47 protein-coding genes, 9 tRNA genes and 1 other RNA gene (1 of these 57 running past the window's edge) are annotated in these 57,125 nt (G+C 71.3%); 25 read left to right on the plus strand and 32 right to left on the minus strand.

All coding sequences use genetic code 11. The features are described 5' to 3' along the window. Nucleotides 1-106 precede the first annotated feature (106 nt). Nucleotides 107-1,234: a dihydrofolate reductase family protein gene (locus tag ACWIF2_RS14520; RefSeq protein ID WP_454360586.1), complete on the minus strand. Its 1,128-nt coding sequence runs from the start codon at nt 1,232-1,234 to the stop codon at nt 107-109. 102 nt (nt 1,235-1,336) lie between these two features. Between ACWIF2_RS14520 and ACWIF2_RS14525 the strand changes: the two genes are divergently transcribed. From ACWIF2_RS14525 to ACWIF2_RS14535, 3 genes are all read left to right on the plus strand, one after another. Continuing rightward, complete coding sequence (locus ACWIF2_RS14525; protein WP_454360587.1) at nt 1,337-1,852, plus strand: MarR family winged helix-turn-helix transcriptional regulator; 516 nt, start codon at nt 1,337-1,339, stop codon at nt 1,850-1,852. Nucleotides 1,853-2,018: 166 nt separating this feature from the next. Beyond that, nucleotides 2,019-2,660, plus strand: coding sequence for a GTP cyclohydrolase II (locus tag ACWIF2_RS14530; RefSeq protein WP_454360588.1), 642 nt, complete (start codon nt 2,019-2,021; stop codon nt 2,658-2,660). 117 nt (nt 2,661-2,777) lie between these two features. Continuing rightward, a complete protein-coding gene (locus ACWIF2_RS14535; protein WP_454360589.1) occupies nt 2,778-3,278 on the plus strand; it encodes a MarR family winged helix-turn-helix transcriptional regulator in 501 nt (166 codons plus the stop codon). A 1-nt stretch (nt 3,279) separates the two neighbouring features. Here the strand turns inward: ACWIF2_RS14535 and ACWIF2_RS14540 are convergent, their stop codons facing one another. From ACWIF2_RS14540 to ACWIF2_RS14560, 5 genes are all read right to left on the minus strand, one after another. Further along, nucleotides 3,280-4,332, minus strand: a complete 1,053-nt coding sequence (locus ACWIF2_RS14540; protein WP_454360653.1) for a SpoIIE family protein phosphatase — start codon at nt 4,330-4,332, stop codon at nt 3,280-3,282. A gap of 8 nt (nt 4,333-4,340) precedes the next feature. Further along, on the minus strand, nt 4,341-4,784 hold the full coding sequence (locus ACWIF2_RS14545) for an anti-sigma regulatory factor (RefSeq protein ID WP_454360590.1): 444 nt from the start codon (nt 4,782-4,784) through the stop codon (nt 4,341-4,343). Beyond that, a complete protein-coding gene (locus ACWIF2_RS14550) occupies nt 4,784-5,182 on the minus strand; it encodes an STAS domain-containing protein (protein ID WP_454360591.1) in 399 nt (132 codons plus the stop codon). Before ACWIF2_RS14550 ends, ACWIF2_RS14545 begins: the two co-directional genes overlap by 1 nt. A 17-nt stretch (nt 5,183-5,199) precedes the next feature. Beyond that, nucleotides 5,200-6,117, minus strand: coding sequence for an STAS domain-containing protein (locus tag ACWIF2_RS14555; RefSeq protein ID WP_454360592.1), 918 nt, complete (start codon nt 6,115-6,117; stop codon nt 5,200-5,202). A gap of 139 nt (nt 6,118-6,256) precedes the next feature. After that, nucleotides 6,257-7,417, minus strand: a complete 1,161-nt coding sequence (locus ACWIF2_RS14560) for a PP2C family protein-serine/threonine phosphatase (protein WP_454360654.1) — start codon at nt 7,415-7,417, stop codon at nt 6,257-6,259. Nucleotides 7,418-7,601: 184 nt separating this feature from the next. Here ACWIF2_RS14560 and ACWIF2_RS14565 point away from each other — a divergent pair, with 184 nt between their 5' ends. Both ACWIF2_RS14565 and ACWIF2_RS14570 read left to right on the plus strand, forming a co-directional pair. Continuing rightward, nucleotides 7,602-8,045 (plus strand): MarR family transcriptional regulator, encoded by a 444-nt coding sequence (locus ACWIF2_RS14565; protein WP_454360593.1) that lies wholly within the window; start codon nt 7,602-7,604, stop codon nt 8,043-8,045. 200 nt (nt 8,046-8,245) lie between these two features. Then, a complete protein-coding gene (locus tag ACWIF2_RS14570) occupies nt 8,246-9,106 on the plus strand; it encodes an RNA polymerase sigma factor SigF (RefSeq protein ID WP_454360594.1) in 861 nt (286 codons plus the stop codon). Nucleotides 9,107-9,193: 87 nt separating this feature from the next. Here the strand turns inward: ACWIF2_RS14570 and ACWIF2_RS14575 are convergent. From ACWIF2_RS14575 to ACWIF2_RS14590, 4 genes are all read right to left on the minus strand, one after another. After that, a tRNA-Lys gene (locus ACWIF2_RS14575) sits at nt 9,194-9,266 on the minus strand. A 152-nt stretch (nt 9,267-9,418) separates the two neighbouring features. After that, nucleotides 9,419-11,536: a DEAD/DEAH box helicase gene (locus ACWIF2_RS14580; RefSeq protein ID WP_454360595.1), complete on the minus strand. Its 2,118-nt coding sequence runs from the start codon at nt 11,534-11,536 to the stop codon at nt 9,419-9,421. Between the two features lie 333 nt (nt 11,537-11,869). Next, nucleotides 11,870-12,403: a hypothetical protein gene (locus ACWIF2_RS14585; RefSeq protein WP_454360596.1), complete on the minus strand. Its 534-nt coding sequence runs from the start codon at nt 12,401-12,403 to the stop codon at nt 11,870-11,872. An 87-nt stretch (nt 12,404-12,490) separates the two neighbouring features. Beyond that, the gene (locus tag ACWIF2_RS14590) at nt 12,491-12,841 is read right to left on the minus strand and encodes a metallopeptidase family protein (protein WP_382492617.1); all 351 of its coding nucleotides are present in this window, start codon (nt 12,839-12,841) and stop codon (nt 12,491-12,493) included. An 83-nt stretch (nt 12,842-12,924) separates the two neighbouring features. Here ACWIF2_RS14590 and ACWIF2_RS14595 point away from each other — a divergent pair, with 83 nt between their 5' ends. The 5 genes from ACWIF2_RS14595 to ACWIF2_RS14615 all read left to right on the plus strand — a co-directional run bounded on the left by ACWIF2_RS14595 (nt 12,925) and on the right by ACWIF2_RS14615 (nt 15,465). Next, nucleotides 12,925-14,499, plus strand: coding sequence for a metallophosphoesterase family protein (locus tag ACWIF2_RS14595; protein ID WP_454360597.1), 1,575 nt, complete (start codon nt 12,925-12,927; stop codon nt 14,497-14,499). Nucleotides 14,500-14,579: 80 nt separating this feature from the next. Next, a tRNA-Glu gene (locus ACWIF2_RS14600) sits at nt 14,580-14,652 on the plus strand. A 37-nt stretch (nt 14,653-14,689) separates the two neighbouring features. Beyond that, nucleotides 14,690-14,764 (plus strand) — tRNA-Asp (locus tag ACWIF2_RS14605). A gap of 24 nt (nt 14,765-14,788) precedes the next feature. Further along, a tRNA-Phe gene (locus ACWIF2_RS14610) sits at nt 14,789-14,862 on the plus strand. A 192-nt stretch (nt 14,863-15,054) separates the two neighbouring features. Further along, nucleotides 15,055-15,465, plus strand: a complete 411-nt coding sequence (locus ACWIF2_RS14615) for a hypothetical protein (RefSeq protein WP_454360598.1) — start codon at nt 15,055-15,057, stop codon at nt 15,463-15,465. Nucleotides 15,466-15,537: 72 nt separating this feature from the next. Here ACWIF2_RS14615 and ACWIF2_RS14620 read toward each other — a convergent pair whose 3' ends face one another. Further along, nucleotides 15,538-17,025: an FAD-dependent monooxygenase gene (locus ACWIF2_RS14620; RefSeq protein ID WP_454360599.1), complete on the minus strand. Its 1,488-nt coding sequence runs from the start codon at nt 17,023-17,025 to the stop codon at nt 15,538-15,540. A 170-nt stretch (nt 17,026-17,195) separates the two neighbouring features. On the opposite strand from ACWIF2_RS14620, the gene hrpA reads away from it, so the two are divergent. From hrpA to ACWIF2_RS14635, 3 genes are all read left to right on the plus strand, one after another. Then, nucleotides 17,196-21,164, plus strand: coding sequence for an ATP-dependent RNA helicase HrpA (gene hrpA, locus ACWIF2_RS14625; protein WP_454360600.1), 3,969 nt, complete (start codon nt 17,196-17,198; stop codon nt 21,162-21,164). A gap of 120 nt (nt 21,165-21,284) precedes the next feature. Then, nucleotides 21,285-21,359: transfer RNA gene (locus ACWIF2_RS14630), tRNA-Asp, on the plus strand. A 312-nt stretch (nt 21,360-21,671) separates the two neighbouring features. Then, nucleotides 21,672-21,881: a DUF6274 family protein gene (locus ACWIF2_RS14635; RefSeq protein WP_454360601.1), complete on the plus strand. Its 210-nt coding sequence runs from the start codon at nt 21,672-21,674 to the stop codon at nt 21,879-21,881. Between the two features lie 382 nt (nt 21,882-22,263). Here the strand turns inward: ACWIF2_RS14635 and bldC are convergent, their stop codons facing one another. Then, nucleotides 22,264-22,470, minus strand: coding sequence for a developmental transcriptional regulator BldC (bldC, locus tag ACWIF2_RS14640; RefSeq protein ID WP_003949541.1), 207 nt, complete (start codon nt 22,468-22,470; stop codon nt 22,264-22,266). 598 nt (nt 22,471-23,068) lie between these two features. After that, nucleotides 23,069-23,914 (minus strand): hypothetical protein, encoded by an 846-nt coding sequence (locus ACWIF2_RS14645; protein ID WP_454360602.1) that lies wholly within the window; start codon nt 23,912-23,914, stop codon nt 23,069-23,071. A gap of 223 nt (nt 23,915-24,137) precedes the next feature. On the opposite strand from ACWIF2_RS14645, the gene ACWIF2_RS14650 reads away from it, so the two are divergent. Both ACWIF2_RS14650 and ACWIF2_RS14655 read left to right on the plus strand, forming a co-directional pair. Further along, nucleotides 24,138-25,241 (plus strand): Leu/Phe/Val dehydrogenase, encoded by a 1,104-nt coding sequence (locus ACWIF2_RS14650; RefSeq protein ID WP_454360603.1) that lies wholly within the window; start codon nt 24,138-24,140, stop codon nt 25,239-25,241. A 322-nt stretch (nt 25,242-25,563) separates the two neighbouring features. Beyond that, the gene (locus ACWIF2_RS14655; RefSeq protein ID WP_193483495.1) at nt 25,564-25,818 is read left to right on the plus strand and encodes a DUF3073 domain-containing protein; all 255 of its coding nucleotides are present in this window, start codon (nt 25,564-25,566) and stop codon (nt 25,816-25,818) included. Nucleotides 25,819-25,898: 80 nt separating this feature from the next. On the opposite strand, the gene purM is transcribed toward ACWIF2_RS14655, so the two are convergent. The 9 genes from purM to purS all read right to left on the minus strand — a co-directional run bounded on the left by purM (nt 25,899) and on the right by purS (nt 34,908). After that, nucleotides 25,899-26,978: a phosphoribosylformylglycinamidine cyclo-ligase gene (gene purM, locus ACWIF2_RS14660; protein ID WP_454360604.1), complete on the minus strand. Its 1,080-nt coding sequence runs from the start codon at nt 26,976-26,978 to the stop codon at nt 25,899-25,901. Nucleotides 26,979-27,022: 44 nt separating this feature from the next. Beyond that, nucleotides 27,023-28,552, minus strand: coding sequence for an amidophosphoribosyltransferase (purF, locus tag ACWIF2_RS14665; RefSeq protein ID WP_454360605.1), 1,530 nt, complete (start codon nt 28,550-28,552; stop codon nt 27,023-27,025). A gap of 63 nt (nt 28,553-28,615) precedes the next feature. Further along, the gene (locus ACWIF2_RS14670; RefSeq protein ID WP_454360606.1) at nt 28,616-29,392 is read right to left on the minus strand and encodes an META domain-containing protein; all 777 of its coding nucleotides are present in this window, start codon (nt 29,390-29,392) and stop codon (nt 28,616-28,618) included. A 37-nt stretch (nt 29,393-29,429) separates the two neighbouring features. Beyond that, complete coding sequence (locus ACWIF2_RS14675) at nt 29,430-30,227, minus strand: sterol carrier family protein (protein ID WP_454360607.1); 798 nt, start codon at nt 30,225-30,227, stop codon at nt 29,430-29,432. Nucleotides 30,228-30,237: 10 nt separating this feature from the next. Beyond that, nucleotides 30,238-31,071, minus strand: a complete 834-nt coding sequence (locus tag ACWIF2_RS14680; protein WP_454360608.1) for a M23 family metallopeptidase — start codon at nt 31,069-31,071, stop codon at nt 30,238-30,240. A 28-nt stretch (nt 31,072-31,099) separates the two neighbouring features. Beyond that, nucleotides 31,100-31,600 (minus strand): ArsR/SmtB family transcription factor, encoded by a 501-nt coding sequence (locus ACWIF2_RS14685; RefSeq protein WP_454360609.1) that lies wholly within the window; start codon nt 31,598-31,600, stop codon nt 31,100-31,102. 112 nt (nt 31,601-31,712) lie between these two features. After that, the gene (gene purL, locus ACWIF2_RS14690) at nt 31,713-33,971 is read right to left on the minus strand and encodes a phosphoribosylformylglycinamidine synthase subunit PurL (protein ID WP_454360610.1); all 2,259 of its coding nucleotides are present in this window, start codon (nt 33,969-33,971) and stop codon (nt 31,713-31,715) included. Then, nucleotides 33,968-34,648: a phosphoribosylformylglycinamidine synthase subunit PurQ gene (purQ, locus tag ACWIF2_RS14695; RefSeq protein WP_215120454.1), complete on the minus strand. Its 681-nt coding sequence runs from the start codon at nt 34,646-34,648 to the stop codon at nt 33,968-33,970. The genes purL and purQ overlap by 4 nt, the downstream gene beginning before the upstream one ends. Continuing rightward, the gene (gene purS, locus ACWIF2_RS14700) at nt 34,645-34,908 is read right to left on the minus strand and encodes a phosphoribosylformylglycinamidine synthase subunit PurS (RefSeq protein WP_010045045.1); all 264 of its coding nucleotides are present in this window, start codon (nt 34,906-34,908) and stop codon (nt 34,645-34,647) included. Before purS ends, purQ begins: the two co-directional genes overlap by 4 nt. Before the next feature lie 267 nt (nt 34,909-35,175). Between purS and ACWIF2_RS14705 the strand changes: the two genes are divergently transcribed. From ACWIF2_RS14705 to ACWIF2_RS14740, 8 genes are all read left to right on the plus strand, one after another. After that, nucleotides 35,176-35,493, plus strand: a complete 318-nt coding sequence (locus ACWIF2_RS14705; protein ID WP_193483505.1) for a histone-like nucleoid-structuring protein Lsr2 — start codon at nt 35,176-35,178, stop codon at nt 35,491-35,493. A gap of 134 nt (nt 35,494-35,627) precedes the next feature. After that, nucleotides 35,628-35,699: transfer RNA gene (locus tag ACWIF2_RS14710), tRNA-Gly, on the plus strand. 81 nt (nt 35,700-35,780) lie between these two features. Further along, nucleotides 35,781-35,853, plus strand: a tRNA-Gly gene (locus ACWIF2_RS14715). 130 nt (nt 35,854-35,983) lie between these two features. Then, nucleotides 35,984-36,955, plus strand: a complete 972-nt coding sequence (locus ACWIF2_RS14720) for an ABC transporter ATP-binding protein (protein WP_454360611.1) — start codon at nt 35,984-35,986, stop codon at nt 36,953-36,955. Beyond that, nucleotides 36,952-37,779: an ABC transporter permease gene (locus tag ACWIF2_RS14725; protein ID WP_454360612.1), complete on the plus strand. Its 828-nt coding sequence runs from the start codon at nt 36,952-36,954 to the stop codon at nt 37,777-37,779. Before ACWIF2_RS14720 ends, ACWIF2_RS14725 begins: the two co-directional genes overlap by 4 nt. Before the next feature lie 22 nt (nt 37,780-37,801). Continuing rightward, complete coding sequence (locus ACWIF2_RS14730) at nt 37,802-39,133, plus strand: sensor histidine kinase (protein WP_454360613.1); 1,332 nt, start codon at nt 37,802-37,804, stop codon at nt 39,131-39,133. After that, a complete protein-coding gene (locus ACWIF2_RS14735) occupies nt 39,130-39,750 on the plus strand; it encodes a response regulator (protein WP_454360614.1) in 621 nt (206 codons plus the stop codon). Before ACWIF2_RS14730 ends, ACWIF2_RS14735 begins: the two co-directional genes overlap by 4 nt. 22 nt (nt 39,751-39,772) lie before the next feature. Beyond that, nucleotides 39,773-39,848: transfer RNA gene (locus tag ACWIF2_RS14740), tRNA-Gly, on the plus strand. Between the two features lie 247 nt (nt 39,849-40,095). Here the strand turns inward: ACWIF2_RS14740 and ACWIF2_RS14745 are convergent. The 6 genes from ACWIF2_RS14745 to ffs form a co-directional block, all read right to left on the minus strand. Continuing rightward, complete coding sequence (locus tag ACWIF2_RS14745; RefSeq protein ID WP_454360615.1) at nt 40,096-40,995, minus strand: phosphoribosylaminoimidazolesuccinocarboxamide synthase; 900 nt, start codon at nt 40,993-40,995, stop codon at nt 40,096-40,098. A 68-nt stretch (nt 40,996-41,063) separates the two neighbouring features. Beyond that, a complete protein-coding gene (locus tag ACWIF2_RS14750; RefSeq protein ID WP_454360617.1) occupies nt 41,064-42,539 on the minus strand; it encodes a N,N-dimethylformamidase beta subunit family domain-containing protein in 1,476 nt (491 codons plus the stop codon). A gap of 280 nt (nt 42,540-42,819) precedes the next feature. After that, the gene (locus ACWIF2_RS14755; protein WP_454360655.1) at nt 42,820-44,649 is read right to left on the minus strand and encodes a hypothetical protein; all 1,830 of its coding nucleotides are present in this window, start codon (nt 44,647-44,649) and stop codon (nt 42,820-42,822) included. 320 nt (nt 44,650-44,969) lie between these two features. Beyond that, a complete protein-coding gene (purD, locus tag ACWIF2_RS14760; protein WP_454360619.1) occupies nt 44,970-46,220 on the minus strand; it encodes a phosphoribosylamine--glycine ligase in 1,251 nt (416 codons plus the stop codon). A gap of 252 nt (nt 46,221-46,472) precedes the next feature. Beyond that, nucleotides 46,473-48,956 carry a DNA polymerase III subunit gamma and tau gene (locus ACWIF2_RS14765; RefSeq protein ID WP_454360621.1) on the minus strand — a complete coding sequence of 828 codons (2,484 nt, stop codon included), beginning with the start codon at nt 48,954-48,956 and terminating at the stop codon, nt 46,473-46,475. Nucleotides 48,957-49,002: 46 nt separating this feature from the next. Further along, nucleotides 49,003-49,101: signal recognition particle sRNA small type (gene ffs, locus ACWIF2_RS14770), an RNA gene on the minus strand. 72 nt (nt 49,102-49,173) lie between these two features. Between ffs and ACWIF2_RS14775 the strand changes: the two genes are divergently transcribed. Beyond that, nucleotides 49,174-49,261 (plus strand) — tRNA-Ser (locus ACWIF2_RS14775). A 71-nt stretch (nt 49,262-49,332) separates the two neighbouring features. Here the strand turns inward: ACWIF2_RS14775 and ACWIF2_RS14780 are convergent. The 4 genes from ACWIF2_RS14780 to ACWIF2_RS14795 all read right to left on the minus strand — a co-directional run bounded on the left by ACWIF2_RS14780 (nt 49,333) and on the right by ACWIF2_RS14795 (nt 56,459). Next, on the minus strand, nt 49,333-50,955 hold the full coding sequence (locus ACWIF2_RS14780) for an amino acid ABC transporter substrate-binding protein (protein ID WP_454360623.1): 1,623 nt from the start codon (nt 50,953-50,955) through the stop codon (nt 49,333-49,335). Nucleotides 50,956-50,959: 4 nt separating this feature from the next. After that, nucleotides 50,960-53,236 (minus strand): hypothetical protein, encoded by a 2,277-nt coding sequence (locus ACWIF2_RS14785; RefSeq protein ID WP_454360624.1) that lies wholly within the window; start codon nt 53,234-53,236, stop codon nt 50,960-50,962. Nucleotides 53,237-53,419: 183 nt separating this feature from the next. Beyond that, nucleotides 53,420-53,884: an MSMEG_6728 family protein gene (locus tag ACWIF2_RS14790; protein WP_454360626.1), complete on the minus strand. Its 465-nt coding sequence runs from the start codon at nt 53,882-53,884 to the stop codon at nt 53,420-53,422. A 7-nt stretch (nt 53,885-53,891) separates the two neighbouring features. Continuing rightward, nucleotides 53,892-56,459, minus strand: a complete 2,568-nt coding sequence (locus ACWIF2_RS14795) for a SpoIIE family protein phosphatase (protein ID WP_454360628.1) — start codon at nt 56,457-56,459, stop codon at nt 53,892-53,894. A 161-nt stretch (nt 56,460-56,620) separates the two neighbouring features. Between ACWIF2_RS14795 and ACWIF2_RS14800 the strand changes: the two genes are divergently transcribed. Next, nucleotides 56,621-57,125 carry the 5' portion of a DUF72 domain-containing protein gene (locus ACWIF2_RS14800; protein WP_454360630.1) on the plus strand. 473 nt of this gene lie beyond the right edge of the window, so the window shows 505 of its 978 coding nt (coding positions 1-505); it begins with the start codon at nt 56,621-56,623; its stop codon lies beyond the right edge, outside the window.

Genomic DNA, 57,125 nt, shown 5'->3' on the forward strand with positions numbered 1-57,125 from the left:
TGCGACCTCTGGGTTATGAGCCCAGCGAGCTACCGAGCTGCTCCACCCCGCGTCGTTGTGATTCCAGTGTACGCCATCCGCGGGACCACTCGTGACCACCCGCCCGCTACAGCAGATGGCGGTTCGGGGCCTTGGCCCTTTGCTCGTGTTCCAGGAGGACGACGACCTCCGCCCCGCCGGCCGCCAGGACTCCGCTGCCGTCGGCGCCCTGGACGAAGGTGTCCGGCTCGCGCCAGGCCGTGACCACACGGCGTACGCCCGCGTCGAGGAGCAGCCGGGCGCAGGGTGCGGGGCGGGAGGCGCGGCGGGCGCAGGGCTCCAGGCTGCTGTAGACCGTGGCGGTGGCGAGTCGCGGGTCGGACGGGTCGAGCTTCGCCAGGGCCGCCTCCTCGGCGTGCGCGACGGGATCGCCGCCCTCGCGGGAGTGGCCGCGGGCCAGTTCCGTGCCGTCGGCCGCGACCACCACCGCGCCCACGCTGAACGCCGTGTCCGACGGCGGGCAGAGGTCCGCCAACTCGCAGGCGAGGGCCAGCCAGTGGTGGTCGGCCGCGGCGGCGAGGGCGCCGGTGCCCGGGGCGGTGGGTTCGTAGCGCATGAGGACCACGTCCTCGATGCGCCGCGTCTCCAGCAGCCGGAGCCGGCCGCCCTGGTAGCCGCCGGGCCCGAAGAGGCGGGGTGCCTTCGGATCGCCCACGAAGAGCGGGGCGAGCACCAGCTGGAGTTCGTCGGCCAGGCCCTGGGTGAGGAGCTGGGTGTGGATCAGGCCGCCGCCCTCGACCATGAGCCGCCGTACGCCCCGTACGTCGTGCAGGTGGGTGAGGAGCCGGCGCCAGTCGAGGTCGGTGCCGAGGGGGACCACGTCGGTGGCGAGGCCGAGGGCCCGGGCCCGCTCGGCGCCCTGGTCGGTCGTGTAGAGGACCTTCTCGCCGCCGGTGTGCCAGAACCGCGCCTCCGGGTCGAGGTCGCCGGAGCCGCTGACGGTGACCTTGAGGGGGTATTCGGGCCGGCCGGCGGCGGTGCGGGCGGCCCGCCGCTCGTCCGAGTTGACCAGCAGGCGCGGATTGTCGGCACGGATGGTGCCGGCGCCGACCAGGATCGCGTCGACGGACGCCCGGACCTCGTCGACCCGGTCGAAATCGGCCGGGCCGGACAGCAGCAGGCGTTCGGGCCCGGTGTCGTCCAGGTAGCCGTCGAGCGAGACGGCGGCGGACAGCAGGACGTACGGGTGAGGCATCGACGCTCCCCGGTCGGGTGGGACGGCGGACCGGCGGGTCGTAGGGCCTGCCCTAGCCTGCCGGGTCTTGGTTCAAGTTTGAAACAAACCTACACTGGCGGCATGACGACTCGCTGGCTCACCCCCGAGGAGCAACGCGCCTGGCGCGCGTACATCGCCTCCTCGCTGCTCCTGGAGGACGCGATCGACCGGCAGCTCCAGCAGGACGCCGGCATGCCGCACCTTTACTACTCCATCCTGTCCGTCCTCTCGGAGTCCCCCGAACACCGCCTGCGCATGACCGATCTCGCCGAGCGGCTGAAGATCACGCGCAGCCGGCTGACGTACGCGGTGACGCGGCTGGAGAAGGACGGCATGCTGCGGCGCGAGGCCTGCCGGTACGACAAGCGGGGCAGCATCGCCGCGCTGACCGATGCGGGGTTCGCCGTACTGGAGCGCGCGGCGCCCGGGCATGTCGAGACCGTGCGGAGCTTCGTCTTCGACCGGCTCAGCGAGGAGCAGGTGGCGCAGCTGGAGGAGATCTCCGCGGCGATCGCGCAGGGGCTCCAGGAGGACGGGAGCCGGCCGACGTCGGACGACGTGCCGTGGCGGCGGAGGTCCTCCACGGGCTGTTCGTGAGGCGGTCCACCGCGATCCCCCGGGCACTTCAGTGAGGCACGTCACAAGAGACTGAACCTCGTTGCTTCAAATTTAAAGCAAGGGTAGTGTTCCGAACCGTGGATCTGCTTCAAATCTGAAGCAGACGGCTGTGCAGCCGAACAGGAACGGAACCCGGAGGCCCCGCATGCCCGACACCCCCGACGTCATCGCCACCCAGCGCTCCCGCGTCCGGGTACCGCTGCGCTTCCACGACGGCTACGAGGTCGACGCCGAACTCGTCACCTTTCACGGACTGGCCGACGGCCAGGAGCACGTGGCCGTCGTCCTGGGCCGGCCCGGCCCGGTCCCGCTGGTGCGGCTGCACTCCGAGTGCCTGACCGGGGACGTGTTCGGCTCGGCCCGCTGCGACTGCGGTCCACAGCTGCGCGAGGCGGTCGAGCGGATAGCCGACCGCGGCGGCGTGCTCCTCTACCTCCGCCAGGAGGGCCGGGGCATCGGCCTCTACAACAAGCTCGACGCGTACGCCCTCCAGGACGAGGGCCTCGACACGTACGAGGCGAACGCCGCCCTGGGGCTGCCGGAGGACGCCCGCGACTACACGGCGGCGGCCCAGATGCTGAAGGCGCTGGGCATCAAGGAGCTGGACCTGCTCTCCAACAACCCCGACAAGGCGGGCCAGTTGCGCACCCTGGGCGTCGATGTGCGCGACCGCGTCCCCACGGGCGTCTTCACCACCGCGCACAACGTCCGCTATCTGCGCGCCAAGGTCCTGCAGACCCAGCACACGCTGCCGCTGGCCGCGTTGACGGAGCTCAGCGCGGGCTGAACGGGGCCCGGACCGGCCGGGTGCCGAACGGGGCGGCTTGTCCCTCGGCTCATCGGGTACAGCCTTTGAAAGAGAGCGATCTCCGCAGTACCCGGAGCTTATGGAAAGTGACGTTTCGTGACCGATCTCGGCGCCCCCGGCGACTCCCGGGCGAGGGGACCGGGCGACGGACCGGAAACCGTCGCGTCGCAGATCGCCGATGCCGTGGACAGTCTGGCGGCCCTGTGGTCGGTCGCCGCCCAGGAGGCGTCCCTGCGCCTGTCCCCACACCAACTGCGGGCGCTGCGCACGGTGGAGGCGGGGCCGGGCCTGAACGTCACGGCCCTGGCGGACGAGCTGGACATCGGGCTCCCCACGGCCAGCCGGCTCTGCGACCGGCTCGCGGCCGCCGGCCTGCTGGAACGGGCCCCGCACCCGGGCACCCGTCGCGAGGTGCAGCTGTGGCTCACCCCGCACGGCCGGCATGTCCTGAGCGACGTCGCAGACCGCCGGACCGAGGCCCTGGCCACGGCGCTAGCGGCGATGGAACCGGCGGAACGGGTGGCTCTGAGCCAGGGGTTGCGGGGATTTCTGGCAGCACGGGACGCGGCCGTGCCGCACCCTGACGGAACCGGGTGAGTCAGGCCCCCGAGCCGTGCGGGCCCCCGCCACCGGCGCCCAGTACGGCCACACACGTATCGTCCCGCACCGGCAGGGCCGCGCTCCCGGCGTCCCGCAGCACCGCGACGGCCACCACCGCAGGGTCGCAGGAGAGGAGCACGCCGTCGTCGGGCGGCGTCCAGCGGCTGGGCAGCCCGTCGCTGTGCAGGACGAGCAGGCTGTCCTCCTGCCACGGAACGCGCTGCACGGGCACGGACGCCGGGGCCTGCGCGCCCACGATGCCGGGGTGGGACAGCAGCGGCTTCCAGGTGCCGTCGGTGCGCAGCCGGCCGCCGATGTTGCCGATCCCGGCGAAGCTCAACTGCCCAGACGGCAGGTCGAGTTGGGCCACGGCGACGGCCGCGCCCCGGGTGGGCCGCAGCGTCCTGCCCAGCTGCCGCAGGATCTCGGCGGGCGGCAGGTCGGCCACCCCGCGCAGTCCGGCCACGGCGGCTCCGGACGCCTCGGCGGCCTTGGGCCCGTGACCGAGCCCGTCGGCGAGCAGGAGGGTCACACGGTCGCCGCCGTACACCCGGCTCCACGCGTCACCGGAGTACTCGGCCCGGCCGAGGGGGACGTTGACGCCGCCCACGCGCGGGCCCGGCGCGGGCCGCGCCCCCCTGACCGCCCGCTCGTGGCCGATGCGGGCCACGGCCACGGTGCCCCGCCCGGGTGCGCTGTGCAGGTCGAAGTCGTTCGCTATGCGCCGGCACGTGCCGAGGCCGGCGCCCAGGGAGGACGCGGTGGTGTAGCCGTCGCGCATCGCCGCCGCGATGTCCGGGATGCCCGGGCCGTGGTCGAGCGAGACGATCTGCACGGACGTCTCCGGGGTGCCGTCGCGGCCGCGCTCGACGAGGTTGATGAGGACGCGCCCGCCGTCCGCGTGCCGCAGCAGATTGGTCGCCAGCTCCGTCGCCACGAGCGCGGCGGTCGCGGTGCGGGGCGCGGGCAGCCCGGCGCGGGCGCTGGCCTCCTCGGCCGCCACACGGACGTCCCGCACCCGGGTCGAATCGTCCACCGGCACGTCCCACACCCTGCTCATCAGGCCCCCGGCCGGGACGGCGGTACGGCGGTGGCCCAGGCGGTGACGGTGACGGTGGTCCCCTCGCCGGGCCTGCTCTCCACCTCGAACTCGTGCACCAGCCGCTTGGCCCCGCTCATGCCGAGACCGAGCCCGCCGCCGCTGGTGTAGCCGTCGGTCATCGCCTGGTCCAGGTCGCGGATGCCGGGCCCGTTGTCGACGAAGGCCAGCCGCAGTCCGCTCGACGACCCGAGGCCCAGCGGGGTGAGCTCCACATGACCGCCCCCGCCGTGGACGAGGGTGTTGCGGGCCAGTTCGCTGGCCGCCGTGACGAGCTTGGTCTGCTGCACCAGCCCGAAGCCGAGCTCGGCGGCGGCCTGCCTGACCTGCTGGCGTACCCAGGCCAGATCGGCGTCCGAGCCGATCGGCAGGCTCGTCGGCACGGCATGGCGGGAGGCCTGCATCAGGGACTCCCCTCACTGTGACGCTCACCGGCGGCGAGCAGCTCCATCGCGCGTTCGACGTCCAGGGCCGTACGCAGGCCCGGCAGGGTGAGCCCCAGTTCGACCAGGGTGATCGCCACCGCCGGACGCATCCCGGCCAGCACCGTACGGGCGGCCAGCAGTCCGGCTCCGGCGGCGATCTCGGCGAGGACCCGCCCCAGGAAAGAGTCGACCATGTCGACGCCGGAGATGTCGATGACCACTCCGGTCACCCGCGTGTGCGCGATCCGGCCCGTGATGTCCTGCTGGAGCTGCTCGGCCATCCCGTCGTGCAGCTCTCCCTGGAGGGTGACCAGCAGGGTGTCGCCCAGCTGGAGGACCGGCACCGTGAAGGCGTGTCCCCCCGCGGGTCCGGGCACCCCAGGCCCGAGCCCGGTCACCGCACGCCCGCGTCGACCGCCGGGCCGGCCGACCGGAGCGGCGCGATCTCGACCCCCTGCCGGCTGAGCGCGTAGGCCAGCGCGTCCTCCAGGCTCGCGCGTGTGAGCACCGTGCCGAGGTCGATGCCCAGGTGGACGATGGTCTGCGCGATCGCGGGCCGGATCCCGGAGACGATGCACTCGGCGCCCATCAGCCGGGCCGCCGCCACCGTCTTCATCAGGTGCTGGGCGACCAGCGAGTCGACCGTGGGCACACCGGTGATGTCGAGGATGGCGAACCGGGCGCGCTCGGCGACGATCGCGTCCAGCAGGCTCTCCATGACCACCTGGCTGCGCGCGCTGTCCAGCGTGCCGATCAGCGGCACGGCGACGGTGCTCTCCCAGAGTTTGATCACCGGGGTGGCCGCTTCGAGCAGCTGCTCGCGCTGCCGTGCGATGAGTTCCTCGCCCGCGCTGACCAAGGTCTCCATCACGACCATGCGCAGCGTGCCCATGAGCACGGTCAGGGCCAGCACGCTCTCCTGGGCCTCGGGGGCGTACGGGTCCGGGAACTCGGCGCGCAGCAGTTCGGTCACCGGTGCGCGCAGGGCGGCCACCTCGTCGGCGACCCCGTCCGGGTCGATCCCCGTACGGGTACGGGAGGCCGCCATCCGCCCCAACTGGTCGCGCACCGGCTCGAATCCGGGCGCCCGGATGTCCTCCGTCCGGCCGGAAGCCGCCACCGCCGCCAGCGCGGCCGCCACGGACCTGCCCGCCTCCACGGCCTCGTCCCGTGAGACGGTGAAGACCGTCCGGAACAGCGCGGCGTCCGCCCACCGTTGGGCGATCTGCTCCCGGCGCTGTTCGAGGAAGGCGCTCACCTGGTAATGGGCCGGCTCCTGTTCCGCGTTCCGTTCCGATTCCGACACCTGCATCGCTCCCTTGCACGGACCGGACCGAGACCGCGCTACGGCGCCTCAGCCATTACTTGCCGTATGACAAACATTAGCTCCGGCGCGGGGCAACACCAAACAACTGCCCCTCGCCGCCCCTGGCCTGCGTCTTCCCTGTCCCTCATCGCCCACGCCAGTCCAGACACACCACCAGGGCGTCGTCGTCCGCAACCGGCCCACCGCGATGGCCGCTCAGTTCGCGCAGGACGGCCCGGGGCACATCGGCGGCCGGGAGCAGCCGGGTCGACTGGATCGCCCGGGCCAGGGCGGTGTCGCCGTACGCCTCTCCGCCCGGGGAGGCGACGCCGTACACCCCGTCACTGACGAAGACGAGCCGGTCGCCGGGCTCGGCCCGGAACTCCTGGGCCACGTAGTCGGTCTCCTCGAACATGCCGAGCGGCAGCTGGGCGTCGAAGTCCACCCGCTCCACCGTGCCCCCGCGCATCCGCAGCAGCCGCGGGGACCCGGCGTCCACCGCCCGGACCCGCCCGGTGGCCAGATCGAAGTCGAGCATGAGCACGGACAGATAGCAGCGGCCCCGGTAGTGCGCGTACACCGCCTGGTCGGCCAGGGCGGCCTGGTCGGCGAGGGGGAGACCGGCCCGGCGGGCGTTGCGCAGGGCGTTGATCGCCAGGTTCGTCAGCAGGGAGGCCTCGATGCCCTCGCCCATGCCGTTGGTGACGTAGAGGCTGAGCCGGTCGGCCGTGGCGGACCAGTCGAAGTTGTCGCCGAAGATCGCGTACGCCGGTTCCAGCTGGGCGCCCAGCTCGTACTCGGGGCGGGCGCAGGAGCGGCCCGGCAGCAGCTGCCACTGCATCTCGGCGGCCAGGGTGAGCCGGTCCCTGCGGCGTGCCTGGAGGTACACGTCGGTGTCCCGTTCGGCGACGACGACCTCGTGTGCCAGCACCTGGGCGATCTCGGCGAGTTCGCCGAGGCAGCCGTCGGCGTGCTCGCCGCCCGGCAGGACCACGGTCAGTACGCCGAGCCGGTCGCCGCGCACGGTGACAGGCAGATGCGCTCGGACGCGCTCACCCGGAAGGGCCTCCACCCAGGGCTCCTGAGCCCCGAAGGCCCGGCCCGCCGGGCTGTTGTGCACCGACACCGGCTGGAGGGTGTGCGGCAGCACGGACACCGGCTGGAGCACCGTCATTCCGTAGTCGGCCAGGAAAAGCTCGACGGAGTCCGCCGCGTACTGATCGGTCAGTACACGACGGACCGCGTCCAGCAGTTGATGGGGTGCCGCCGTGCGCAGGGCGCGCTCGGCGGCCACGAATCTGTTCACGATCGTCGTCACGATGGTCGACACACCAATCCTTGGTCCGAATGCGCGGTGGGCGGCTGTGACCCTTGCCCGGGCCACCCCCGGCTCCCCGCGCGCCTAGTACGCTGACGGCCACCCCGGTGCCTGCGAGAGTGTGACTGTGACTTCCCTCCGACCCCGCCCTGAGCCAGCAGAGGTCGCACGTGTGACCTCCACGGCCGCGGAGTTGCTGGAAGTCCTCTGGGGCCGGGCCTCGACGGCACCCGCCTCCGCCTCCCAGCTGCGCGTGCTGCTCATCCTCGAGCACCACGAGGGCATCAACCTGCGCACGCTCGCCGACTCCCTGGCCTCCACACCGCCCTCGACGAGCCGGCTCTGCGACCGGCTGCAGGCGACCGGGTTCGTCGAGCGCGTGGTGAGTCCGGTGGACCGGCGCGAGGTGCGTCTGCGCCTCAGCGGCCGGGGCCGTACGTTCCTCGCCGATCTGCGCGTACGACGGGAACAGGCGCTGCGCGAGGTGCTCGACCAGATGCCCGCGGCCAAGCGGGTCGCGCTGCTGCAGGGTCTCGAGGCGTTCTGCGACGTGGCCGCGGCCCGGATACACGACGCCTCCGACGACTCCGGCTCGCCGGGCACCCGGACTGCCTGAACTCCTCCCCGCCACGCCGCCCCACCCTCCTGTCCCGTCGCAGACTCTTGCGGGTACCCCGACACCGCCCCGACCTGCACCGACTGTGGTCAACGTCTCGATGGGGCATATGCGGGGCATGAGCCGGGCGACTGCGGGTAGCGGCGTTGAAGGTGGCCTGTCGGGGGATGGAAGCGGGCCGGGACTACGAGGGAGGGCCCGTGACGGCGACCACGCGCATCGGCACGACGACGGATTCCGGTACCGAGGCCGGTGAGGTGCTGCCCCAGATCGCCGAGCCGCAGAAGCTCGCCCCGCAGGACGCGCGCGAGCTGACCGGACAGTTCCTGGACCGGCTCGCCGTACTGGAGGAGGGCACTCCCGAGTACCAGTACGCGCGCAACACGCTCATCGAGATGAACATGTCGCTGGTGCGGTTCGCGGCCCGCCGGTTCCGCGGCAGCGGCCAGGCGATGGAGGACGTCGTCCAGGTCGGCATCATCGGGCTGATCAAGGCGATCGACCGCTTCGAGGTCTCCCGCGAGGTGCAGTTCACCAGCTTCGCGGTGCCCTACATCATCGGCGAGATCAAGCGGTTCTTCCGTGACACCTCCTGGGCCGTGCACGTGCCGCGCCGCCTCCAGGAGGCCCGTACGGAACTCGCCAAGGCCACCGAGGAACTGGCCTCCCGCCTCGGCCGCGCGCCCCGGGTCGCCGAACTGGCGGCCCTGATGAACCTCACCGAGGAGCAGGTCGTCGAGGCCCAGGTCGCGGCGAACGGCTACCTCTCCTCGTCCCTCGACGCGACGGTCGGCGGCGACGCGGACGAAAGCGACGCCACGCTCTCGGAGTTCATCGGCGAGGAGGACCCGGCCCTCGAACTGGTCGAGGACTTCCACGCGCTGGCTCCCCTGGTCGCCGAACTCGACGAACGCCAGCGCCTCATCCTCCACCTGCGTTTCGTGGAGGAACTCACCCAGGCCGAGATCGGCGCCCGCCTCGGCATCTCCCAGATGCACGTCTCCCGCCTGATCTCCCGGACGGTGGCACGGCTGCGGGCGGGGATGCTGACGACGGGCTGAGACACCCGGACGCCGGGGTTCCTCCCGTCGCCCCAAAACGAGACAGCGCCCGAGTCGGCCGAAGCCGGCTCGGGCGCTGCGCTGCGGTAGGCCCTGTGGGACTCGAACCCACAACCAATGGATTAAAAGTCCACTGCTCTGCCAATTGAGCTAAGGGCCCTGGCGATGTTGCCCCCACGAGCATAGCCACAGGACGGCGAGTCTCCGATCGGGTATCGGAACGTGACGGCCACACACCACCGTACGGGACGAACGCAGAGCGCCGTGGTCCGCCCGTCGGGGCGGGGCCACGGCGCTCCACACTGCTAAGCGTCAGCCGTTGCGCTTCCAGCGCGGCTTGTCCTCGCGGCGGCCGAAGGAGCCTCCGCCGCGGTGGTCGTCACGACGGCCGTTCGGGCGGTCGTGCCCGCCGGCGCGGTAGCCCGGACGGTCGTCCCGGCGGTCCCGGTTGAAGGGACGGTCGCTGCCACGGTGCCCACCGCGCTCGTCGCGGCGGAAGCCGCCACGGTCACGGTCCCGGTTGAAGCCGCCGCCGCGCTCGTCACGCCGCTCGAAGGAACGGCCGCCACGGTCGCCGCCGCGGTCACGGTCGAAGGAACGCCCGCCGCGGTCGTCACGCCGGAAGCCCCCGCGCTCGCCCCGGTCACCCCGGTCGTCGCGACGGAAACCACGGTCGCGGTCGAAGGAACGGCCACCACGGTCACCACCACGGTCACGGTCACGGTCACGGTTGAAACCGCCGCCGCGCTCGTCACGCCGCTCGAAGGAACGGCCGCCACGGTCACCACCGCGGTCACGGTCGAAGGAACGCCCGCCGCGGTCGCCACCACGGTCACGGTCGAAGGACCGCTCCCGGTCGGCGTACCGGTCACGCCCGTAGCCGCCGCCACGCTCCTCGCGCCGCTCCCGACGCTCGTACGACGGGGAGGACTCGGCGCGCTCCTCGCGGGCCACGTCCTGCGCGGTCGGCTGCTCCGGCACCGACACCTCGACACCGGCCGGAACGTCCGCTGCCGGGCCGGACTCACCGGCGGCCGCGGGCTCCTCGCCCCGCTCGCGCGCGACCCGCGCGAGCAGCCGGTCGGCCTCCTCACGCAGCTCTGTCGCGCGCCGCTGGGCCCGCTCCAGCTCCTTGGTGAGCTGGGCGACCTCACGCTCGGCCTGCTGCGCGGAGTTGCCCACGGACTCGGCCTGGACCTCGGTCATCGACCGGGCGCCGGTGATCTCGGCGACCTCCGGGTCGAAGGCCGCGCCGCCCTGGATGATGTGACGCCCGGCGTCGACGCCCGCGTCCTCCATCAGCCGGAAGATCTGGCGCCGCTGGTGCGGCAGCGAGAGGGAGACGACGGTGCCCGTGCGGCCGGCACGCGCCGTACGGCCCGCGCGGTGCAGATAGTCCTTGTGGTCCCCGGCCGGGTCCACGTTCAGCACCAGGTCGATGCCGTCGACGTGGATACCGCGCGCGGCGACATCGGTGGCGACCAGGACGTTGACGTAGCCGTCCTTGAAGTCGGCCAGCGTCCGCGTCCGGGCGCCCTGGGTCATGCCGCCGTGCAGCGCGTCGGCCTTCGCACCGGCGTCGCGCAGCTGCTCGGCGACACGGTCGGCGCCCAGCTGGGTGCGGACGAAGATGATCGTGCGGCCCTTGCGGGAGGCGATGGCCGCGGTGACCGGCGCCTTGTCCTTGGGCTTCACGATGAGGATGTGGTGCGACATGGTCGTGACGGCGCCCTGGGCGGCGTCGACCTCGTGGCTGACCGGGTTGTTCAGGTACCGGTCGACCAGGGTCTTGATCTCGTTCTCCATGGTCGCGGAGAACAGCATCCGCTGGCCGCCCGCCGGAACCTGGTCCAGCAGCTCGGTGACCTCGGGCATGAAGCCCAGGTCGGACATCTGGTCGGCCTCGTCGAGAACGGCGATCTGCACGTTCTCCAGCGAGCAGGCGCCGCGGTTGATGATGTCGCGCAGCCGGCCCGGGGTGGCGACCAGGATGTCGACGCCGCGCTCCAGGGCGTAGATCTGGTTGCCCATCGACGTACCGCCGCAGACGACCTTCATCTTCAGCCCCATGACGTCGCCGTAGGGCTGGAGCGCGTCGGCGACCTGCATGGCCAGCTCACGGGTCGGCGTGAGGATGACGGCGCGCGGCTTGTGCTTCTCGGTGCGGCCGCCGGCGAGCGTCGCCAGGGTCGGCAGACCGAAGGAGAGGGTCTTGCCGGAGCCGGTGCGGCCACGGCCGAGGATGTCCTTGCCGGCCAGGGCGTCCGGAATGGTCGCGGCCTGGATGGGGAAGGGGGTGGTCACGCCGTTCTGTGCGAGCTTGCGCACGACGCCCTCGGGCAGGCCGAGGTCGGCGAAGGTCACTTCGGGGGTGGCGTCGGCTGCCTCGTTCTCGGGCACGACGACGTGATCAGTACTGGCGATGGACATGCGAATGCGAAACCTTCCGGAGTCTCGATCGGCACGCGCCCGTCAACTCCGTGATTCGCGATTCGCAATACGACCGCCTCAATGCGGTCCACCACGGCAAGGGAGAGTACGCGCCACACGGCGCGCTCTGCAGTGGCGCCGGGCAAGAATGGGATCAAACGATCTGCCACCATACGCACTCCGGGCCCCGCAAGGCAAACCGGACTCCGTAGGAGACAGACCGGGACGCCCTCCGTCGGCCACCGGCCGGGAGAACCTCCCGTCGGTTTCCAACCCACCACCCCCACAGCCTGTTCCCGCCAAGTCCCCGCCGTGACGCAGCTCACCGCGGCGCTACGCCGGTTCCCCCGCCTCCGGAGCCGGCTCCCGCTGCGCCAGCTGCGGCCCCGGCGGCTCGTGCGCCGATGACGAAGGCTCGGGCGTCGGCTCCGGCGATGTCGTCGGCTCGGGCGGTGTCGGCGTGGGCTCCGGTTCGGCCGTCCGGGTGGGAGTGGGCGGCGCCGGCGGCTTGGGCGTCGGCTTCCCCGGCTTCCCCGGCTTGCCGCCCGCCGGCGCGGACGCGCTCGCCGCGGCGGACGGCGACGCCTCGGGAGACGCCGAATCCCCGGGCCTGCCGCGCTCGCCCTTCCCGCCCTTCTTCCCCTTGCCGCGCCCGTGCTTGCCGTCGGCCGCCGCCGCACCGGCCCCGGCACCGCCGCCCGACACCGCCGACCCGCCGTCGGGCGCCTCCCCGCCGCGCTGCCCCGCGGAGTGCGAGGGCTTGGCGCTCCCGCCCGCGCCGTCGGCGCCGACGCTCATGCAGCCGGCGGCAGCGGCCACGGCCACGACCGTGGCGGCCAGGCGGACGGGTACGTACAAGGGGCGCACGGGGCCACCTCCGGGAAGGGTGATGGAGTCAACACCTTCAACTCCCGCCGCCCACAAGAGGACACGCGCCCCGCGTTCACATCACGCTCAGCCGTAGCCCAGGGCGTGAAGGCGCTCGTCGTCGATGCCGAAGTGGTGCGCGATCTCGTGCACCACGGTGACCTCCGTCTCCGCGACGACGTCCTCCCGCGACTCGCACATCCGCAGGGTCGGGTTCCGGTAGATCGTGATCCGGTCCGGCAGCACACCGGCGTACCACTCACCCCGGTCGGTCAGCGGAGTCCCCTCGTACAGCCCGAGCAGCTCGGGATCGTCCGTCGGCGGTTCGTCCTCGACGAACACCGCGACGTTGTCCATCAGTCGGGTCAGCTCCGGCGGGATCCGGTCGAGCGCCTCGGCGACCAGTTCCTCGAACTCCTCGCGCGTCATCTCCAGCACAGGCCCATTGTCGGCCACGACCCGGCCGTACGAGAGCCATCCGGCGTCGCATATCCGGCCCGGGACTTGGGCATACGGGATCAATGGCCCGCGTCCCCGCCGCAGTCCTGAGTGTCCTGAACCCGATCCGCAAGCCCCCGCGCGCCCTGGCCCGCCGCTACCGCTCCCGCCAGGCGCCCACCACGATCGAGCTCGTACGGCAGCCGCACCCGTGGGCCCGGGCGGCCGGACTCGTGGCCGTCGTCCTCCTCGGCGCCTGGCTGGGACTGCTGGTCGTGGGCAACGTCCGGGTCCCGGTCGGCCCCATGAACACCACCATGACCCTGCGCCCCTCCTTCACCGGCGGCACCAAGATCAACATCTCGCCGCTGGGCGCCCTGGCACTCGACAGCCACAACGCCCCCGTCCGCCTGGACGTGAACGTCGACCAGCTCGACCCGGACCGCTCCCAGGCCCTGGTCGACCACCCCGAACGCCTCTCCGGCCTCCAGGACGAGGTCACCGAGGACGTCGGCCGCGGCACCCTCGACCTGGCCGTCCGCTCGAGCGTCGCCGTCGTCGCCGGCGCCACCGCTCTCGGCCTCGCGGTCTACCGCCGCCCCCGCCGCGCCCTGGCCGCGGGCGGCCTCGCCCTCACCCTCCTCGCCGCCTCGGGCGGCACGGCCTACGCCACCTGGCGCCCCGACTCCGTCCTGGAACCCAAGTTCTCCGGCCTGCTCACCTCGGCCCCCTCCCTGGTCGGCAACGCGCGCAGCATCGTCACCGAATTCGACGTCTACCAGAAGGAATTGGCCCGCCTGGTCACCAACGTGACCAAGCTCTACGACGCCACCTCGACGCTTCCCGCCTACGCGCCCGACCCCTCCACCATCCGGGTCCTGCACGTCTCCGACATCCACCTCAACCCGGCGAGCTGGAAGATCATCGCCTCGCTCGTGGAGCAGTACAAGGTGGACGTGATCGTCGACTCGGGCGACACGATGGACCACGGCACGGCAGCCGAGAACGGCTTCCTGGACCCCATCGAGGACCTCGGAGCGCCCTACGTCTGGGTCCGCGGCAACCACGACTCGATGCTCACCCAGCGCTATATGGAGGACCTGAAGAACGTCCACGTCCTGGACAACGGCCGCGCGACGACGATCAAGGGCCTGCGTTTCGCGGGCATCGGCGATCCGCAGTACACACCGGACCGCTCGAAGCAGATCGGCGCCGCCCAGTCCCAGGAGCTGGCGGGTGCCCGGCTGGCCACGGCCCTGCGCGACCAGCGCACGGCCGGAACCCCGGTGGACGTCGCCGTCGCCCACGAACCGGCGGCGGTCCGCGAGGTCGACGGCGAAGTCCCCCTGGCCCTGGCCGGCCACCTCCACCACGACGAGACGGAGGTCCTGAAGTACGGCACCCGGCTCCGTATCGAGGGCTCCACCGGTGGCAGCGGCCTGCGCGCCATCGAGGGCAAGCACCCGGACCCCATCGAGGCGTCGATCCTGTACTTCGACCGGGACTCCCGCCACCTCCAGGCCTGGGACGAGATCGAGCTGGGCGGCCTCGGCCTCACGACGGCCGAGGTCAGCCGCCACCTGCCGGAGGAGAACCAGCCCGGTGCGCAACCGTCGCCGAGTACCCCTACCGAGGGCACCCCGTCCGCCTCCCCCTAAACCGTTTTGGCGATAGGTCCCGCCATCCCATATGCTTCTCACGTCCCCGACGCGCTGAGAAGCGCGCAGGCGGGCCGATAGCCCTCATCGTCTAGCGGCCTAGGACGCCGCCCTTTCAAGGCGGTAGCACGGGTTCGAATCCCGTTGGGGGCACGCACCACCCTGTGCGACACTGTCGTACGACACGCTTGGTCCTGTGGAGCAGTTTGGAGTGCTCGCCACCCTGTCAAGGTGGAGGCCGCGGGTTCAAATCCCGTCAGGACCGCTGAGGTTTCACGTGAAACCTCGTGGCTGGGTAGCTCAGTTGGTACGAGCGTCCGCCTGAAAAGCGGAAGGTCGCCGGTTCGACCCCGGCCCCAGCCACCGCAGCCCTATCAGGGCATACGGCCCCACCGAAGATCATCGGTGGGGCCGTTTCCGTGTCGGCTACGCCAGCCCGTACCCCGGTCCGCGCGAGGAACCGCCGGATGATCTTGAAGGCTAGGATCGGGCACAACCCCTCATTCGACCCGAGGGGTTCACGCTGCGATGCGTGAAGAGGAAACGGGGCGCGGAATGAAGAAGACAGTCGGCAGAATCGCCATCGCTCTCGCGGTGGCCGTCGGCGGTGTGGTGGCCACCAGCGGTACGGCGAACGCCTACGCCACCTGGGATTGCAAGTACTCCAAGCAGAGGACGGCCTCGGGCAGCGGGGACACCGTCATCCTGCAGATCTGGCGGTGCCCGGACGGGCACGACTACGCCAGGGGGATCATCTCCGGCAGCGCCAACGCCTCCAAGGCGCGGGTGTGGCTGGACGACTCGATCAACGGCGGGAAGAACTGGACCGCGCGCCAGTACACGACCAGCCCGTCGAGGTCGACGCAGACGCCGCAGAACAACGTGCTGTACGACGGCTCGCCGCACAAGGTGCGGGCCTGTGGTGACACCAGCGGTCACAGGACCATCTGCACGGCCTGGTACTGACTGAGCCACCGCCCATTCAGGGCGCGAGCCCCTCTCCGGCAGCACGGGAGAGGGGCTCAGTCATGTGGTGGTTCATGTCGATGCCACGTCCTGACGAGGGCCGACCCAGGTGGTCAGGGCGGTCAGCAGTGCGTCGTGGTCGTGGTCGTCCGCGGCCCAGGCGACATAGCCGTCCGGGCGGACCAGCAGCACCGCCGGGGCCTTCGAGCCGGCGGCCGGGCTGACGGTGATCATCCGTCCCTCCCAGCCCGTCACCTCGGGGAACCGGCTGACGAGCACGAAACGGCAGGCGCGCAGGGCCTCGTACAACCGCGTCGCGGAGCCGGTGCCGGTGACGGAGCCGGTGCTCGGGGCGAGTTTCAGGTCGGGAGCCCGGTGGCCGGTGAGGGGGTGGGCGCCGGAGGGTGCCGGGTAGGAGATGGCGAGACCCGTCGCCTTGGCGGCCAGACGGTCGGCCACCGGCGGGACGGCGGCGGCGGCGCGCGAGAGCAGGTTCATGGCGGTGCTCAGCACGGGCGAATGGATCAGCGCCAGCCGCATCATCCTGCCGCTGTCCCGGATCACTTCCCGTCCGATCGGGTGCCGCTCGGCCTGGTACCCGTCGAGCAGCCCCTCCGGCGCCCGCCCGCGTACCACCGCCGCCAGCCGCCAGGCGAGGTTGGCGGCGTCCTGCAGGCCGGTGTTCATGCCCTGGCCGCCTGCCGGAGAGTGCACATGCGCGGCGTCGCCCGCGAGCAGCACCCGTCCGAGCCGGTACCGCGGCACCTGGCGCTCGTCGGTCTGGAAGCGGGACACCCAGCGCGGATCGTGCATGCCGAAGTCGGTCCCCAGGGCCTTGCGGGTGATCGTCCGCACATCCTCCAGATCGAGAGGGGCCTCGACCGGCAGCTGCTTGCCGCGGTCCCAGGCGACCACCCGGTGCCAGCCGTCGCCCAGCGGGGAGACGAAGGCGATCCCCTCCCGGACCGCGTTCGCCACCGGCATGGCCTGCGGCACGGCCAGCCGGACATCGGCGAGCATCACCGAGCGCAGCGCGGCCCGGCCGGGGAACGGAAACCCCAGCGCCCGCCGCACGACACTGTTCATGCCGTCCGCGCCGACCAGGTAACGGGCACGGCGAGTGCGGGGTGTGCCGTCGGACCGGCGCACGGTGACGCTCACGCCGTCGGCGTCCTGCTCGACCCCGGTGACCTCCGCGCCGGCCACCACCTCGGCCCCGACCGCCTCGGCCCGCTTCGCCAGCACCGCCTCGGTCGCGTACTGAGGGGTCAGCAGCATGTACGGGAATCTGCTCGGCAGCCGCTTCAGATCCAGCTGTGCGTCCCCGATCATCTGGAGCTTGCCGATCTGGACACCGCCGGCGACGAGTTCGTCGGCGATGCCCCGGGCGTCCAGCAGTTCGAGCGTCCGGGCATGGACCGCGAAGGCCCGGGTCAGCCGCGACCTCTCGGTGCGGCGCTCGAGCACGGTGACGGAGACGCCCGCAGCGGACAGGTCTCCGGCGAGCATCAGACCGGTGGGGCCTGCACCCACGATCAGGACTTCGGTGGCTTCGGGCATGGGACGGGAGGCCCTCCTCGTGAGCGGCTGCCGTACGACATCACCGCCATGCAATCGCCGCCCGAACGAGAAACGGTCAAACCTCACTCCGCGCCGTGGGGAGTGGGCCGTGGGCCGTGGGACAAAACCGTTCGCCACGGATTTCCCGGGGATGAGATCCTGGATTCCGTATGTCTACGCACCCCGCCCCCGCCCTCGGCGCCCTCGCCCCCCGCCTGACCGAGCTGTCCCTGCGCGACGCGCACCGGCTCGGCCGCAGGCTCGAAGGCGCGCGCAAGATCCGTAAGCCGGAGGCCCAGGCCGCCGTGCTCGCCGAGATCGAGGCGGAGGTCGCCAAGGCCGAGGAGCGAATGGCCGGGCGGCGCACCCGTGTGCCCGAGGTCACGTACCCCGAGCAGCTGCCGGTCAGCCAGAAGAAGGACGCGATCGCCGACGCCATCCGCGACCACCAGGTCGTGATCGTCGCCGGTGAGACCGGTTCCGGGAAGACCACGCAGATCCCGAAGATCTGCATGGAGCTGGGGCGAGGCGTGCGCGGCATGATCGGGCACACACAGCCCCGTCGTATCGCCGCCCGCACCGTCGCCGAGCGCGTGGCGGAGGAGCTGGACACCCCGCTCGGCGAGGCCGTCGGCTGGAAGGTCCGTTTCACCGACCAGGTCGACCCCGAGGCCACCTTCGTCAAGCTGATGACGGACGGCATCCTGCTCGCCGAGATCCAGACCGACCGCGAGCTGCGCGCCTACGACACGATCATCATCGACGAGGCCCACGAGCGGTCCCTCAACATCGACTTCCTGCTGGGCTACCTCGCCCAGCTGCTGCCGAAGCGGCCCGACCTCAAGGTCGTCATCACCTCGGCCACCATCGACCCCGAGCGCTTCTCCCGGCACTTCGGCGACGCCCCCATCATCGAGGTCAGCGGCCGTACGTACCCCGTGGAGGTGCGCTACCGGCCGCTCCTCGAAGAGGACTCCGACGACGCCGACCGCGACCAGATCACCGCGATCACCGACGCCGTGGAGGAGCTCCAGAAGGAGGGCAAGGGCGACATCCTCGTCTTCCTCTCCGGCGAGCGGGAGATCCGGGACACGGCCGACGCGCTCACGAAGAAGCAGTACAGATTCACCGAGATCCTGCCCCTCTACGCCCGGCTGTCGCACGCCGAGCAGCACCGTGTCTTCCAGCCGCACACCGGACGCAGGATCGTTCTGGCGACCAACGTCGCCGAGACCTCCCTCACCGTCCCGGGCATCAAGTACGTCATCGACCCGGGCTTCGCGCGGATCTCCCGCTACAGCCACCGCACCAAGGTCCAGCGCCTGCCCATCGAGCCGGTCTCCCAGGCCAGCGCCAACCAGCGCAAGGGCCGCTGCGGCCGTACGTCCGACGGCATCTGCATCCGCCTCTACGGCGAGGACGACTTCAACGCCCGCCCGGAGTTCACGGACGCGGAGATCCTCCGTACGAACCTCGCCTCCGTCATCCTGCAGATGACCGCGGCCGGCCTCGGCGACATCGAGAAGTTCCCCTTCATCGACCCGCCGGACCACCGCAACATCCGCGACGGCGTGCAGCTCCTCCAGGAGCTCGGCGCCTTCGACCCGGCCCAGAAGGACCTCCGCAAGCGGCTCACGCAGACCGGCCGCAAGCTCGCCCAGCTGCCGGTCGACCCGCGGCTGGCCCGGATGGTGCTGGAGGCCGACCGGAACGGCTGCGTCCGCGAGGTCATGGTCATAGCGGCCGCGCTGTCCATCCAGGATCCGCGCGAGCGCCCGTCCGACAAACAGGCGCAGGCCGACCAGCAGCACGCCCGTTTCAAGGACGAGACCAGCGACTTCCTGGCCTTCCTCAACCTGTGGCGCTACGTCCGCGAGCAGCAGAAGGAGCGGGGCTCGTCCTCCTTCCGCCGGATGTGCAAGCAGGAGTACCTCAACTTCCTTCGCATCCGCGAATGGCAGGACATCTACTCGCAGTTGCGCACGGTCGCGAAGCAGATGGGCATCCACCTCAACGAGGACGACGCCCCGGCCGACCGCATCCACGTCTCCCTGCTCGCCGGCCTGCTCTCCCACATCGGCATGAAGGACGTGAAGGACGCCGGAGGAGAGGGCGGGAGAAGCACAGGGAAGAACGAGTACCTGGGCGCGCGGAACGCCAAGTTCGCGGTCTTCCCGGGCTCGGCCCTCTTCAAGAAGCCCCCGCGCTTCGTGATGTCCGCCGAACTCGTCGAGACGTCCCGCCTCTGGGCCCGCGTCAACGCGAAGATCGAGCCCGAGTGGGTCGAGCCCCTCGCCGCCCATCTCCTCAAGCGCACGTACAGCGAGCCGCACTGGGAGAAGGACCAGGCAGCGGTGATGGCCTACGAGAAGGTCACGCTGTACGGCGTACCGATCGTGGCGCAGCGGAAGGTCAACTACGGCCGGATCGACCCGGAGGTCAGCCGCGACCTGTTCATCCGGAACGCGCTCGTCGAGGGCGACTGGCGCACGCACCACAAGTTCTTCTCGGACAACCGCCGCCTCCTCACCGAGGTGGAGGAGCTGGAGCACCGGGCCCGGCGCCGGGACATCCTGGTCGACGACGAGACACTGTTCGACTTCTACGACCAGAAGATCCCCGAACACGTCGTCTCCGGCGCGCACTTCGACTCCTGGTGGAAGCGCAAGCGGCACGAGCAGCCCGACTTCCTCGACTTCGAGCGCGAGATGCTCATCAACGAGAAGGCGAGCGAGGTCACCAAGGCGGACTACCCGGACTCCTGGCGCCAGGGGAACCTCAAGTTCCGAGTGACGTACCAGTTCGAGCCGGGCGCGGACGCCGACGGCGTGACCGTCCACATCCCGCTCCAGGTCCTCAACCAGGTCACGGACGAGGGCTTCGACTGGCAGATCCCGGGCCTGCGGGAAGAGGTCGTCGTGGAGCTGATCCGGTCCCTGCCCAAGCCGATCCGCCGCCACTACGTCCCCGCGCCGAACTACGCGAAGGCGTTCCTGGACAGCGCGGTACCGCTCCAGGAGCCGCTCACGACGACGATGGTCCGCGAGCTGCGGCGCAAGGTCGGTGTGCCCTTCGAGGCGGAGGACTTCGACTGGTCCAAGGTCCCCGACCACCTCAAGGTCACGTTCCGGATCGTCGACGAGCGGCGTCGCAAGCTCGCGGAGGACAAGGACCTGGAGGCGCTGAAGCTCCAGCTGCGGCCGAAGGCCCGCAAGGCGCTCTCCCAGGCCGCGGCGGCCACCGCCGAGCGCCAGGGCGGCGAGTCCCTGGAGCGCAAGGGCCTCACCGACTGGACGATCGGCACGCTCACGCGTGTCTTCGAGACCAAGCGGGCCGGCCAGCCGGTGAAGGCGTACCCGGCGCTGGTCGACGACGGCGACACGGTCTCCGTACGCCTCTTCGACACGGAGGCGGAGCAGGCGCAGGCCATGTGGAAGGGCACGCGCCGCCTGATCCTCCGCAACATCCCGGTGAACCCGGCGAAGTTCGCCTCCGAGAAGCTGACGAACGCGCAGAAGCTGGCGCTGTCCGCGAATCCGCACGGCTCGATCCAGGGCCTGTTCGACGACTGCGCGATGGCGGCGGCCGACAAGCTGATCGGGGACTTCGGCGGGCCGGCGTGGGACGAGGAGTCCTACCGGAAGCTGTACGACAAGGTCCGCGCGGAGATCGTCGACACGACGGTCCGTACGGTGGGCCAGGTGCAGCAGGTCCTGGCCGCCTGGCAGGCCTGTGAGCGCCGTCTGAAGGGCGTACGCAGCCCGGCGCTGCTGGCGAACCTCCAGGACGTGCGGGGGCAGCTGGACGCCCTTGTGAAGCCGGGCTTCGTGACGGAGGCGGGGCTGCGGCGCCAGCCGGACCTGATGCGCTATCTGGTGGCGGCGGACCGGCGGCTGCAGCAGATGCCGGCGAACGTCCAGCGGGACACGACGCGGATGCAGAAGGTCCACGAGATGCAGGACGAGTACGCCTGGCTGCTGGAGCAGATGCCGCAGGGCCGGCCGGTCCCCTCGTCGGTCCTCGACATCCGCTGGATGATCGAGGAGCTCCGGGTCAGCTACTTCGCCCATGCGCTGGGCACGGCGTACCCCGTCTCCGACAAGCGGATCGTCAAGGCGATCGACGCGGAAGTCCCGTAATCGCCCGTGCGCGTTGGGTGAGTTCGCGCAGGGCCCCACCCCTCCTGTACAGTCTCTTCTCGCAGCGCAACGCACACGGAATCCAATATGCGACTCCGTCGCGCGGGCCCTGCGAAACCTGGTCCTGTGGAGCAGTTTGGAGTGCTCGCCACCCTGTCAAGGTGGAGGCCGCGGGTTCAAATCCCGTCAGGACCGCAGTGAAGTGAGCAGGGCCCGCACCCCCAGGGGACGCGGGTCCTTTCTCATGCCCGGCAACCACGCCCCCTCGCCACCCTGTCAAGGTGGAGGCCGCGCCCGCGGCGCAGCCGCAATCAGACGCAGCAAATCCCGTCAGGACCGCAAGCGAAAGAGCCCGGATCTTCGGATCCGGGCTCTTTTCGTGTGTCTTGCCCCCGTAGGAGCCCCGTAGGAGCCTCCAAGGCTCCCCCACGCCGTCTTGACGGGCTCTCGTTCGCTCGGTACCCAGAAACCAGGGCCGTTCCCCGTGCGGCCTTCTGGAGGTGGCGTATGGCGGCATCGGCTAGGCACGAGACGCGGGCCCTGCTCCGCGCGCACCTGTCGGCCGCGTCGTCGTACCGGCACCTCACACGTCACTGCCCGATCTGCCACCGCCTGCTGCGGCTGGCGATGGAGTCCGCTCCGGGCCGGCCCCAACGCCCGTCTGAGCATGGGGTACTGGAGCCGGAGGCTCCACTACCGCACCCGTGCCAGAGCTAACAAGCCGATCGGTATGTGACGGGTGTCACCGCATGAGTTTTGGAAAGTGCGGTACTTACACCCCGCCTACAACAGGTCAATTTAATATGTGCAATTGCACCCAACCCCGGGGGTGTCGCGCACAGGAGATCCGACACCCCTCCTCAGACTCCGACAAGGCCGCTCACAGCAGGCCCGGCAGACCGGCGGTCGGCGCACAAAAAAGATCGCGCTGGACCCGGCGGAGTCCAACGCGATCTACGACGCACCCTGTTACGTGCCTGCGAAGCTCTGACTGGCTTGGGCGTGGGGCCTGTTGGGGCAGGACCCGCGTCGCTTGGAGCTAGGGTTCCGGACGCCTCGGCCAGTGGGGGACCAGCCGGTTTGTCCGGTATTCAATTGTTCAGGCCTCGCTGCGCTGCTGCGGAATGCCCGCGAGCAGAGCGCGGACCTCAGCCTCGCGGTAACGCCGATGCCCGCCAAGCGTGCGGATCGACGTGAGCTTGCCGGCCTTCGCCCACCGCGTGACCGTCTTCGGGTCCACACGGAACATGGTGGCGACCTCAGCCGGGGTCAGCAGCGGCTCGGCATCAGGGGTGCGAGCGGTCATGAGCGGCCTCCTCGGGAGAACCGAACCTTCTCGGTTCTTTCCTCTAAATTCTGCACCTTGACCCGCGTTGCCCGAAATGGCGGACGCGAGTCGAGTCGGTTATAGGACGAACGGCTTGTCCTCGGCACTACAACTACACCATCCGTCCAGCCTCGTCGGCCAAACCGATGGAATTGCCCCTCCAGGTGTTCATCAGCGACGGAAGCCGATGGACCATGCCATAGCGGACAGTCACGCCGCTGTGACGATCAGTCACAGCGGCGATCAGGAGTCACGAGACCCCCCAAAGCATGCAATGCTGAGATTCCGCCCATAGTGCAGCACTACGGGACGGAAGGAGCCCCCCGGACTCCTTGTCCTATTTTGGCATGAGGAGGGGCAAGGGGCGCAAGAGCCACGTACGTGTAGTCCGTCACGCTTGGCCAACTTGGGAGGTACGCCCGGATCGGGTCCTACGTCCCTTGTTGACGAAGCCTCAGGAAACGCACAGTCCGCTTCAGGAACTCGGTTGCGAGGACAAAACCTCAAATCGGGCGGTTCGTCAAACGTCAGTTCGTGACCGACCGCGAGCCGTCCGTAGTGATCACAAGGTCAGAGGTCAGTTGGCCGACCGAAGATCCCGCACGGAACGCCACCGCTCCACCAGCCGCCCGTACGCCGCCCCCGCGGCCGTCCCGTCGCCCCGGCGCAGCGCGGCGATCCCCTCGGCCACGTCCGCCGCCGAGTGGTCGTCCTCCAGCGCCCCGGCCGGCACGGCGTGCACCAGACCGCCGTAGTCCAGTTCCACGAGCGAACGCGGGTGGAACTCCTCCAGCCAGCGTCCGACGTCCACCAGGCCGTCGATCAGCGGCCCCTCGTCCATGGCCTCCTTCAGGGCCCTGAGGCCCCGGGCCACGCGCCGCCGGGCCTGGACCATCGGCGTGCGGTAGCGCAGCACGGGCGGGCTGTCGACCGAGGCGCCCTTGTCGTACTCACGCTCCTCGTCGGAGACCAGCACGAACCAGTTGATCGGCACCTGCCAGGTCGCCGTACGGATCCACGGCCGGGCGTCCGGGTTGATCGCCAGCCAGCGCTCGTAGTCCTGGGTGGCCTGGTCGCGCAGGAACGGCGGCAGGACCGCGTCCAGGACGGGCTGCGGGAGCTCCTCGGAGAGCTCGTCCAGGGCCTGCCATCCGCGCAGCCGGGTGCGCCAGGGGCAGACGCAGACGACGCCGTCGACGTCGAGCACGAAGGCGTCCTCGCTCTCGTGCACCGGCACCGGGACCGGCGGGGTGGGCGCCAAGTCGGCCAGGGCACGGCGGAGTTCGTCCTGGTACGAGGGACGGTCCGTACGACGCGCGTAGCGGGCCCAGTGGCTGCGCTCCGGCTCGGGGAAGGCGGCCAGCGGTTCGTACACGCGCAGGTAGGTCGCGTAGGGGACGATCACCGAGGACACCTTGGGCACGCCTGCTCCCTCCCCCGCGCTCCGTCGCGAAAACCTGCGGGACCCACTCACGAACGCACGGGAAGACTATGCAAATCGTCGCACGGCTGTACTCCGCACGGAGGGGATCCTGTGCACGGTGCCTCCGATGGACGCACCAGGCTCTAATCTCATGCTCAACAGCTCCCGCCACCCACACGGGAGCCCAGCCCCACCCGCCGCAACTTACTCAGGAGTCACCACAGTGACCGACGTAGCCGGCGCGCCTGCTGATGTACTGCACACCCTGTTCCACTCGGACCAGGGGGGTCATGAGCAAGTCGTGCTCTGCCAGGACCGCGCGAGCGGCCTCAAGGCCGTCATCGCCATCCACTCCACCGCCCTGGGCCCCGCGCTCGGCGGTACGCGCTTCTACCCGTACGCGAACGAGGCGGAGGCCGTCGCCGACGCGCTGAACCTCGCGCGCGGCATGTCGTACAAGAACGCCATGGCCGGTCTCGACCACGGCGGCGGCAAGGCCGTGATCATCGGCGACCCGGAGCGGATCAAGAGCGAGGAGCTGCTCCTCGCCTACGGCCGCTTCGTGGCCTCCCTCGGCGGCCGCTACGTCACCGCCTGCGACGTCGGTACGTACGTGGCCGACATGGACGTCGTGGCCCGCGAGTGCCGCTGGACGACCGGCCGCTCCCCCGAGAACGGCGGCGCCGGGGACTCCTCCGTGCTCACCGCCTACGGCGTCTACCAGGGCATGCGCGCCTCCGCCCAGCACCTGTGGGGCGACCCGACGCTGCGCGCGAAGCGGATCGGCATCGCCGGTGTCGGCAAGGTCGGCCACCACCTGGTGGAGCACCTGGTGAAGGAGGGCGCCGAGGTCTTCGTCACGGACGTGCGCGAGGACGCCGTGCGCCGGATCACCGAGCGGCACCGGGACGTGATCGCCGTCAAGGACACCGACGAGCTGATCCGGATCGACGGGCTGGGCATCTACGCCCCCTGTGCGCTGGGCGGCGCCCTGGACGACGACACCGTGCCCGTGCTGACCGCCGAGGTGGTCTGCGGGGCCGCCAACAACCAGCTCGCCCACCCGGGTGTGGAGAAGGACCTCGCCGACCGCGGGATCCTCTACGCGCCGGACTACGTGGTGAACGCCGGCGGTGTCATCCAGGTGGCCGACGAGTTGCACGGCTTCGACTTCGAGCGGTGCAAGACCAAGGCGGCGAAGATCTACGACACGACGCTGGCCATATTCGCACGTGCGAAGGAGGACGGCATTCCGCCGGCCGCCGCGGCCGACCGGATCGCCGAGCAGCGGATGCACGACGCGGCCATGGCCCGCCGGGCGCGCTGAACCGGAGGCGGAAACGGGACTGACCCGGAGGGGTCTCGTACGTTTGGCCGGTACCCGTCGGTGGGCAGTTAGAGAGAACTCTCACTTCTACCGGCGGGTCGACCGCCGATAAGTGGTTAAAATCGCGGTTGACCAGCGAGGACGGGGCGCCTCGAGGGTCCTGGGCGCGGGCACGTCATGCGGGCGACGTACCGTATGGGCGCGGGCTCAGGTACCGTGGAAGCCCTACGGACACGGTCTCTCTGCGGAGAGTCCGTGCCGGACCATGAACGCGTGTCAAGACTCTGGGGCCGTCGAGCCCCGTCGTTGAGGGGGTCGAGCCATGGGGCGCGGCCGGGCCAAGGCCAAGCAGACGAAGGTCGCCCGCCAGCTGAAGTACAACAGCGGTGGGACTGACCTCTCACGCCTGGCCGAGGAGCTGGGTGCATCGCCTTCGAATCCGCAGCCGCCTAACGGCGAGCCGGTGGTCGAGGACGATGATCAGGACGAGGACCTGTACGCACGGTACGCCGACCTCTATGAGGACGACGACGAAGATGAGGACGACCAGTCCTCACAACACCGTCGCGGCGCTTGACCCTGCACTGAGCACTCACCCGGTCGGTGACTCCGGTCACCGACCGGGTTCTGTGCTGCCCGCAGGGTTACGACCGTGCCTCAGCTCGCGTAGTCACCGATCAGGGCGGCGCCGGTGGTGTGCTCGCCCCGGTCCGTGATCTCGCCTGCCACCCAGGCGTCCACACCACGGTCGGCCAGAGTCGTCAGGGCCACGTCCGTGGACTCCTGCGGCACGATCGCGATCATGCCCACGCCCATGTTCAGGGTCTTCTCCAGCTCCAGGCGCTCGACCTGACCCGTCCGGCCGACGAGGTCGAAGATCGGGGCCGGGGTCCAGGTGGAGCGGTCGACGATCGCGTGCAGGCCGTCCGGGATCACCCGGGCGAGGTTCGCCGCGAGTCCGCCGCCGGTGATGTGGCTGAAGGCGTGCACCTCGGTGGTGCGCATCAGGGCCAGGCAGTCCAGCGAGTAGATCTTCGTCGGCTCCAGCAGCTCCTCACCGAGGGTGCGGCCGAGCTCGTCGATGTGGGCGTCCAGCGCGAGACCCGCCTGGTTCAGCAGCACATGCCGGACGAGGGAGTACCCGTTCGAGTGAAGACCGGAGGCCGCCATGGCGATCACCGCGTCACCCGTACGGATACGATCCGCGCCCAGCAGCCGGTCGGCCTCCACGACACCCGTGCCGGCGCCGGCGACATCGAAGTCGTCCTCGCCGAGCAGGCCCGGGTGCTCGGCGGTCTCGCCGCCGACCAGGGCGCAGCCGGCCAGTACACAGCCCTCGGCGATGCCCTTGACGATGGCGGCGACCCGCTCGGGGTGGACCTTGCCGACACAGATGTAGTCGGTCATGAACAGCGGCTCGGCGCCGCAGACCACGATGTCGTCCATGACCATGGCGACCAGGTCGTGGCCGATCGTGTCGTAGATCCCGAGCTGGCGGGCGATGTCGACCTTGGTGCCGACCCCGTCCGTGGCGGAGGCGAGCAGAGGACGCTCGTAGTTCTTCAGGGCGGAGGCGTCGAAGAGGCCGGCGAAGCCGCCGAGGCCGCCGAGGACCTCGGGGCGCTGGGCCTTCTTCACCCACTCCTTCATGAGTTCTACGGCGCGGTCGCCCGCTTCGATGTCGACGCCCGCGGCTGCGTAGCTGGCGCCGCCCTCGGCACTGTGGGTCTCAGACATGGCTGTGAGAGCTTTCGTGTCGTACGGCAGGTGATACGGGCTGACTACGGGCGGCGGATCGCGTCGGCGGCGGCCGTGGCGGCCGGGCCGGCGGCCAGCTCGGTCTCCAGGAGCTGCTTGCCGAGCAGCTCGGGGTCCGGGAGCTCCATCGGGTATTCGCCGTCGAAGCAGGCGCGGCAGAGGTTCGGCTTGGCGATGGTGGTCGCCTCGATCATGCCGTCGATGGAGATGTACGCCAGGGAGTCGGCGCCCATCGAAGTGCCGATCTCGTCGACGGTCATGCCGTTGGCGATGAGCTCGGCGCGGGTGGCGAAGTCGATGCCGAAGAAGCAGGGCCACTTCACGGGCGGCGAGGAGATCCGGATGTGGACCTCGGCGGCGCCGGCCTCGCGGAGCATGCGGACCAGGGCCCGCTGGGTGTTGCCGCGCACGATCGAGTCGTCGACGACGACCAGGCGCTTGCCCTTGATGACTTCCTTGAGGGGATTCAGCTTCAGACGGATGCCGAGTTGGCGGATGGTCTGTGAGGGCTGGATGAAGGTGCGGCCGACGTAGGCGTTCTTCACCAGGCCGGAGCCGAAGGGGATGCCGGACGCCTCCGCGTAGCCGATGGCGGCGGGGGTGCCGGACTCCGGGGTCGCTATGACGAGGTCGGCGTCGACCGGGGCTTCCTTGGCGAGCTTGCGGCCCATCTCCACGCGGGAGAGGTAGACGTTCCGGCCGGCGATGTCGGTGTCCGGGCGGGCCAGATACACGTACTCGAAGACACAGCCCTTGGGCTTCGCTTCCGCGAATCGAGAGGTGCGCAGGCCGTTCTCGTCGATGGCGACGAACTCGCCCGGCTCGATCTCGCGGACGTAGGAGGCGCCGCAGATGTCGAGGGCCGCGGACTCGGAGGCCACGACCCAGCCGCGCTCCAGGCGGCCGAGGACCAGCGGGCGGATGCCCTGCGGGTCGCGGGCCGCGTACAGCGTGTGCTCGTCCATGAAGACGAGGGAGAAGGCGCCCTTGACCTGCGGGAGGACGCTGTGGGCGGCCTCCTCGATGGTCAGCGGCTTGCCGTCCTCGTCGACCTGGGCCGCGAGGAGCGCGGTGAGCAGGTCGGTGTCGTTGGTCGCCGCGACGCGCGGGGTGCGGCCGCCCTCCTGCTTGGGCAGGTCGGCGACCATCTCGGCGAGCCGGGCGGTGTTGACCAGGTTGCCGTTGTGGCCGAGCGCGATGGAGCCGTGCCCGGTGGCACGGAACGTCGGCTGGGCGTTCTCCCACACGGAGGCACCGGTGGTCGAGTAACGGGCGTGTCCGACCGCGATGTGTCCCTGGAGCGAGCCGAGGGAGGTTTCGTCGAAGACCTGGGAGACCAGGCCCATGTCCTTGAAGACAAGGATCTGAGAGCCGTTGCTGACCGCGATTCCCGCGGATTCCTGGCCTCGATGCTGGAGGGCGTAGAGCCCGAAGTACGTGAGCTTGGCGACCTCTTCGCCCGGAGCCCAGACACCGAAGACGCCACAAGCGTCCTGGGGGCCCTTCTCACCGGGGAGCAGGTCGTGGTTGAGTCGTCCGTCACCACGTGGCACGCCACCGAGTGTAGGCGAGGTCGACCACTGGTCCGAATTGGGGATAACGGACTTTTTGGTGGATCACTGTGCGGCGACGGCTCGCACACTCGTACCGTTCTCGCTGGTCAGCGTCAGAGTTTGATGATCGACTCCGTACTTCAGCTTCCCGTCGAAAAGTCGCAGCAGGGTCTTCTCGCCTGCCATGAGTGAGTCTTCGCACATCATGCGGGTCGTGGCCGGAGGGCCCAGGGTGATACTGCCGTCGCGCACGGTGGCCTTGGCGTTGACCTTGTTGCAGCCGAGGCTTCCGGAGACGGTGCCCTTCTTCTCGTCGAAGGTGAGATGGGCGCGGCCGTCGGCCTCCGGGGTCGTGACGGTCCACTTGGTGCCGCTGAGCTCGGCGTCCTCGGCCTTGGTGAGACGGACGGTGTCGCCCTTTTCGGTGGTGAGGGTGAGGCGGTCGCCGTCCACCTTCGCCTTGAACTCCTGGTCGGAGAGCGTGCGAGCGAGGGCCTCCTCGAAGTCCATGGGCTTGTTCTGGCAGGCCATCTCGGTGGCCATGGTCTTGCTGAGCCGGATGCGGTCGCCTTCGACGGTGGCGTCGGCGCCGAAGTTGTTGCAGCCGAAGCTGCCCTCGGCCCGGCCCTTGTCGATGGTCACGTGGGCGCCGGTGGGTGCCTTCTGGGTCTTGCCGTCCGCGGTGACGCTGTCCACGCTCCACCGCATGCCGGTCACCGTCGGCTTGTCGGCACCGACCGAACCACTGCCGCTGTCCGCCTTCTCACTGCCGCAGGCCGCCATGAGCGGGACGAGCATGGCGGCGGCCGTCAGGGTCATGCGCTGCTTCTGCCTGTCCATGCCACTTCGACGGGGGACCCGGGGGGATCGGTTCCCCTTATGTCATCAGCGGCAGGTAGGGGGACAGGTCCGCGCGCTCTCCACTGGCGCTGACCTGCGCGTCCTGGAGCGCCTGCGGCCAGGCCAGCCGCCCGGTCGCCAGCCGGATCCAGGTGAGCGGGTCCGTCTCGACGACGTTGGGCGGGGTGCCCCGGGTGTGCCTCGGACCCTCCACGCACTGCACGACCGCGTACGGCGGCACCCGCACCTCCGTCGAGCCGCCGGGCGCCTTCGCCGCGAGCGCGTCGGCGAGCAGCCGGGTGCAGGCGGCGAGGGCCTGACGGTCGTAGGGGATGTCCAGGCCGGGGACGGCGGCGTTGAGGTCGTCGGTGTGGACGACGAGTTCGACGGTGCGGGTGACGACGTAGTCGGCCAGGGGGAGCGCGCCCGTACTGGTGGGGAGCAGCCGGCCGGTGGGGTGCGCGTCGAGGTTCGCGGTGAAGCGGTGCTCGGCGCCGGCGAGGTGGGCGTCGAGGTCCGGGTGCTCCTCGGACAGGCGGCGGGCGGTGCCGGCGATGGCGGGGGCGTCGTCGGCGATGGCGAAGGGCCAGTCGAGCAGCCGGCCGTCCTGCCGCGCGGGCTCGGGCTCCCCGAGCAGCCGGTCCACGGCGTCCAGGGCCATGGCGCAGTGCGCGACCAGCTCGCGCACGGACCAGTCGCCGAGGCGCGTGGGCAGGGCCAGCCGGTCGGGGCCGAGGGTGGCCACGGACCGGCGTATGTTCCCGAACTGGGCGAGCACGGCGGCTCGGGTCTTGGCGGGGTCGTAGGCGCGGGGGCGCTTCTTGGCCGGAGGCATGGGGGTCAGCCTAGGCACGGGCTATGACAGTCGGGGGTGCCTCGAAGGTCTCGCCGTTGCGGGGCACGCCGATGCCCTGCCAGGTGAAGGGGAGCCCGCGGGCCGCGTCCGGGTCCGGGGCGTCCATCAGCTGGAAGTGGAGGTGCGGCTCGGAGGAATTGCCGGAGTTGCCGCAGCGGGCGAGCGGTTGTCCGGCCTGGACGCGGTCGCCCTCGCGGACGGTGAGGGAGCCGCGTTGCAGGTGGGCGTAGGCGGCGTAGGTGCCGTTGCCGAGGTCGAGGACTATGTGGTTGCCGAGGATGCGGCTGACTCCGGACATCTCTCGTACCGAGCCTTCGGCGAGCATCAGGTACAGCAAGCCGAGCAGCGAGTTGCGGCTGAGGTGGTCGCGCTGCCCGTCCGCGGCCCGTACGACCGTGGCGTCGGCGACCGCGAGGATCTCGGCGCCGAAGGCCGGGAAGTCCTGCGGTCGGCGGGCGAGCGGCCACAGCCACCGGAAGGCGGGGCGGGAGCCCGGCTCGGGCTCGGCGAGGATGTCGATGGCGTACGTCTGCCCGTGGACATGGACCCCGTGGCTCGGGGTGCGGTCGGCCGGGCTGTTCAGCGCGGACCAGCGGCCGGTCACGGGCGGGGCGACTTCGAGGGGTTCCCGGGCCCGGCGCGGGCTGTCCGGGGCGCCGCCCCACCGGTTGGCGACGGCGACGACGGCGTAGGCCAGGAGCAGCACCAGGCAGTTCCACAGGATGGGGTAGCCCCAGCCGAGGCAGATGTGGGCGATCACCAGGCCGATGAAGGCCAGCTGCAGGCCCTGGAAGGCCACCGTGCCGAGCTTGTGTGCGGACATCCCGTCCCCCGTTTCCTCTTCCTCGCCGCTACGGCCTGGCCGTCGCCACCGCCACCAGCAGCGGTACGACGCGCTGGGCCGGCACCTCGTAGCGGCCCCGGCCGGTGGTGTGCAGCCAGCCGGTGCCGGTGAGCTGGCGCAGGTGGTGGTAGATCTGGCCGGTCGTGCCGACCTCGTCCAGCTCGGCGAGTTCGGCCGCGGTGCGCCGGCCGCCGAGGATCTCGCGGAGCAGCCGGAGCCGGACCGGGTGACCGAGCGCCGCGAACGACTCGGCGGCCGCCGTCCAGTCCTCCTCCAGCAGCCCCTCTGTCAGGGCTCCCATCTGCCACGCGTAGGGCTCGCCGGTCGGCAGGCGCACCGAGCCGGTGTAGAGGACGCCTCCGTCGGTGGCCCCCAGCTCGGACAGCTGCTCCCGCAGCCCGTTCAGGGCCCAGAAGTCGCCCCCTTCCATGCGGGGGCCGGTGCTGCGGGTGCCTTCCAGGGCCGCCAGACGGCGCTCCAGGTCGGCTACACGTTCTTCGAGTTCCACTCCTCCAACATTACGGAACTACGTAATTACGTGCAAGGTTCCGTGGGGCATGCGAGAACACCGAGGCCCCCGCCCGGCGAACCGGACGGGGGCCTCGTGACGTACGGCCGGCTTACGCCAGCAGCGCCGGGATCGTCGCCTCGTGCGTCTCGCGCAGCTCGGACAGGGAGAGCGCGAACTCGCCCTGGACGTCCACGGAGTCACCGTCGACGACACCGATGCGGGTGGCAGGGAGGCCCCGCGCACCGCACATGTCGTTGAAGCGGAGCTCCTCGGAGCGCGGCACGGCCACGACCGCGCGGCCCGCCGACTCGGAGAAGAGGAAGGTGAAGGCGTCCAGACCGTCCGGGACGATCAGGCGGGCGCCCTTGCCGCCCAGCAGCGCCGACTCGACGACCGCCTGGATCAGACCGCCGTCGGACAGGTCGTGCGCGGAGTCGATCATGCCGTCGCGGGAGGCGGCGATCAGGATCTCGGCGAGCAGCCGCTCGCGCTCCAGGTCGACCTTGGGCGGCAGGCCGCCGAGGTGGTCGTGCACGACCTGGGACCAGGCCGAACCGCCGAACTCCTCACGCGTGTCGCCGAGGAGGTAGAGCAGCTGCCCCTCCTCCTGGAAGGCGACCGGTGTGCGTCGGGCCACGTCGTCGATCACGCCGAGCACTGCGACCACCGGGGTCGGGTGGATGGCCGCCTCGCCCGTCTGGTTGTAGAGGGAGACGTTGCCGCCGGTCACCGGGGTGCCCAGCTGCTGACAGGCGTCGGCCAGACCGCGCACGGCCTCCGCGAACTGCCACATCACCGCCGGGTCCTCGGGCGAGCCGAAGTTCAGGCAGTCGGAGACGGCGAGCGGCTTCGCGCCGGTCGTGGCGACGTTGCGGTACGCCTCCGCCAGCGCGAGCTGCGCGCCCGTGTACGGGTCGAGCTTCGCGTAGCGGCCGTTGCCGTCCGTGGCGATGGCGACACCGAGGCCGCTCGACTCGTCCACGCGGATCATGCCGGAGTCCTCCGGCTGGGCGAGAACCGTGTTGCCCTGCACGAAGTGGTCGTACTGCGAGGTGATCCAGGACTTGGAGGCCTGGTTCGGGGAGCCGACCAGCTTCAGGACCTGGTCCTTCAGTTCCGCCGACGTCTCCGGCCGGGGCAGCTTGTTCGCGTCGTCCGCCTGGAGCTCGTCCTGCCAGGACGGGCGGGCGTAGGGGCGCTCGTAGACCGGGCCCTCGTGCGCGACCGTGCGCGGGTCGACGTCGACGATCTTGCCGCCGTGCCAGTAGATCTCCAGGCGGTCGCCGTCGGTCACCTCACCGATGACGGTGGCGATGACGTCCCACTTCTCGCAGATCTCCAGGAAGCGGTCGACCTTCTCCGGCTCGACGACCGCGCACATGCGCTCCTGCGACTCGCTCATGAGGATTTCCTCGGGAGAGAGAGTCGAGTCCCGCAGGGGTACGTCGTCCAGCGTCACGCGCATGCCGCCCGAGCCGTTCGACGCCAGCTCGCTCGTCGCGCAGGACAGGCCCGCCGCGCCGAGGTCCTGGATGCCGACGACCAGCTTCTCGGCGAAGGCCTCCAGGGTGCACTCGATGAGGAGCTTCTCCTGGAAGGGGTCGCCGACCTGGACGGCCGGGCGCTTGCTCGGCTTCGCGTCGTCGAAGGTCTCGGAGGCGAGGATCGAGGCGCCGCCGATGCCGTCACCGCCGGTCCGGGCCCCGTAGAGGATGACCTTGTTGCCCGCGCCGGACGCCTTCGCGAGGTGGATGTCCTCGTGCCGCATGACGCCGATGGCACCGGCGTTGACCAGCGGGTTGCCCTGGTAGCAGGCGTCGAAGACGACCTCGCCGCCGACGTTGGGCAGGCCGAGGCAGTTGCCGTAGCCGCCGATGCCCGCGACGACACCCGGCAGGACGCGCTTGGTGTCGGGGTGGTCGGCGGCGCCGAAGCGCAGCGGGTCGACGACGGCGACGGGCCGCGCGCCCATGGCGATGATGTCGCGGACGATGCCGCCGACACCCGTGGCCGCGCCCTGGTAGGGCTCGACGTACGACGGGTGGTTGTGCGACTCCACCTTGAAGGTGACCGCGTAGCCCTGGCCGACGTCGACGACACCGGCGTTCTCGCCGATGCCGACGAGCATCGCGTCGGACTCGGGGGCCTTCTCGCCGAACTGGCGCAGGTGCACCTTGCTGCTCTTGTACGAGCAGTGCTCCGACCACATCACCGAGTACATGGCGAGCTCGGCCCCGGTGGGACGACGGCCGAGGATCTCCACGACCCGCTCGTACTCGTCCTTCTTCAGGCCGAGTTCGGCCCAGGGCAGCTCGACGTCGGGGGTCTCGGCCGCGTGCTCGACCGTGTCCAGAGGCGTCCGGCTCATGCGTTGACCAGCTTCTTGAGGATCGAGGTGAAGAACGGGAGGCCGTCGGTACGGCCCGTACCGATCAGCGGCTCGACGGCGTGCTCGGGGTGCGGCATGAGGCCGACCACGTTTCCGGCCGCGTTGGTGACGCCGGCGATGTCCCGCTGCGAGCCGTTGGGGTTGAAGTCCAGGTACCGGAACGCGACACGGCCCTCGGCCTCGAGCTGGTCGAGCGTGTACGCGTCGGCGACGTACTGCCCGTCGTTGTTCTTCAGCGGGATGTGGATCTCCTGGCCGGCCGTGTAGTCGGTGGTCCAGGAGGTCTCGGCGTTCTCCACCCGCAGCTTCTGGTCACGGCAGATGAAGTGCAGGTGGTCGTTGCGCAGCATCGTGCCCGGCAGCAGATGGGCCTCGGTGAGGATCTGGAAGCCGTTGCAGATGCCGAGCACCGGCAGACCGGCCTTCGCCTGCTCCAGCAGGGGCTCCATCACCGGCGAGAAACGGGCGATGGCCCCGGCGCGCAGATAGTCGCCATAGGAGAAACCACCGCACAACACCACGGCGTCGACCTGCTTGAGGTCCTTGTCCTTGTGCCAGAGTGCGACCGGCTCGGCGCCCGCGACCCGGATCGCGCGCTGCGTGTCCCGGTCGTCCAGACTGCCGGGAAAAGTGACGACGCCAATACGAGCGGTCACTTCACGGCCTCCGCGACTTCCTCGACCCGGACGGTGAAGTCCTCGATCACGGTGTTCGCGAGGAAGGACTCCGCAAGATCGTGAATGCGGGCGAGGGCGGCCTCGTCGACCGGCCCGTCAACTTCCAGTTCGAAACGCTTTCCCTGGCGGACGTCCGAGATCCCCTCGAAACCCAGCCGCGGCAGTGCGCGCTGCACCGCCTGGCCCTGGGGGTCGAGGATCTCCGGCTTGAGCATGACGTCGACTACGACGCGTGCCACTGGCACTCCCGGTGTGTGGTGCTGAGCAGGTCCCTTCAGACTACCCGCACAAAATTTCTACGCGCGTCGACTTGTAGGAAACTACGTGACGGTCATCACGATCCCGCATCGACGGGTCCACACACGAAAATTTCCGGGAAAGATTCCGGGTCGTCACCCGAAACCTATTGCGTTCGGACACGCGGAAGGATTTAGTCGGGCTTCACAATGCATTGCACGGCACTGTACAAATGAATTGGCAAGTGCCGCAGGAAGGGACCGATATTCGTGGCGCAGAAGGTCGTGGTCACTCTCTTTGACGACATCGACGGCTCGGAAGCGGCGGAAACGATCGCTTTCGGACTGGACGGCAAGTCGTACGAGATCGACCTGAACGAAGGCAATGCCGACGAACTGCGGAAGGCGCTCGCGCCATACGTGGAGGCCGGCCGCAAGCGGTCCCGCTCGGGCAAGGCGTACCGGCAGACGGAGGTCGCCCCCGACCCCTCGGCCGTACGGGCCTGGGCCCAGGCCAACAAGATGGAGGTCCCCGCGCGCGGGCGCATCCCCAAGAAGGTCTACGAGGCGTTCACGGCCGCCCAGTGACGGCCCCGTGAGCCCCGCCCGACGGCCGGCCATCCGCCCCTCACGGCAACCGACTTGCGCAGCACCCCGGCTGATCAGTTAGAGTCTGGAGCACGCCGAGGGGCGAGGCCGAAAGGCCCAGCTCACGGAAACATGCGGGTGTAGTTCAGTAGTAGAACATCCCCCTTCCAGGGGGAAGGCGCAGTGTGCGATTCCTGTCACCCGCTCTGCATCACCGTACCGACCACTCCTGTGGATCAGGTAGGCTGGTGCCCGCACCGATCGGTGAGAGCCGGTCGGGGGCAATTGCGGACGTAGCTCAGCTGGTAGAGCGCAACCTTGCCAAGGTTGAGGTCGCGAGTTCGAACCTCGTCGTCCGCTCGGGAATGAGACCCCGGTCCTGATGGACCGGGGTCTTTTCGTGTTCATCGCGGGTTCGTCTGACATTTGTCATGCCGGGTGATGACAGCGCGCACTGCCGAGGGGCCCGCCGGGGCGGAACGCTGAAGGCATGGAAAACAACGGACGCGAACACGTGATTGAGGTCACTGACCTGCGGCGTGTGTACGGGGGCGGGTTCGAGGCGGTGAGCGGAATCAGCTTTTCCGTACGCCGCGGGGAGATCTTCGCGCTGCTGGGCACCAACGGCGCGGGCAAGACGTCGACCGTCGAACTGCTGGAGGGACTCGCGGCGCCGGCGGGCGGCCGGGTGCGGGTCCTCGGGCACGACCCGTACACCGAGCGGGCGCTCGTCCGGCCCCGCACCGGGGTCATGCTCCAGGAAGGCGGTTTCCCGTCCGAGCTGACCGTCGCGGAGACCACGCGGATGTGGGCGGGGTGCGTGAGCGGAGCCCGGCCGCCGGCGGAGGTCCTGGCGCTGGTCGGACTGGAGTCGAAGGCCGGCGTCCGGGTCAAGCAGTTGTCCGGCGGGCAGCGGCGCCGCCTGGATCTGGCGCTCGCCCTGCTCGGCCACCCCGAGGTGCTCTTCCTGGACGAGCCGACCACCGGACTGGACGTCGAAGGCCGCCGGGAAACGTGGGAGTTGGTGAGCGCGCTGCGCGACGGCGGCACGACGGTGCTGCTGACCACGCACTACCTGGAGGAGGCCGAGAACCTCGCCGACCGGCTGGCGATCATGCACGAGGGCCGCATCGCCACCACCGGGACCCCGGCCGAGGTGACCGCCGCCGAGCCGTCGCGGATCTCCTTCGAACTGCCCGACGGTTACTTCGTGGGCGATCTGCCGCCGCTCGGGGAACTGGGCGTGACCGGGCACGAGACCGACGGCCGGATCGTCCGGCTCCGCACCCATGAACTGCAGCGCGCGGCCACCGGTCTGCTGCTGTGGGCCGAGCGGGCCCGGGTGGAACTGCGCCGGCTGGACGTGCGGTCGGCCTCCCTGGAGGAGGCGTTCCTCGGGATCGCCAAGGAGGCATCGGCGGGGCGGGCCCCGGCAGGGACGACGAAGGAGTACGCGGCATGAGTGCCACCCACACGACACCCCCCACGACGCCCCGCCCGGCGACCGGCACGAGAGCCGCGGGCACCACGCCGGTGAGCCGCATGACAGCACTCGCCCGCGCCGAGCTGACCCTGCTCGGACGGAGCAGGGGCGCGCTCGTCGCCGCGCTGTTCGTGCCGGTGGTGATGCCGGTCAGCGTGCGGTCGGCGGCCCAGGAGATGGACCTCGCGGAGGCGGGCCTGAACGCCGGCACCCTGGTGCTGCCCGCCGCGGTCGGCTTCTCCCTGCTGTTCGCCGTCTACTCGGTGCTCGTCGGCGTCTTCGTCGTCCGGCGTGAGGAACTCGTCCTCAAGCGGCTGCGCACCGGTGAGCTGCGGGACGCCGAGATCCTGGCCGGCTCCGCCACACCCGCCGCCGTCACCGGGCTCGTGCAGTGCCTGCTGCTCGCGGCGGGCTGCACCGTGCTGCTGGACATGTCCGCGCCGTCCGCGCTCCATCTGGCCGTCGTGGGCCTGCTGTTGGGGCTTGTGCTGTGCGCCGCCCTCGCCGCGGTCACCGCCAGTTTCACCCGAACCGGCGAGAGTGCCCAGGTCACGCCCATGCCGCTGCTGGTCGTCTCGATGATGGGCTCCGGCATGTTCGTCCCGCTGGAGCTGCTGCCGGACCGGCTGGCCTCCCTGTGCGAACTGCTGCCGCTGACGCCCGTCGTCACCCTGGTGCGCGGCGGCTGGACCGGCGACCTGTCGGCGTACGAGGCGCTGGGCGCCGTGGCGACGGCGGTGGCCTGGACCGTCGTGTCGGTGTTTGCTGTACGGCGGTGGTTCCGCTGGGAACCGCGGCGCTGACCGGAGGGGGAGGTACGGGCTGATGCGCGGGCCGGGCGGGTGGTGGCGGCGGCAGACCACACCGGAGAAGGTCGAGACGTACACGCGGTGGTCCTTCCAGTCCTTCGCGGTGACCGAGTTCGTCATGGTCGGGCTCATGGCCGCGGTCCCGCTGGGCAATTGGCTCGGGGCCGGGCTGCTGCTCATGTCGGCTGTGCACGCCGCGATCTGCCTGGTCACCGTGTCGCGGTCGCTGGACTGGACGCGCGGCAGGCGGCGGCAGCCCGTCCGGCTGCTGTGGACGCTGGCCGCCGTGACCGCCGTGTTCGGCGCCGTCGCGATCGGCATCGCCGACCACGGGCCGGGCGGCGAAAGCGTGGACAACGCCGCGAACGGGGCCGTCGGGGTCATCGGCATCATCGGGATCGGGACCATTGCCCTCGGTGTCCGCCGGCGGCGGCATGTGTTCGCGATCGTCGTGGGCTTCGCGTCGGTCTCCTGGCTCGTGGCGCTCACCCGGGGCACCCCGCTGAGCGAATCGCTCTTCGCGGCGTTGATGGCGCTGCTCGGCGGCGGAGTACTCGCCTTCACGGCCGTCGTCTCCGTGTGGCTGCTCGACATCGTCTACGAACTCGACGAGGCACGCGAGACCCGGACCCGGCTCGCCGTCGCCGAGGAGCGGCTCCGGTTCGGGCGTGATCTGCACGACGTCATGGGGCGGAACCTCGCCGTGATCGCGCTCAAGAGCGAACTGGCCGTGCAGCTGGCCCAGCGGGGACGACCGGAGGCCGTGGCGCAGATGGTCGAGGTGCAGCGGCTCGCGCACGAGTCGCAGCGCGAGGTGCGGGAGGTCGTCCGCGGCTACCGCGAGGCCGACCTCGGGACGGAACTCGCCGGGGCGCAAGGGGTGCTGGCCGCGGCCGGCATCGACTGCACGGTGAGCGGGGCGACGGCGGCCGGGCTGCCGGTCGCGGTGCAGTCCGCCCTGGGGTGGGTGGTGCGGGAGGCCGCGACGAATGTCCTGCGGCACGGGGACGCGCGGCGGTGCGCGGTGCGGTTGCGGGTGATGGAGGGACGCGTGGTGCTGTCGGTGGAGAACGACGGAGTGGAGAGCGATGGGAAGGAGGGGGACGGGGTGGCCACAGGGGCCGGGGCGATCGGCTCTTCCGGCTCGGGGATCGCCGGGTTGCGGGAGCGGCTGGCGGAGATCGACGGGACGTTGGAGGCCGGGCCCGCGGGGCGAGGGCTGTTCCGGCTGACGGCGGAGATTCCGCTGCCGTCGGCAGCCGGCCCCGCTGACCCCTCTGCCCCGGCCGCCCCCTCCGGCCCGGCGTCCGTCCCCACCGTGGGCCCCGTGAGTGAGGTCACACCATGACCGGCGCAGAGCCCGTACGGCTGCTGCTCGCCGACGACGAGCACCTCATCCGCGGGGCGCTCGCCGCGCTGCTGTCGCTGGAGGACGACCTCATGGTCGTCGCCGAGGCGGCCACCGGGCCGGAGGCGATGGCGATGGCCCGGGCGCACGAGCCCGACGTCGCCGTACTGGATCTCCAGATGCCCGGCGCCGACGGTGTGAAGGTCGCCACATCCCTGCGCGCCGAACTGCCCGGCTGCAAGGTGCTCATCGTCACCAGCCACGGGCGGCCCGGGCATCTCAAGCGGGCGCTGGAGGCCGGGGTGCGGGGGTTCGTGCCGAAGACCGTGAGCGCGCAGCGGCTCGCGGAGCTCATCCGTACCGTGCACGCCGGCAACCGTTACGTCGACCCGGAGTTGGCCGCCGACGCGATCGCCGCCGGGGACTCGCCGCTGACCGCGCGGGAGGCCGAGGTGCTGGAACTCGCCGCCGACGGGGCACCCGTTGCGGAGATCGCCGAGCGGGCCGCGCTCTCGCAGGGGACCGTGCGGAACTATCTGTCGTCGGCGGTGTCGAAGCTCGGGGCGGAGAACCGGCATGCGGCGGTGCGGCTCGCACGGGAGCGAGGTTGGGTATAGTGGTTCCCGCGCCACGGCGCATGCGAACGTAGCTCAGTTGGTAGAGCGCAACCTTGCCAAGGTTGAGGTCGCGAGTTCGAACCTCGTCGTTCGCTCCAGATGAGGAAGCCCCCCGGTTCCGGCCGGGGGGCTTCTTCTTGTCTTGCGCCGGACGCGGCCTAGGGCCTGTCGTTTGGATCACGTTGCAGGGAACCGGCGGTATCTCGTGATTGCCGGTGAGCGGGGTCTGGTGCGTGCAGCTGCAAGGCGGAGGAGGGCGGCGATGCGGAGCATCGGCAACCGACGACAACGCGGCAGATGCGCGTGCCAGACCCCGCGTCTGCGGCGTGATCCAAACGACAGGCCCTAGGCCCAGGTCAGGCCCGTGAGGCGCTCGTACGCCTCCACGTACTTGGCGCGGGTGGCGTCCACGACCTGCTGCGGCAGCGCCGGCGGGGGCTGCTCGCTCCTGCGGTCCCAGCCGGACTCCGCCGAGGTCAGCCAGTCGCGGACGAACTGCTTGTCGTACGACGGCTGCGCGCGGCCCGGCTGCCACTGGTCGGCCGGCCAGAAACGGGAGGAGTCCGCGGTGAGGACCTCGTCCGCGAGGACCAGGTCGTCACCGTCGAAGCCGAACTCGAACTTCGTGTCCGCGAGGATGATGCCCCGCTCCCGGGCGATGTCCCGGCCCCGGGCGTAGACGGCGAGGGTCGCCTGGCGCAGTCGGGCCGCGGTGTCCGCGCCGACCTGGCGGGCGACCTCCTCGTAGGAGACGTTCTCGTCGTGCTCGCCGACGGCGGCCTTGGTGGCCGGGGTGAAGATCGGCGCGGGCAGTTCGCTGCCGTCGACCAGGCCCTCGGGGAGGGCGAGGCCGCAGACCGTGCGGGTCTCGTTGTACTCGACCAGGCCCGAGCCGGTGAGGTACCCGCGGGCCACGCACTCCACGGGGACCATCTGCAGGGACTTGCAGACCAGCGTGCGGCCCGCCCAGTCGGCCGGGGCGCCGGCGGGCAGTTCGGTGCTCAGGACGTGGTTCGGGACCAGGTCGGCGAGCTGGTCGAACCACCACAGGGAGAGCTGCGTGAGGACCCGGCCCTTGTCCGGGATCTCGGTCGGCAGCACCCAGTCGTACGCGGAGATGCGGTCGCTGGCGACCATCACGAGGTCGCCCGCCTCGTTCTGGTACAGCTCGCGCACCTTGCCGGTGTGCAGATGCACCAGACCTGGAACCTGGATCGGCTCGGGCTTTTCGACGAATCCGGACACGGTGCCTCCCCGTGGTTCTGTCCAATGGCTTGATTCTCCCGTATCCACGGGTGATCACGGACAGTGGGTCAGTCACGTTTGCAGATGCGGTCAAGGAGGTTTGCGGTGGCGCGCTGGATTCGGGGGTCGACGTGGCCCGGGCGGTCCAGGGCCGGGGTCCATGCGAACGTTCCGGATGCGAAGACCCAGGCGCCGGAGGGGGCGCGGTAGAGAGAGGTCTCCTGGTGGCGCTGGGCGCCTTCCTTGTCGGTGTACGGGGAGTGCGCGAGCAGCATGCGCTCCTCGTGCTCGGGCAGCGGGGTGCGCGGGAAGTAGCGGTCGGCCTCGCCCGCGACCAGGTCGGCGATCTCGTCGCCCTCGTGCGCGCCGGAGGCCTCCCACAGCCAGTGACCGGCGTTGCGCACGATCAGGGGCCCCGGCTCCGGGACATGCCCCGCGTACTGGATGCCGATGAGCTGCTGCTCCGCCCGGTCGATCTCCCGCCACAGCACCGGCTTCCCCGGGCCCCGGCGTTTGCGGCAGGTCAGCAGGCGGTCGGGGACGCCGGACGGGGAGGGGCCCAGTTCCACCTGCCAGTACATGGAGTTGGCGGAGAGGAAGACGAGCGAGGTGCCGGCGTCGCGGGCGAGCTCCACACTGCCGCGCATGGCGGCCGACCAGTACTCGTCGTGGCCCGGGAAGACCAGACCGCGGTAGCGGGTGGGGTCGACGCGGCCCGCGTGCAGGTCGCTCGCCGTCGCGTAGGCGATGTCGTAGCCGTAGCGCTCGGCCCAGCGGATGAAGTCGTAGGCGTGGCCGACGTGGAGCGGCAGGCCGGCGCCCGCGTAGGGACGGTCGAAGGAGACCGTCGTGGCTGCCTCCGACTCGCCCAGCAGCCGGCCCTTCTCGTCCCAGGCGTGGTAGAGGCTGGCGCCGGTGCGGCCGTCCTCCGGGTAGAGGTTGTACGCCTGCCAGGTGATGTCGGGCAGGACGAGGAGCAGGTCGGCGGGCTGGTCGTGGCGGACCGTGAACGGGACGTGGGAGCGGTAGCCGCCGGCGGTGGTGAGGACGGCGACGTATGCGCCGATGTTCCAGTACGAGGGGACCTGGAGCCGCCAGGAGAGCCACCAGTGGTGGCAGGAGACTGTACGGTCCGCGGTGAGCGGCGCGGGCTGGACGATGCCGGACAGCCGCGGGCTGGTCGTGATCTTGGCGGCGCCGTCACCGCCGTAGTGGCCGATGCGGTAGATGTCGACGCCGAACTCCTGGGGCGGGTCGACGGTGATGTGGAAGTCGATGGCCTCGCCGGGCGCGACCGCGCCGGTGGAGGTGAAGCCCTTGATCTGGCGGTTGACGTCGTCGGCCGCGCGGGGGCCGTTGGAGCGGGTGGCCTTCCTCGGGGCGTGGGGCGCGTCCTGGTCCACGTACCAGGGGACGACCTGGCCGGTGTCGTCGAAGTACGTCACCGTGCCGCGCAGCCATGGAACGGGGCCCTGCCCGAAGGGATCCGTCACGGCGTGCGCCAGCGCTCCCGACTCCCAGCGGCGGATCTGCTCCGAAGCCATGGCTGCTTCCCCTCCCCTTCGCCCCCGTGGTGGTGCCTGCCGGTGTGATGCGTGCGGTCTGTGTGTGAGTGCGTGGTGCGTGCCTGCGTGGTGCGTGCGTGGTGCGGGCGTGGTGCGTGCGTGGTGCGTGCGTCCTCTGCGGTGCGGTCGCGCTTATGTGCTTGTCGTATGTCGTCAGCCCTTGCCATGCGCTCGAACGGTCCAAGCACATCACATAACGCACGCACTTCGTCACTGTTCGTTTCGAATTGGCCAGAAGTGGAAGCGGGAGCTCCGGCGGTCAGACGAGCCGGACCGGCTTCTCCGGGCGTATCCCCAGCTCGGCCAGCCAGGCGCGCAAGGGGGTGGGGTCGCCCTCCTCGATCAGGGTGAGGATTTTGGGCGCGAGATCGGAGGTGCGCTCGCCGTTGTGGAGGAGCGTGGGGCCGTCCAGCCAGTCCAGGCCGGGCGTCGCTCCGGCGGTGTCCATCGCGGCACAGCAGATCATCGCCGTGAGGTGGTCGGCGAGCAGTTCACGGGCGGTGCGCGGGGGCTGGAGGGGGAAGAGGGGGAGGGCTCGGTCGTCCCAGAGGGCGAGGGGGTCCGGGGTGACCGGGGTAGCCGGGGAGCCGGCGGCCGGTGAGGCCGTGGTCGAGGAGGCGGCGCTGGAGGCGGCGGTCGACGGGCGGGGCGTCGCGGCGGCCTCTTCGCCGGCCAGTTCGGCGCTGAGGCGGGCGGCCAGATTCGCGCTGCGGGGGGTGGTGCCGGAGAGGTCTTCTTCGTCTTCGTCTGCGTCGTCGTTGAGGGGAGGCGGTGGTTCCGGGGTTCCGGTGGGGAAGGGAGGCGCTTCGCCGGCCGGGTCCGTCAGGTGGTCCAGGACGCGGGACAGGGTCGGGCTGCTGGTGGCGGGGGCCGCGGGGCCGGTGGCGGGGCGGACGCCCATCGCGTCCAGGACGCGGTGGAGCCGGGCGGCGTCGATGCGCCATCTGCGGTCCACGACCTCCTCCGGATACTCGCTCCAGTCCACCGGCGACCAGTCGGGCCCGGGGCCTGCGGGTCCGCCGTGGAAAAGGCGGGCGGCGAGGAGGGAGGCGGACTCGTCGACCGCGCCCGGCTCCTCGAGCAGATCGCAGGCGGGCCGCTCCCCGAGACGGGACGCGAAACCCTCGGCCAGGCGGTCGCGCCGGGACAGCTCCGTGAGCGCCGCGACCACGCCGGCGTCCAGCCGGGACGGCCAGCGGCCCATCCGCCAGGCGGGCAGCGCGACCCGGGTCAGCAGCCGGTCCCAGCCCGCGTACGCCAGGCCCACCTGCTCCTGGGCGACGATCCGCAGCCCGTAATCCACAGCCTGTGCACGCTCCGCGGCCGCGGCCGCCACGCCCCGCTCCAGCTCGGCGGCATGAAGGCGGCAGCTGCGCAGCAGCAGCCGGGCCACCCAGCCGACGCCGGCCAGCACGGCCCGCGACACCGGGTCGCGGCGGGGCGCCGAGGTCACGGCCACCGCGGCGTCGAGGCCCCGGACGAAGCGCCGGGCCGCGGCTATGTCCGGGTGGGCGGAGGGGCCCGTACCGGCGACGACCGGGGCGAGGACCGCGCGCAGCTCGCCGACCCGCATCCACCACAGGAAGGGCGAGCCGATGACGAGGACCGGCGCGACCGGGTGCCGACGGTGCGCGTGCTTCCCCGCGCCCGCTATGTCGTCGTGCTCCTCGGCCGGCGGCGGTCCGTGGGCCGGGTGGGTGCGGTCCTCCAGCCAGCTGTCGCAGTCCGGCGTGAGCGCTATCGCGGAGGGTGCGGGGACCTCGAGGCGGTCGGCCAGGTCGCGCACCATCCGGTACAGGTCGGGAGCCGCCTCCTCCGCGATCGGGACGGTCGGGCTCATGGCCGGACGGGCCCGGGCGACGACCAGGGCGATCCCGGCGGCGGCGAGCAGCACGAGGACGGCGACCGGTGTCAGGACCCAGCGGGCGGCGTCCCAGCCGGGGCCGACGAGACGGCCGGAGAAAGCCCCCGCGAGCAGGATCACGGCGACGGCCGCGGGCAACAGGGCGACGGCCAGCGCGCGGCTGCGGATGCGCAGCACGACCAGTGCCCGTGCCCGCGCGACCTGCGCTCCTGCCTCCACACCCATTCCGGTCACGACCGACCTCACCCCCTCCCCGTTGACCTGACGCTTTCCTTGCTCACTCCCCCACTGTGGCACCCGCCACTGACATCGCAATGCCGGTGGGCCAAGTGCCGGAACGCTTGCGCCGCACCCTAGTTGGGGCTCAGCCCCCCGTCAGCCGGATAGGGCATCGGTCACTCGATGGAATGGCTTTGGGGAGAGGTGGATGACGGAAAGCGAGGGTCAGGCCCGCACCTGCCGAAAACTTCAGGCCCCGGATCCTGAGACGGATCCGGGGCCTGTGAGGTTCATCGGCGGCGGGGTGGTTTCCCCGGTGCTGAGTGTTACGCGCCCGCCGCCTTCGCGGCGATGTCGGTGCGGTGCTGGGAGCCGTCGAGGCGGATGCGGCCGACGGCCGTGTAGGCGCGGTCGCGGGCCTCGGTGAGGTCCTTGCCGGTGGCCGTGACGGACAGGACGCGGCCGCCCGCGCTGACGATGGCGTCCCCGTCGTTCCTGGTGCCGGCGTGCAGTACGTACGCGTGCGGGGCGTCCTGCGCGGCGACCTCGTCGAGGCCGGTGATCGGGTCGCCGGTGCGCGGGGTGCCGGGGTAGTTGTGCGAGGCGACGACCACGGTCACGGCCGCCTCGTCGCTCCAGCGCAGCGGCTCCAGGTGGGCGAGGTTGCCGGTGGCGGCGGCCATCAGGAGGCCGGCCAGCGGCGTCTTCAGACGGGCCAGGACGACCTGGGTCTCCGGGTCGCCGAAGCGGGCGTTGAACTCGATCACGCGGACACCGCGGGAGGTGATCGCGAGACCGGCGTAGAGCAGGCCGGAGAACGGCGTGCCACGGCGCTGCATCTCGTCCACGGTCGGCTGCAGGACCGTCTGCAGCACCTCGTCGACCAGCTTCGGGTCGGCCCACGGCAGTGGGGAGTACGCCCCCATGCCGCCGGTGTTCGGCCCTTCGTCGCCGTCCAGCGCGCGCTTGAAGTCCTGGGCGGGCTGGAGCGGCACGACCGTCTCGCCGTCGGTGACGGCGAACAGGGAGACCTCGGGGCCGTCGAGGTACTCCTCGATGACCACGCGCTCGCAGGCGGCGGCGTGGGCCCGGGCCGCTTCGAGGTCGTCGGTGACGACGACGCCCTTGCCGGCGGCGAGGCCGTCGTCCTTGACGACGTACGGGGCGCCGAAGGCGTCGAGAGCTGTGTCGATCTCGTCCGCCGTGGTGCAGACGTACGAGCGTGCCGTGGGCACCTCGGCCGCCGCCATGACGTCCTTCGCGAAGGCCTTGGAGCCCTCGAGCTGCGCGGCCGGGCCGGACGGGCCGAAGACCGGGATACCCGCCTCGCGCACGGCGTCGGCCACACCGGCGACCAGCGGGGCCTCCGGGCCGACGATCACGAGCTCCGCGCCGAGGCGGGTGGCCAGCGCGGTGACGGCGGCGCCGTCCAGGGCGTCGACCTGGTGCAGCTCGGCGACCTCGGCGATGCCGGCGTTGCCGGGGGCGCAGTGCAGCGCGGTGACGTCGGGGTCGAGGGACAGCGAGTGACACAGGGCGTGTTCGCGGGCGCCGGTGCCGATGACGAGGACCTTCACGGGGGTCAGCCTAACGGGAAGCGCCGGGTTTTCTTTGTGCGGGCTTCCGAAGGGGGTGGGGGTGTGGGCTTGGAGGTTTCTCCGAAGCGGGGTGTCTCCGACAGGGTGGCTCGGGCTCGGTCGTGTCTCCGACGGGGTGGCTCGGGCTCGGTCGTGTCTCCGACAGGGCGGCTCGGGCTCGTTCGGGTCTCCGACAGGGCGGCTCGGGCTCGTTCGTGTCTCCGGCAGGGCGGCTCGGGCTCGTTCGTGCGGTTACGGCTCGTTCGTGAACTCGTCCACCACCGTCGCCCCCAGCTCCCGGACGATCAGGTCCTGCCCGGAGAGGGCCGACTCGTCGAGGTCGGGGTCGTCGTCCTCGGGGATGTCGTCCTCGACGGACACGGACCGCGGCCTCGGGGCGGAGGGCTGGGGAGCGGGGGCGGACGGGGCGGGGGAAGAGGCGGGGGCGGGTGTGCTCGACTGCTGGGCGGGGGCGGGCGGGGCGGTCGACTGGGCCGGGGCGGGGCGCTGGGCGGTTGCCGTACCGCCGCTGCCGCCGCTGCCGCCTCCGGCGTTGTAGCCGCCACCGGCGGAGCTGTGGCTGCCGCCGCCGTAGCCACTGGTGCTGCCGCCGGGACCGCCGCCGTGGCCGCCGTTGCCCCCTCCGAAGCCGGAGGGGCCGCCCGGGGCCGGGGGCGCGGAGCCGCCGGAGGGGTCGACGATCGCCTCGATCTTCCACTGGACGTTGAACTGCTCGCCCAGCGCCTGCCGCAGCACGTCCTCGCTGCCGCTGCTCAGGAAGTTGTCCCGCGCACCCGCGTTGACGAAGCCGAGCTGAAGGGTCGTGCCGTCGAAGCCGGCCACCTGGGCGTTCTGGCTGAGCAGGATCCAGGTGAAGCGCCGGCGGTTCTTGACGGCCTCCAGGATGTTCGGCCAGAGCATGCGGGGGTCGAGACCGCCCGCGGGAGCGGCGGCGGGGGCGGCCGGTGCGGGGGCCGAGGGGGCCGGTGAAGCCGCTGGTCGGGTGCTGGCGGTGGGGGTGCTCGGGGCGGGTGGGTTCGCCGCCGGGGCGTTACCTGCCGCGGTGTCGGAGGCGGGCCCGCCTGGGGCGGCCGTGGGCCAGCCGCCGGGGCGACGGCCGCCGCTGCCCGCGGAGGCGGCGGTGGGCCAGGCGCCGGGGGCCTGGGCCGCGGGGGTGGGTGCGGGTGTCGTGGGCGCTGGGGGTGCCTGGGACGGCTCGGGAGGCTGGGACGGCTGGGCGTGCCCGCTGGTGGCGGGGCCGCTGGTGGCGGGGCCGGGGGCGGACGGGGCCTGCTCGGCGGGGACACCGGAGGGGCCACCGGGGGCCCCAGGGGCACCCGGAGCGTCGGGGACGTACCCGGCCGCAGCCGCCGTATCACCGCCACTACCACTGCCACTGCCGCTGCTTCCGCTGCTTCCGCTCCCTGGTGCTCCGGAAGCCCGTACGGCCGCACGGGCCGCGGCCGGGCCGCCACCGGGCGGAACGGGAGCAGCGGCCGCTGCCGCCGCTCCGCCATGCCCCTCGAGTCCGGGCACGTATCCCATGGCGGGCATGCCGGCGGGTGCCGCGGAGAAGTTCACGCCGCGCTCGATGCGGTCCAGGCGGGCCATGACGGACCGCTCGTCGCCGTAAGCGGCGGGGAGCAGGACGCGGGCGCAGATCAGCTCCAGCTGGAGGCGGGGCGAGTTGGCGCCGCGCATCTCTGTCAGTCCCTCGTTGACGAGGTCGGCGGCCCGGCTCAGCTCGGCGGGGCCGAAGGTGCCGGCCTGGGCCTGCATGCGCTCCACGACATCCGCGGGGGCGTCGATGAGCCCCTTCTCCGCCGCGTCCGGGACGGCGGCGAGAATCACCAGGTCACGCAGCCGCTCCAGCAGGTCGGTGACGAACCGACGGGGGTCGTTCCCGCCCTCGATGACGCGGTCGACGACCTCGAAGGCCGCGGCTCCGTCGCCGGTGGCGAAGGACTCGACGACGGAGTCCAGGAGGGAGCTCTCGGTGTACCCGAGCAGGGCGGTGGCCATGGCATACGTCACACCGTCCGCCGCGGCGCCGGCGAGCAGCTGGTCCATGACGGACATGGAGTCACGCACGGAACCGGCACCGGCCCGCACGACGAGCGGGAGCACACCGTCCTCGACCGGGATGGCCTCCTTCTGGCACACCTCGCCGAGGTAGTCCCGCAGGGTCCCGGGCGGGACGAGCCGGAAGGGATAGTGATGGGTCCGCGACCGGATCGTCCCGATGACCTTTTCGGGCTCGGTGGTCGCGAAGATGAACTTGAGATGCTCCGGCGGCTCCTCGACGACCTTCAGCAGCGCGTTGAAGCCGGCCGACGTGACCATGTGGGCCTCGTCGATGATGTAGATCTTGTAGCGGCTGCTCGCAGGTCCGAAGAAGGCCTTTTCGCGCAGGTCACGGGCATCGTCCACACCACCGTGCGACGCGGCGTCGATCTCGATGACGTCGATGGAACCGGGGCCGTTGCGCGCGAGGTCCTGACAGGACTGGCACTCACCGCACGGCGTGGGCGTCGGCCCCTGCTCGCAGTTCAGACACCGCGCCAGGATCCGCGCGCTGGTCGTCTTGCCACAGCCGCGCGGCCCGCTGAACAGGTACGCGTGGTTGACCCGGTTGTTGCGCAGCGCCTGCTGCAACGGGTCGGTGACGTGCTGCTGCCCGATGACCTCGGCGAAGGTCTCCGGGCGATAGCGGCGGTACAGAGCGAGAGACGACACGCATACGAGGTTATAGGCGCCCACTGACAACGAGCCCCGCCCCGGGAACGCAAACGCCCCCCACGCACCCGCCAGAGCCGACCTACCCTTGCTGCCTTCCGGCCCTGGGGGAGTTCAGTCAGATAGCGCCGCGTGGGGAGCTGCGCCCAGGCTACCTGATGTCAGGGGCAGCGAACGAGTTCGCGAGCACTCCTCCCAGTCATGTAATGTCTTCGACGGAGGATTCGCCTAGAGGCCTAGGGCGCACGCTTGGAAAGCGTGTTGGGGGCAACCCCTCACGAGTTCGAATCTCGTATCCTCCGCCAGTGCCTCACCGGGCACGATGTCGAAGGGCCCCACCGTTCGCGGTGGGGCCCTTCGGCGTTGTCCGGGCGGATCAAGGTGTCGTGCTGGGGATCACGCAGTTCTTCGGTTGGGGTTTGCCTGTCGGCCAGCCGAGGCCGACGAATTTCAGGGTGCCTTCGCCTTTTCGGCCCGGGTCGAGTTCGACGATGGCGGCCGGTTTGTCGTAGGCGTTGCCGCCTGTGGTGAGGCAGATCAGGCCGCTGGTGGCCTGGACGCGGTGGCGGGACTGGAGGAGGGACCACTGGCGGCCGACGTCCTCGCGGGTGGGGGCGGTGGTCTCGGGGGCGCCCCGTTGGGCCTGGTGGAGGGCCTTGCCGATGGTGATGAGGCCGTCGTAGACGAGCATCGTGCGGGAGTCGTCCAGGTTCGGGGTGGAGCCGAGTGTGATGCCCTCGCGTCGGGTGGCGGTGATCTGGTTCCTGAGGGTGTCCAGGGCCGCCTTCGGTTCCGTGAGGTATTGGGGGAGGTCCTGGGTCCGCGGCTTCTTGCTGTGGGCCGCCGTGTGGGTCTTCGTCCACTTCGTCAGTTCCGTCGTCCAGGCGTCCGGGTGTGCGGGGGCCGCGTACTGCACCGTCACCTTCGCTCTGCCGTCGTCGCCGCGGAGCTGGGACCAGTCCTTCTCCGTCATCGCCTGGCGCAGTGAGGCCGCGTCGGAGCCGCTGACGATGGTGTAGTGGCGGTTCTCGCAGCCCACCTGGGCGAGCTTGAGGGCGAAGATGCGCAGGTGGAGGGTACGGCCCGCGAAGTAGATCGTGTCGGCCTCGGAGTCGCAGATGTTGTTGGCCGTCTGGGTGAACTGGTTGCCGGTCGAGCCCGGCTCGTCGATGGACGGGGACTCGAAGGACATCGCGGCGGGGCCGGCCGGGCCCTTCTCCTTGATCCTGCTGAACGCCCTGGCCAGGGACTCGTTGTAGCCGTCGGGGCGTTTGTCGTAGACCAGGACCGTTCTGAGGTTCCGGCGCCCGCATTCGCCGTTGAAGTTGGCCAGGGCCTGGGCCGCGTCGTTGTTGGTGGGGAGGATGCGGGCCAGGCCGGGGAACTTCAGGGCGGCCATGCCGTCGGGCCGGTCCTCGTTCGCGATTCTGTCGCCGCTGATTCTGGCCGCCAGGACCGGGATCCGGTTCTCCGTCAGGCGTTTCACCGCCGCCTCCGTCGCGGCGAGGCTCAGATTGAAGCCGGTGACCGCGCGCAGCCGGTCCTCGGGGGAGGCGGCCATGCGGAGGAGGGTGTCCACGACCTTCGCCTGACGGCCGTAGGCCTGACCGGGGTTGGCCAGCACCAGGCGGATCCTGGGTGGTTCGCCCTCGCCCTCGTTGGCCTGCCGCTGTCCCAGGTACGCGCCCTGGAGGTCGCTGCGCATCTGCCGGCGCAGGGCCTCGCGGTCCGACTGGAGCGGCAGCATCATCGCCACCGTGACATGCGGCTGGTTCGCGATCCTCTGGTTCTCGCGTGCGATGGCCCGGGCCACATCGGCGATCTCCGGGGTGCCGAAGTCGTAGCCGTCGCCGTTGACCCCGACGCACTCGTCCTCGATCCGCTCGACGCCGTCGGCGCAGGTGTCCGGCCTGCCGAGGAGAGCGGTGGTGAGGGCCACGCCTGCCACGATCGCCCCTACGAGCAGCACCGCGTAGAGGATCTTCCGCCATCTGGGCATGCCGTCATCTCCTTCGCCGGAGCTGTTCGGTGCAGGTGCAGCGCAGCAGAGGCTGCTCGTTCTCCGCCAGGCCGCTCCAGTCCGTCGCCGTCCTGCTGAGCCGGCCCGCGCCCTCGAAGTCCATGATCGAGAGCAGGTCCAGCAGCTTGGCCAGCGTGCGGGCCGTCTCCTTGCCGGTCGGCCTGGTCCGCTCCTCGCACAGCCACACCGCGTGCAGCAGCTGGTCGACCGTGCGGCGCAGGGGCGGGCCGTCCGCCCCCACCAAGCCCTGGGCGCGCTCCCGGCGGGCGTCCGCCCCGCCCGGGTAGGGGGCCTGGGCGATCTCCAGGAGATCCGCGCACCATGCCCCGGGGCGGCCGGGGAGGGTGGCGGCGAGGTGGCTGACGACGTCGTCCGCGCCGCCGGACACCAGGTGGTGGTTCATCCGGTGGGCGGTGAGCGAGCGGAAGGCCCGGTCACCACGTCCGTAGCCCCCGTTGCCCCCGTTGCCTCCGTTGCCTCCGTAGCCTCCGTAGCCTCCGTTGTCCCCGTTGTCCCCGTCGCCCCCGTGGCTCCCGTCGCCCTGGGCGTCCGGCGGCTCCCCCGCCGCGCGCCGCGCGTAGTGGTCGCGCAGCAGATGGTGGTCGGCGTACCAGGCGGCGCCGCCGGGGCGCAGTCCGTAGAGCCGGTGCACCAGCAGCTGGCGGAGGCCGAAGTCGCCGATGAAATGGCGTTCGCAGGCGGGCCATCCGGTGTCGGTGAGGAGCTGGGAGACGTGATGGGCGGTCAGGTGGTGGACGTGGCCCGACTGGTGGTGACGGAGCAGGACGTCCGCGCACTCCGTGTCGTGGGCCACCGACAGGTGGGAGAGGAGGTCCAGCCACTGGGCCCGGTGCTCGGTGGGGAGCCGTACGGGTAACTGGTCCAGGATCAGTTCGCGGAGCAGGACGTCCGCGACCGGGCGTTCGGGGGTGTCGTCGCCGGGGAGCCGCAGCGGGGCGTCCAGGATGTCGCGGTCGTTGGCGTCCGCCGGCATCCGGAAGGCCGCCGCGGCTGCGGACAGCCGGATCACGGTGTGCGGTCGGCCGCCGCTCAGCCGGGCCACGGCGGCGTCGATACGGCGGCGGTTCGTGCCGCCCTCCGGCTCGGCGCGCTGCTGTCTTCGTACGGTCTCCCGGCGCAGCTGGTCGCCGGTGAGCAGCGGCATCCGCAGCAGGACCACGCCGTCGGCGAGGGGTGCCCGGTCGGCGGCCTCGTCCGTGCGCCGGACCCAGACGGGCGGGGCGCCGTCGGCCGGCCGGTACTCCGCCGGGGGCGCCGCCTCCTCGGGCGGCAGGCCGCCGTGCAGGAAGGCGCCGCCGTCCGGACGGCGTGCGGTGCCCACGATCACCACGCGGTCGCGCTGCCCGGCCCGGCGGTCGGTGAGGACGGCGCGCAGCAGCCGCTCGCCGAGGGGCGACTCGGCGTGGTCCAGCAGCATCGCCGGGCGGCCGACCCGGCGAAGCCAGCCGGAGGGCGAGGCGTACGCCGCCTCCAGGTCCTCGCGCAGGGCCCGGAACAGGAAGCTCTCCGCCACCTCCCGTGCCTCGCCGCCTGCGCGGAAGTCGGCGGCGAGGATGCGCAGGCCGATCCTGGGCTGGCCGGCCGCGCCGGGATAGGCGCCGTAGAGCCGCTCCAGTTCCGCCCTGCCCCGGGGGGCCAGTCGCTGGAAGAGGGCGTCCAGCAGGGCGTTGCTCACGGCCGCCGAGTACGGGTCGAGCGCCTGCCCGTACAGGGTCATCAGCAGGTTCCGGATCGCGCCGCGCAGCACGCCCCGCCAGAAGTCGCCGGTGACCAGGCCGCGCAGGCGCTGCCTCTGGGCCAGGCCCTCGTAGCGCTCGGCCTCCGTCGCGACCGCCTCGGGCGTGCCCTCCGTGACGCCGGTCGCGATCATGGCCAGGCCCGGGAAGAGCCGCGGGAAGGTGAACGAGCCGCCCGTGCCCTGCCAGGTGCACAGCCGGCGGGCGACCTCGACCAGGGCCTCGGTCGTGGCCGAGCGGGCGCCCGGCTCCGGGTCCGCGCGGTCCGCGTACACCGGTGAGGCGCAGTCCAGGTGGATCACCGGAACCTTGGCGGCGAAGCGGTCCCTTACGGCGCGCAGCAGGCGGCCCTTGCCCATGCCCGGGCCGCCGGTGAGCAGGACGACGGGCAGGTCGGGGCCGTACAGCGGATCCCGGCCGGCCCCCGACGGCGTCCGTCCGAGCAGCCCCGCGAAGAAGCCCTCCTCGCCGAGGAGTTTCTCGAATCCCAGTTCTTCACACACGGACCCCCCATGGAGTGCCTGCCCGCCCGGGGGCGGGTGACCCGTGACCGATGTGCCAGAAACGATTCAGTGGAACACGGAACCTCTGGCCGGACAACGGGGTCCGCACGGAAGGGAGTTGTCAGTGATCGACCGGGGCGGGCCGGGCTTCACCCCTCCGGCGGTCGCTCGTCGGCGCCCCGGTCAGGTCCGGTCCGACGTGGGCCAGACGTAAGGCAGGTCGTCGGGGACCCCGGGGAACAGCTCCGCGTACGCGGTCGCGTCCTTGCGGACCAGGGCCGAGCGGTGGCTGCGGTGGAAGGTGTCGTCGCCCAGCCAGGGCGGCAGTTCGCCCTCCGCGGCCAGCAGGGGCTGGTCCCGTACCGGTGCGTGGGGGCGGGTCGCCGCGAGGTCGGCGACGAGGGTGGCCGCGCAGCTGTCTTGATGGCCCTGTTCACGCCAGACCCGGCAGATCTCCAGGCCGTAGCGGACCAGCGCCTCCTCGTAGCCGGCCCACATCCGCACGGCCGGATGCCTGCGCCACCCGTAGTCCGGTACGACCAGGCCGCGCAGCACCTGCAGCGCCTCGACCCGCTGTTTGCCGAGCCGGCGGCGGTCCAGGACCAGGGCCGACTTCCGGAAGCCGGGGTAGGGAAGGAAGGTCTGCACTCCGTCCTCACTGGAGAGGCAGTGTCTGTTCCGCCCAGATGGTCTTGCCCGTGGCGCTCTGCCGGGTGCCCCAGCGCTCGGTCAGCTGGGCGACGAGGAGCAGGCCGCGGCCGCCCTCGTCGTAGGAGCGGGCACGTCGCAGATGGGGAGCGGTGCTGCCGCCGTCGGAGACCTCACAGATGAGGGTCGTGTCGTGGATCAGACGGAGCTGGATCGGCGGCTCGGCGTGGCGGATGGCGTTGGTGACGAGTTCGCTGACGACCAGCTCGGTGACGAAGACGGCGTCGGACAGCCCCCACCTCGCCAGCTGCGCCACCACGTCCTTGCGGGTCTGGGCGACAGCGGACGGGTCGGCCGGTACCGCCCAGGTGGCGACGTGGTCCGAGTCGAGCGCGCGGGTGCGGGCGATGAGCAGGGCCACGTCGTCGGCCGGACGCCGCGTCAGCAGGTCGGACAGCACCGTGTCGCACAGGGCGTCCAGCGAGGTCGCCGGGCGGGCGAGGGCCTCCCGCAGCCGGTGGACCCCGGCGTCGATGTCGCGGTCCCGGTTCACGATCAGGCCGTTGGTGTAGAGGGCGAGCAGGCTGCCCTCGGGGATGTTGATCTCGGTGGCCTCGTAGGGCAGGCCGCCCACGCCGAGCGGGGGCGCGGCCGGGAGGCCGACGAGTTCGACGGCGCCGTCGGGGCTCACGAGGGCCGGCACGGGATGCCCGGCACCGGCGAAGCAGCAGCTCCGCGACACGGGGTCGTAGACGGCGTACAGGCAGGTCGCGCCCACGTCGGTGGGGGTTTCCGGGCGGCCGGTGGTGGCCCGGTGTCCGGCGGTGTCCCGGTGTCCGGCGGTGTCCCGGTGTCCGGCGGTGTCCCGGTGTCCTGAGGCCGCCCCCTTGTCCTCCTCGTCCCCCTCGTCCCCCTCGTCCTCCTTGTTCAGCCGGGCGACGAGGTCGTCGAGGTGGGTCAGGAGCTCGTCGCACGGCAGGTCGATGTCCGCGAGGGTGCGTACGGCCGTGCGCAGCCGCCCCATGGTCGCCGAGGCGTGCAGGCCGTGGCCGACGACGTCGCCGACGACCAGCGCCACCCGCGCGCCGGAAAGAGGGATGACGTCGAACCAGTCCCCGCCGACGCCGGCCCGGCCGCCCGCCGGGAGATAGCGGGACGCGACCTCGACCGCGGCCTGCCGGGGCAGCCGCTGGGGCAGGAGGCTGCGCTGGAGGGTGACCGCGGTGGCACGCTCCCGGCTGTAGCGGCGGGCGTTGTCGATGCTCACGGCCGCCCTGGCCGCCAGCTCCCCGGCCAGGACCAGGTCGTCGTGGTGGAAGGTCTCGGCGCTGCGGTACCGGATGAAGAAGGCGACGCCCAGGGTGGTGCCACGTGCGGCGAGGGGCACAGTCATCACCGAGTGGATGCCGAACGCCCGGACCCGGGCGGCGCGGCCGGGGTCGCGGGCGAGCCACCCGGCGAACTCGGGGTCGGACACCTCGTGCAAGGAAGGCCGTCCGGTGCGCAGGCTCTCGAAGGGCGCCGAGCCCGGAGGGTAGGTATCCACCTGGCCGGCCGCCACCGCCGACTCCGGTGCCCCCGGAGTCACGGACCGCAGCGCGGCCCGTCGCAGCCGCAGCGGCCCGTCAGCCGGCACGGCGTGCGCGGGCGGTTCGGCCACGTCGTCCAGCGCCTCCAGCAGATCGACGCTGACGAAGTCGGCCAGGGCGGGGACGGTCACGTCCGCCAGCTCCTGGGCCGTACGCGTCACATCGAGGGTGCCGCCGATGCGCCGGCCGGCCTCGGCGATCAGCTGGAGCCGCTTGCGGGCCCAGAACTGCTCCGTCATGTCGTGCGCGGAGAGGCAGACGCCCTGGATGGTGCCGTCGTGGTCCCGCAGCGCGGACAGGAAGACCGACCAGGCGTGCGCGTGCTCCTCCCCGGGGGCGCGCAGGTAGTTCTCCTGGTACTCCGGCTCGCCGGTCCGCAGCACCCGGGCCATGCTGCGTTCCGCCCGCTCACCGGCGTCGTCGTCGACGATCTCGGAAACGCGCAGCCCCAGCATCTCCTCCTCGGTGAGCGCCGTGGAGCGTTCCATGTCGGCGTTGGCCCGCCGCAGCCTCAGCCGGGTGTCGTAGATCGCCAGGGCGCAGCACGGGGACTGGGCGAAGCTCCAGCTCACGAGGGATTCGTCGAGGCCGGCCCGCGGCTGCCGGCCGGTCAGGGCGGAGACGAGGAGCCAGGCGCGGGGGCCGGTTCCGGGCTCCCTGTGGTGGGCGAGGATCCTGACCGTCAGCTTGCGGCCGTCGCGGTGCCGGAGCGCGACGTCGCCGTTCCAGCGGGGCAGTCCGGCGAGAGCCGGCATGCCGCCCCGCACGGGGATCGGCTCGGCCAGCAGATCCGCGGCCCGGCGGCCGGTCATCTGCCCGGAGGCGTACCCGAGGAGCTGCTCGGCGCCCGCGTTCCAGCCGGTCACCGTGCCGTGTTCGTCGAGGGTGATGCGGGCGGTGAGGGCCTCGCCGACGAGTGCTTCGAGCGCTCCGGGTGCTTCTCCGAGCGACCGGCCGGCCCGGCCGACGCTGACGGGCTGCTCCATGATCGGTCATCTCACTCTCGGGGTGAATGAGCCGTAACCCCGGACAAGCGCAGTTATCACCTGGTTACCCCGATTACGACCGGTATCACCGTGCCACCACCGGCTGGGAACGGAGCGGTCGCCCGGGCCTGCCGGAGCCCGGCCCGGGTAACCGCTCCCCCATGGGCCGGATCCTCGTGGGCACGTGTTCCTGGACGGACAAGGCGCTGGTCGGCAGCGGCTGGTACCCGGTGGGGCGGCGGGACGCCGAGGGACGGTTACGGCACTACGCCGAGCGGTTCCCGGTCGTCGAGGTCGACGCCTCGTACTACGCGCTGCCCGGCGAGCGGAACAGCCGGCTGTGGGCCGAGCGCACCCCGGACGGGTTCGTGTTCGACGTGAAGGCGTTCTCGCTGCTGACCGGGCATCCCACCAGGGAGGCGGCGATGCCGGGCGGGCTGCCGGCCGATCACCGGGACCCGGAGGTGCTCGACGAGGTGTGGGCCCGGTTCGCGGCCGGGATCGGGCCGCTGCGGCGGGCCGGGCGGCTCGGGAGCGTGCTGTTCCAGTTCCCGCCCTGGTTCCGGCCGGGGGAGCGGGCGGAGGCGTTCCTCCGGGAGTGCGCCGAGCGGACGCGGGGGTGGCCCCTCGCGGTCGAGTTCCGGCATCCCGCGTGGTGGGAGACGG

This window comes from Streptomyces sp. NPDC055506, assembly GCF_053643595.1.

Coding starts and splice junctions, on each gene's coding strand:
- ACWIF2_RS14755 (WP_454360655.1), bottom strand. CDS start 44,649: ATGGGTGTGGAGGCAGGAGCGCAGGTCGCGCGGGCACGGGCACTGGTC.
- ACWIF2_RS14725 (WP_454360612.1), top strand. CDS start 36,952: ATGAGTGCCACCCACACGACACCCCCCACGACGCCCCGCCCGGCGACC.
- ACWIF2_RS14670 (WP_454360606.1), bottom strand. CDS start 29,392: ATGGACAGGCAGAAGCAGCGCATGACCCTGACGGCCGCCGCCATGCTC.
- ACWIF2_RS14750 (WP_454360617.1), bottom strand. CDS start 42,539: ATGGCTTCGGAGCAGATCCGCCGCTGGGAGTCGGGAGCGCTGGCGCAC.
- ACWIF2_RS14735 (WP_454360614.1), top strand. CDS start 39,130: ATGACCGGCGCAGAGCCCGTACGGCTGCTGCTCGCCGACGACGAGCAC.
- purM (WP_454360604.1), bottom strand. CDS start 26,978: ATGTCTGAGACCCACAGTGCCGAGGGCGGCGCCAGCTACGCAGCCGCG.
- ACWIF2_RS14635 (WP_454360601.1), top strand. CDS start 21,672: ATGGCGGCATCGGCTAGGCACGAGACGCGGGCCCTGCTCCGCGCGCAC.
- ACWIF2_RS14680 (WP_454360608.1), bottom strand. CDS start 31,071: ATGTCCGCACACAAGCTCGGCACGGTGGCCTTCCAGGGCCTGCAGCTG.
- ACWIF2_RS14580 (WP_454360595.1), bottom strand. CDS start 11,536: ATGTCCATCGCCAGTACTGATCACGTCGTCGTGCCCGAGAACGAGGCA.
- ACWIF2_RS14795 (WP_454360628.1), bottom strand. CDS start 56,459: ATGGAGCAGCCCGTCAGCGTCGGCCGGGCCGGCCGGTCGCTCGGAGAA.
- ACWIF2_RS14655 (WP_193483495.1), top strand. CDS start 25,564: ATGGGGCGCGGCCGGGCCAAGGCCAAGCAGACGAAGGTCGCCCGCCAG.
- ACWIF2_RS14595 (WP_454360597.1), top strand. CDS start 12,925: ATGGCCCGCGTCCCCGCCGCAGTCCTGAGTGTCCTGAACCCGATCCGC.
- purL (WP_454360610.1), bottom strand. CDS start 33,971: ATGAGCCGGACGCCTCTGGACACGGTCGAGCACGCGGCCGAGACCCCC.
- ACWIF2_RS14720 (WP_454360611.1), top strand. CDS start 35,984: ATGGAAAACAACGGACGCGAACACGTGATTGAGGTCACTGACCTGCGG.
- ACWIF2_RS14545 (WP_454360590.1), bottom strand. CDS start 4,784: ATGCAGGCCTCCCGCCATGCCGTGCCGACGAGCCTGCCGATCGGCTCG.
- ACWIF2_RS14730 (WP_454360613.1), top strand. CDS start 37,802: ATGCGCGGGCCGGGCGGGTGGTGGCGGCGGCAGACCACACCGGAGAAG.
- ACWIF2_RS14615 (WP_454360598.1), top strand. CDS start 15,055: ATGAAGAAGACAGTCGGCAGAATCGCCATCGCTCTCGCGGTGGCCGTC.
- ACWIF2_RS14555 (WP_454360592.1), bottom strand. CDS start 6,117: ATGCAGGTGTCGGAATCGGAACGGAACGCGGAACAGGAGCCGGCCCAT.
- ACWIF2_RS14675 (WP_454360607.1), bottom strand. CDS start 30,227: ATGCCTCCGGCCAAGAAGCGCCCCCGCGCCTACGACCCCGCCAAGACC.
- ACWIF2_RS14780 (WP_454360623.1), bottom strand. CDS start 50,955: ATGCCCAGATGGCGGAAGATCCTCTACGCGGTGCTGCTCGTAGGGGCG.
- ACWIF2_RS14620 (WP_454360599.1), bottom strand. CDS start 17,025: ATGCCCGAAGCCACCGAAGTCCTGATCGTGGGTGCAGGCCCCACCGGT.
- bldC (WP_003949541.1), bottom strand. CDS start 22,470: ATGACCGCTCGCACCCCTGATGCCGAGCCGCTGCTGACCCCGGCTGAG.
- ACWIF2_RS14525 (WP_454360587.1), top strand. CDS start 1,337: ATGACGACTCGCTGGCTCACCCCCGAGGAGCAACGCGCCTGGCGCGCG.
- hrpA (WP_454360600.1), top strand. CDS start 17,196: ATGTCTACGCACCCCGCCCCCGCCCTCGGCGCCCTCGCCCCCCGCCTG.
- ACWIF2_RS14530 (WP_454360588.1), top strand. CDS start 2,019: ATGCCCGACACCCCCGACGTCATCGCCACCCAGCGCTCCCGCGTCCGG.
- ACWIF2_RS14520 (WP_454360586.1), bottom strand. CDS start 1,234: ATGCCTCACCCGTACGTCCTGCTGTCCGCCGCCGTCTCGCTCGACGGC.